Consider the following 56,431-nt stretch of genomic DNA (forward strand, 5'->3'; position numbering starts at 1 on the left):
CAGCTATCGACTGGATGCGCACGTCTGATCCTTACACGGTCATTACCCCCGGTAAAATCTACCATGCTCTTGGAAAATCAGCAGATTGTGGCGGGTGCATGCCACTTTTCCTAGACTCGATGCGCTCCAGCGATAAGTTGGAGGTCCCGATGCAGCTTCGCGCACTTCGCAGCGAGGTAACACAGGAGAATGCAGATGAAGGGCGACCCCAAGGTCATAGAATATCTCAACAAATCTCTGCGGCATGAACTGACGGCAGTCAGTCAGTACTGGCTGCATTACCGCCTGCAAGAAGATTGGGGCCTCGGCCACATGGCCAAGAAAAGCCGCGAAGAATCCATCGAAGAAATGGGGCACGCGGACAAGCTGATCGAGAGAGTCATTTTCCTGGGTGGTCACCCGAATCTGCAACAGCTTGATCCTTTGCGCATTGGCCAGACACCAAAAGAGACGCTGGAATGCGATCTGGCGGCAGAGATCGACGCCCGGGCCTTGTACAAGGAAGCGCGCGAATACTGTCAGAGCGCTGGCGACTACGTCACTATGTCTCTGTTTGAAGGATTGCTGGCGGATGAGGAAGGGCATATCGATTTCCTCGAAACACAGCTGGACCTGTACGAAAGGATTGGCGAAGCCAATTATGCGCAACTCAACGCATCGAAAATGGACGAAGGCGCATAAGCTGTCGCTGGTGACGGTGGCCGCCCTTGCGGCCACCCAATCCCTGTCAGCCGAGCTGCGGGATTTTCACCTGAACTACCTTCCCAGAACCGAAGACGAACAAGCGAGGATTGCGCGGGTAACCGCCCCACCTGAAGATTTCAGCACACCGCAGCGCTTTGAAGAGTTGCCCGCTGGGGCTGCAACAGTCCGCGCGCGCACCGACGCAGATGCGTTTTCGCAGCCCTCGGGCAACCTGAGTTTTGAGCAGGAGCTGTACTTCAAAGTGGGCAACGGGCTGTTCAAGAAAATCTGGGTGTCATCTCCGTCATCCACACTGGCCTCGGATGGGTTGGGGCCGCTCTACAACGCACGATCCTGCCAGCGCTGTCACACCAAAGACGGGCGCGGGCATACGCCCAACGGGCCAGATGACAACGCGATTTCGATGTTCTTGCGCGTGTCCATCCCTGGCACACCCGAAGACGGGTACGCCGAGATCGAAGACTACATCGCCACCCTGCCCGAGCCGAATTACGGCGGGCAGATGCAGGATCTGGCCCTTCCCGGCCACCCAGCGGAATACAGGCTGGATATCACTTACGAGGACGTTCCCGTCACGTTGGCTGATGGGGAAACCATTACCTTGCGCCGCCCGACCTACGAGGCTGCGGATTTGGGCTATGGCCCGCTGCACCCCGACGCCATGATCAGCCCGCGCGTGGCCCCGCAGATGATTGGGCTGGGACTGCTCGAGGCGATCCCAGTTGAAGACCTGCTGGCGAATGCGGACCCCGAAGATGAGGATGGCGACGGGATTTCCGGCCGCCCCAACATCGTATGGGCGATTGAATACGGCGCGCCGATGGTGGGCCGGTTTGGCCACAAAGCAGGTATGCCCACGATCATGGAGCAATCCGCAGCGGCCTTTGCCGGGGATATCGGCATCTCCAGCCCGCTCTACCCGGCTCCGCATGGTGACTGCACAACTTCGCAGGTCGATTGCGTGAACGCACCGCATGGTGACGGCGACGACCGGACCTTCGAAATTGATCAGGTCGGCATGGATCTGGTCGCCTTCTACAGCCAAAATCTGGGTGTTCCGGCCCGGCGGGATATGGACGACCCTGAAGTGTTGCGCGGCAAGCAGGTGTTCCGCGACACTGGCTGTGCATCGTGTCACACACCCTCTTTCGTGACGCATCGCATGGAAGATCGCCCCGAGCATAGTTTTCAGCTGATTTGGCCTTACACGGACCTGCTGCTGCATGACATGGGCGAAGGGCTGGCCGACAACCGGCCCGAGGCGCGTGCAACGGGGCGGGAATGGCGTACGCCACCGCTTTGGGGGATTGGCATGACCCAGCAGGTGTCAGGACATACGCAGTTCCTGCATGACGGGCGCGCGCAGTCGCTTCTGGAAGCGATCCTGTGGCACGGCGGTGAGGCGCAGGTAGCGCGTGACTCTGTCGTCGAGATGCCAAAACCCGAACGCGATGCCCTTATCCGTTTTCTAGAAAGCCTTTGACCCATGCGTGCCATCGTACTTGCCCTTTCCCTGACATTGCCGCTGGGCGCCTATGCGCAAGAGCGCGACCCGATCCTGTCCGACGCCATCGAGGCGCACATCCTGCCCAGCTATGCCAGACTGACAGAGGCCACGGACGCATTGGCGGATGCGGCCCAGGCGGATTGCAACCCGACCTCAGCCAAGCTGCGCACTGCATACCACGCGGCGTTTGACGACTGGATTTCAGTCAGTCATCTGCGCTTTGGCCCATCTGAGGCAGAAGACCGCGCGTTTGCATTGACGTTTTGGCCTGACACCAAGGGCTTCACACCCAAAGCCCTGTCCGGCCTGATCGCTGCCGAAGACACAGCCATCCGGTCCCTCGACACGTTCGCGGAAACGTCCGTGGCCGGACGCGGGTTTTTTGCGCTGGAACTGATGCTCTACGATCCACGGTTTACCGACCAAGGCAGCGCCGAGTATCGCTGCGCGCTGATGCAGGCCATCACTGCCGATATCAACCGCAACGCGATGGCAATTGACGCGGATTGGGCAGGCTACGCGCTGGCATTGGCAAATCCGGGCAAAAACAGCCCATACCGGTCGGAAGACGAATCCATGCAAGAGCTTTACAAGGCCCTAATTACCGGTCTGGAGTTCACGGCCGAAACCCGCCTTGGCCGCCCGATGGGCACGTTCGACCGCCCCCGCCCAAAACGCGCCGAGGCGCGGCGTTCGGAGCGTTCACTGCGCCATGTGCAGCTGTCTCTGACCGCCTTGCGTGACCTTGCTGCGCGCCTGTCGGCAGATCATCCGGACATCGCGGCAGATCTGGACGGCGCATTCGCTGCAGCCATCGACCGTGCGCAGTCATTGGACGATCCGGCATTTGTCGCTGTGGCAACCCCGCAGGGACGGTTCCGCCTTGAGGCGTTACAGCAATCCATCAACGATATCCGCGCCATTGCCTCGACCGAGCTTGGCCCGACGTTGGGCATCAATGCCGGTTTCAACTCGCTGGACGGGGACTGAACCATGACCAACCGTCGACGCTTCCTAGCCGGTCTGGCCGCCTCCAGCCTTGCCCCCATGCGTGGATGGTCTGCTGTCGGTGCGCCGGATTACCTGGCCGCGGCGCTGTTCCCGGATGGGACTTATCGGCTGGCCGGGATGGACGCGGGTGGCGACATCCTGTTTGCCCTTCCGTTGCCCGCACGCGGGCACGCAGCGGCAGCCCATCCTCACCATGCGCAGGCGGTGGCCTTTGCACGCCGCCCGGGAACATTTGCAATCATCATCGACTGCGCGACGGGCACCCAGACCGCTTTGTTGGAGGCCCCCAAAGACCGCCATTTCTATGGCCACGGCGTGTTCTCAACCGATGGTACACGGCTGTTCACCACCGAAAACAACTATGAGACCGGTCAAGGTGTAATCGGCGTCTGGGACACCGACAGCTACGCCCGGCTAGGCGAGTTCGCCTCGGGCGGTGTCGGACCACATGACATGCGCCTCATGCCGGATGGCCGGACATTGGTTGTCGCAAATGGCGGGATCGAGACCCACCCTGAAACCGGAAGAACCAAGCTGAACCTGCCGGTGATGCAACCACGCCTGTCCTACCTGGACCAAAACGGGAGAGTTCTGGAGCAGGTAGAGCTGCCACAAGCCTTGCACAAGAACTCGATCCGCCACCTGGCCATGCGATCCGACAGTCTGGTCGGGTTCGCAATGCAATGGCAGGGCGATACATCGCAACACCCACCCCTGCTGGGCCTGCATCGCCGTGGTGAAAACCCTCGACTGCTTAGTGCCCCCGACGCCGACCAAAACACGCTACGTGGGTATGCGGGCAGTATCGCCTTTTCCGGTGACGGAGAAGCGGTCGCCATCACCTGCCCGCGCGGCAATGCCCTGCATCGTTTTCGCGTCGCAAACGGGCAGCTTGATGGCATTTTCCCATACGAGGACGTCTGCGGCCTGAGCACCGCACCAAACGGATTTGTGTTCACAACCGGAACCGGTGTCATCGGGAATTTGTCTACAGACAAGACCCAAATATCCGCCCGATTGGATTGCCAATGGGATAACCACCTGATCCCAATTCGCGCTACTGCATAAATTCGGCAAATCCCGTTCTATAGATTACACTTGGAAGAATCATATAGCTGCCGTATTGGCGGGCGCGAAACTGGCACCCTGACTTACAAGGATGGATTTGATTGAAACAGACGCCCGACGCACCACATTCCATCTACGGAGTTGAGAAATGGGGCAAAGGCCTCATCGAGGTGACAGAGCAGGGTGAAATCGGTCTGCGCAACCCGATGGCACCCGAGGCCAAGGCGATCAGCCTTCCCGGCATTCTAAGCGATCTGGACGAACGCGGCATCAAGGCCCCGATGATCCTGCGCGTCAGTTCTTATCTGGAACACGAGATTGTCCACATTAACGAGAGCTTTCGCGATGCGATTGCACGCACCGGCTACAAGGGCAGCTATCGCGGTGTCTTCCCGATCAAGGTGAACCAACAAGCGCAGGTAGTCGACCGGATTGTCGAGTTCGGCAAGAATTACAACTATGGGCTTGAGGCCGGGTCAAAGCCTGAACTGGTAGTGGCCTTGGCGCACCGTCTGGCCAGCGAGGCGCTGATTGTCTGCAACGGCGTCAAAGATGCCGAGTTCATTCAGTTGGCCATCCTCAGCCGCAAGATCGGGTTCAACACGGTCATTGTTCTGGAAAGCCCAAAAGAGGCTGACACAGTCATCCAGGTCTATAACGAACTGGGCATCGAACCCCTGATCGGCGTGCGGGTCAAACTGACCAACCAAATCAGCGGCAAGTGGGAAGAAAGCTCGGGTGATCGGTCGGCCTTTGGCATGAATACCGATCAGCTGGTCGCCACGGTGGACAAACTGAAAGCGGCGGGCCTGCTGCATTGTCTGAAGCTGCAGCATTCGCATCTGGGCAGCCAGGTGCAGGACGTCAACGATGTACGCCGCGCGGTGGGCGAGGCTTGCCGGTATTACACTGAACTGACACGCGAAGGCGTGCCGCTTACCCATCTGGACCTCGGCGGCGGTATGGGCGTGGACTATACGGGTGAGAAGAAGGCTGCCGAGAACTCAATCAACTACACGGTCGAGGAATATTGCGCCAATGTCGTGGAAACCGTCGCCTATGCGATGGATGAGGCAGAAGTGAACCACCCTACGCTGGTCACTGAAAGCGGCCGCGCCGTGGTGGCGACATCGTCGATGCTGGTGTTCAACGTGCTGGAAAGCACGCTTTACGATGCGCCCAACGGCCCTGAGGTAGAGGCTGATGATCACCATCTGGTCTCAGATCTGGCGGCAATCAACGGCTATCTCAGCAGCGACCGTCTGCAGGAATGCTGGAACGACGCGAATTTCTACCGCAACGAACTGCGCGCGCTGTTCCGCCGCGGCTATGTGGACCTGCGCCAGATGGCCCGAGCCGAACGGATCTATCTGTCGCTGATGGCCCGTCTCAAGGCGCTGGCCGCCAGCGATGATCTGGATACGGATGTGGATGATCAGCTTGAGAAAGTGGCCGATATCTATCACTGCAACTTCTCACTGTTCCAGTCGCTGCCTGATGTCTGGGCAATCGACCAGCTACACCCGATCGTGCCCCTGCAGGGCCTGAACCAAACGCCTGATCGTCGCGCGGTACTGTCCGACATCACCTGCGACAGCGATGGCAAGATTGATCGGTTCATCCTGGCCGACGGTGTCTCGCCCAGCTTGCCTGTGCATTCCCTGCCTGAAGACCAGGAATACCTCATGGGTGTTTTCTTTGTCGGGGCCTATCAGGAAACACTGGGCGATTTGCACAACCTGTTCGGCGACACCAATGTCGTCACCATCGACCTGCGCGCGGACGGCGGCTTTGACCTGCTGCACGAGCAAGAGGGCGACACGATCAGCCAGGTTCTGTCTTATGTCGAGTTCGACCCCAACGATTGTGTCGCCGCGTTCCGCAAAATGGTGGACGAGGCGATCTCGACCGGTACTCTACAAGCCAAGGACCGCAAAACCCTGATGAGCGCCTATCGAGACTCCATCAACGGCTACACCTATTACGAATAACCCCAGAGAGGAGATGACCCCCATGGGAACTTTGAGTGGCAAAACACTGGTTGTCGGCGCAGGCGGCGTATCGCACGCGGCCGTGCACAAGATGGCAATGAATTCGGATATCTTCACCGAAATCACTTTGGCCAGCCGCACGAAATCAAAATGCGACGCCATCGCGAAGGCAGTGAAAGATCGCGTGGGCGTTGACATCGCCACGGCGGAGCTGGACGCCTATAAGGTCGAAGATACCGTCAAGCTGATCAAGGAAACCGGGGCCGAACTGCTGGTGAACCTCGCCCTGCCCTATCAGGATCTGGTGCTGATGGATGCGTGTCTTGAGGCGGGCATTCATTATCTCGACACTGCGAACTATGAACCCGAAGACGTGGCCAAGTTCGAATACCACTGGCAATGGGCCTATCAGGACCGGTTCAAAGAGGCTGGCCTGACCGCCATCCTCGGCTCGGGCTTCGATCCGGGTGTAACCAGCGTGTTCGCCAAATGGCTGAAGAAACACAAGCTGGACACCATTCGCCAGATCGACGTTCTGGATGCCAATGGCGGTTCGAACGATCAGGAATTCGCCACCAACTTCAACCCTGAAATCAACCTGCGCGAAGTGCTGGCCGAAGTGCGCCACTGGGAAAACGGCGCATGGCATACCAGCCCGGCGATGACCACAAAAGTCGAATACGATTTCCCCGCCATCGGCCAGAAAAACATGTACCAGATGTATCACGAGGAATTGGAGTCGCTTACAACCCACTTCCCCGAGATTGAGCGCGCCCGCTTCTGGATGACCTTCGGCGACGCCTACATCACCCACGCCAAGGTGTTGGAGAATGTCGGCATGACCCGCATCGACCCGGTGATGCATAACGGCAAGGAAATCATTCCAATCCAGTTCCTGAAAACTCTGCTGCCCGATCCCGGCGATCTGGGTGCCGAAACCAAAGGCAAAGCCTGCATCGGCGACATTGCTACGGGTCAGGCCAAGGACGGCTCGGGCGAGAAGACCTATTACATCTACAACATCTGCGATCACGAAGAATGCTATGCAGAAGTCGGCAGCCAAGCTGTCAGCTACACTACCGGCGTCCCCGCCATGATCGGTGCGGCGCAGGTGCTGAAAGGCAACTGGTCCGAGCCCGGCGTGTGGAACATGGAACAGCTGGATCCGGACAACTTCATGGACATGCTGAACGAACACGGCTTGCCATGGCAGGTCCACGAACTCGACGGTCCGGTCGAGTTCTAATTTCATCTTTTCCAAAATACTCCGGGGGTCCGGGGGTAGAGCCCCCGGCCTCTCCACAATTCGGAGGCGCCGGACATGTCCGACATGATGACCACACAGGCCGGAGACGCCGGAGCCTTTCGCAGCTTTGACCTGAGCCGCGTGCCAAGCCCCTGCTTCGTGGTTGATGAAAAGGCCGTCGAGCGGAACCTGACCATTCTCGCCGATATTGGAACCCGATCCGGCGCACATGTGCTGAGCGCTCTCAAGGCATTCTCGATGTTCTCGCTCGCCCCGCTTGTCCGCCAACATCTTGGCGGCACATGCGCGTCCGGCATTTTCGAAGCACGGTTAGGTCGCGAAGAATATGGTGGCGAGGTCGCGACCTTCTGCGCCGGGTACAAGGACGCGGACATCGTTGAAATTCTGTCGCTGTCAGATCACGTCATATTCAACTCACCAGCGCAAAAAGACCGGTTTCTTGCCAAAGCTCGGAACGCTGGCGTTCAGGTCGGTCTGCGCATCAACCCGGAGCATTCCGAAGGCGAGATCCCAAAATATGACCCCTGTGCGCCCTGCTCTCGCCTTGGCACCCCAATCAGTCAGTTGACGACCGACGAACTGACCGGGGTTGATGGCCTGCACATGCACACGCTCTGCGAACAAGGGTTCGCGCCATTGCAACGCACTTGGGAAGCCGTCCTACCAAGACTCAAGCCCTTCCTCGGCCAACTCAAATGGCTGAACTTTGGAGGCGGCCATCATATCACGCGCGACGACTATAACCGCGATGGGCTGGTGGCGTTCATCAGGGACATCCGCGAGACATACGGCATCGAAGTCTATCTCGAACCCGGTGAGGCGGTCGCGCTGGACGCAGGTATCTTGGTCGGCGAAATCCTCGACCTGCCAACCAATGGCATGAACCTTGCAATCACCGATATCTCGGCAACCTGCCACATGCCTGACGTGATCGAAGCCCCCTATCGTCCCGCCCTGATGGATGAGGCCGAAGCAGGCCACACCTACCGTCTGGGCGGCCCCTCCTGTCTGGCCGGTGACGTGATCGGCGATTACACATGGGATCAGCCACTGGAAATCGGCCAACGCTTTGCCTTCCTGGATCAGGCCCACTATTCGATGGTCAAGACCAACACATTCAATGGCGTACCGCTGCCTACCATCGCGCTGTGGAACAGTGAAACGGACGAGCTGAAGATCATCAAGCAGTTCGGCTATGACGACTTTAAGGACAGACTCTCATGAGCATTTTCCTCGACAGTGAACTGACCGCATTTGAGCGCACTGAAGATGCCCGTTTTCGCGTGATCCCGGTGCCGCTGGAGCGCACGGTCTCTTACGGCTCGGGCACGGCCAAAGGGCCTGATGCCATCATCGAGGCCAGCAACGAGCTGGAACGCATCACCGGCCATGCTGAGCCTTGCGTCGAGGGGATTTTTACCGAAGAGCCGGTGGATTGCGACGCAGCCCTGTCCGAGATCATGGAGCGCCTTGCCCAGCGCACCGAAGCCGCTGTTCGCGCTGGCAGGGTTCCAGTGACTTTGGGTGGTGAGCATTCCCTCAGCTATGGCGCAGTGATGGGCGTGACCCGCGCGTTGGGTCAACCCATTGGCATCGTTCAGATCGACGCCCATGCTGACCTGCGCAACGCCTATCAGGGGGAAAAACACTCCCACGCTTCGGTCATGCATTTGCTGGCCGAGGAAGGTGTCCGGCTGGCCCAGTTCGGCGTGCGCGCCTTTTCGACCGAAGAAGCGCAAAGCCGCCTGAAAAACCACATCTTCCACGTGGATGCTGAAGAACTGGTCACCGGGAATATCCACGCTGTCGACCTTCCCGAGGATTTCCCCGAGCTGGTCTACGTCAGTTTTGACGTTGACGGTCTTGACCCCTCACAAATGCCGGCAACCGGCACCCCGGTTCCCGGCGGATTGGGGTATTATCAAGCGCTTCGACTGGTCGAGCACGCGCTGAAAGGCCGCAAATGCGTGGGCTTCGACGTGGTAGAGCTGGCCCCGAACGGCAATGCCGCCTGGGACTTCACCGCCGCGCAGATCGTTTATCGTCTGATGGCCGCCTGTTAACTCTCGGACGTTTCGTTCAGCTCCATATGGCCTTCGCCCTTGTTCAGGACGCGGCGCAGCATCGGTTCAAAGAACTCAAGCGGTTTGGTCGGATACTCGGGATCAAACGCCTTCTGATCGTATTCATGGCAGAAGTAACGGCAGTCCTCCCAATAGGGGTTGTCGCGGTACTTGTCGCGGGCGTTACGATCACCACCCAGGTGATGATTGTAGTAATAGCCTTGGAACACGCAGTGGTGTTTTAATATCCAGTGGGTTTTCTCGCTGACATAAGGTTTCATCATCGCAGCCGACAGCTCACCATGGTTATACGGTGACAAAATATCTCCGGTGTCATGGATCAGTGCAGCGACTACCAGTTCTTCATCTGCACCATCCTCATAGGCACGCGTCGCGGCCTGAAGGCTGTGCTGGTAACGATTGACCGGGTATGGTGTCCACGCCTCGTCCAGGGAACGGATCGCGTCCAAGATTCGGTCTGGAAGGGCGGCGTTGAACGCCTCTTCATACTCCATGACAGCGTCCCAATCGGCTTTGGTCGCCTCTTCAAAACTGGTCCAGGTGGGTTTGTGGCTTTTGTCCAGCATGATGTTTCCTCTGGCTGATCTCCTACGGCCAGCATATCCGAAGGCAAAAGCTGAAAAAAATGAATTGATTTTATCACTTCGATCAAAAAATACTTTCAATATGCAAATCAAAGCTCTTGAGACATTTTTGTGCGTTGCGGACACCGGTGGCTTCCATGCCGCTGCACGACACCTCAACATTACTCAGACAGCGGTCAGCGCCCGTATCAAATTGATCGAAGAGGAAACCGGAAAGCCCCTGTTCACTCGGGGCGCAGGCGGCACCAACCTGACAGAATTCGGACGGCAGTTTCGGCCCTATGCCGAGCAGATGTTGTCCTTGTGGTCCTTCGCCTCGCGCGATCTGCCGGGGCAGACACCGCACCGGATCGCCCTTCGCCTTGGCGCACAGCTCAGCGTTTGGGATCCATTGCTGGTCGATCTGGCCGTTCGCTATGAACAACGCCATGGCCAGCTATTACTGACCCTGAACTACGATCATGACCTCAACATGGTCGAGGCCGTGGCGACGCATGTATTGGATGCGGCACTGACCCACGAAAAACCATCTGATCGGCGTGTGCTGTATCACGAACTGGCGCCGGAACGTTTGTTGTTGGTCGAAACCCCTGGCGCCGGCAAAGACCCGGTTTTCGTCAATCTCGAGTTGGGCGAAATCTATCAGGATCACGTGCGGTCAGCAGCGCGCAAAGCGGCAGGTCAGACACTTTTTTTGGGCAATTGCATGATGGGCCTGCGCTATGTTTTGCAGCGCGGCGGCACGGGGTATTTCCCCGAATATGTTATTCGGGATCAATTGAACGAAGGCACCTTGGTGCCGGTTGCCGAAGCGATGGACCTGATGTTGCCGCTTTATCTGGTGACCCGACGGGACAGCGAGGCCTTCGACGACGTGATGGCCTGTCTGACCGAGCTGCGTGCGGCAAATTAAGCTTGAGACAAGGTTCCATTCGCCTCCCGTGATCGGGTGCGCAGCAATGGCCGCCCGGCGATCAACAGGAACACGCATGAAATCAAGACGCCGACAATCGCCGGAAGATAAAGCAAAATCCACAGGTTTGGATCATCAATCACGACCGGCGACACAAAACCCCTGACCCCCTCCAACAGGACCAAAATCGTGAAAGCTCCGAATATCTGCGGCCACAGGCCAAAGCGCGAAAAACTGCCCAGCATCAACGTTGAAAAACCAGCCATCGCCACCGCGATACAAATGGCGATCCATGAAAAACGCTGATGCAGTTCTTCGATCAGTTCCCCTTCCGAGAACTGCTCGGTCGCCAGAATACTATCCCGGCCCTGCAAAAGCTCGAGCGTTGGGATCGCCTCAAGACTGCGCATAGCGTTGGTGTCTGAATTTGTCAGTTCCGAGATGTCATACGAGGCATCCGCAAAAAGCGTCGAAGACAGCGTCCTGCCTTCTGGATTCAGGCGCAATGCGATCCCGTCCACCATCACCAGATGAATGCCGGAACCATTGTTGACCAGATAAGCCGTCTTGCTGGAATAGCTTACCGGGTCCTCTTCATTCCGACGGTCCGAAACAAAAACCTCGGACAAAGTGCCATCCAGATCAATTTTCCCAATATAAACCGTAACGCCTTGCGCGGGATGCAAAAATTCACCTTCATTCAAAAGCTGGGCGGTGACATCCCCTGCGACCTCGGCTTGGCGCTGTTCCAATTGCTCAACGGACGCGGGGCGCAGGAAGACGCTGATCGCGGCCATCATTAAGCCGGTTACGATGCCAAATACGAACACTGCGCGCGCCAATCTCCAGGGACTGGTCCCGGTGGCCAGCATCACTGTCATCTCGCTTTCACGGCTCAGGCGGTTGGTGGCATAGACGGCTGCAGCAAACACCGCCATTGGCATCACAGTGCGGATCAGGGTCGGCAGGGTCAGTGCGGTGAATTCCAGAAACACCATCGCGGGTTGGCCGCCGCTGATCACCCGATCAAACAGGCTGACGGAACGGGTAATCCAGAATACACCCACCAGAACCAAGGTGAAAAAGCCGAACAGAATCAGCAGTTGCCGCAGGAAGTAACCATCAAAGCGCGACATGAACCCTCTTCCGCCTGTCTGTTGTGGGCAGGACCATATGCCATTCTACTGGCGTAGGAAACCGGGATTGACCCTTTGACAGCAGGGCGCGGGAAGAACGATGTCTGGACAAAGTAAGACTGCGAACTTCACTCCCCAAAAACAAGGCAGGTAAAGGTTAAAATTCTTTATTTCTGAATTACTTAGAAGATCACGTAGTGATGGACACCCGTCACGACAACGACAGACGCGGCAATGACTACGACAGACGCATAGTCGGTTAGTTTGAACTTGCGCTTCTTAGGATGCATCGTCCATTCGGCCCACTTCTTTTGGTCTTCCGTCAGTTCCGAACCTTCACCATACGCCATCACTACTACCTCAAACTTGACATCGCTAAGTCGACAAACTTTCGCCAGTATTTTGACACAAACCGAATAAATCAAGTAAAAACACTGGGTTCTTACCGGGTTAACCTCACGGCGGGCTCGGCCCCTGGGCTCTGAAAAGCATTCATAAACATCCAACCTCTCGAAAATCCTCGCTCGTCTGACCATAGCGATCCGATAATTTTCCATGAAGCGGCCTGCAGTCGTTCGCCCCGACGAACGAGAGCAATTCACAAGGCTTCCACCGATTCTAGGTTTTCATTGGAGGAATGGCAGGGGCAGCAGGGTTCGAACCCGCGACCTACGGTTTTGGAGACCGTCGCTCTACCAACTGAGCTATACCCCTAAGGTGCGCATCAAATATGCCAGCCGCGCAGCGGACTCAAGAGGCTTTTTCAAATTCCGCGCGACTAATGCACCCGACAAACAAGTTGCGTGCAGCGTTTAGTTCTATAAGACACGGTTTGGTCAGTACGAGGGACCCAATCCGTGAGTATCCGCAAAAAGATCGCCGACAGCGAAGCCGTTTTGAACTGGGCCGCGCGCCGCATCGCGAGTTATATCCGGATAGTAAATCGCAACACCAAGTGGCAGCGCATCGGATACGAAGAACTGGACCAATTGGCCGAACAAGGTGAGCCGGTGATCGTGGTGCTGTGGCATCAGCGGCTGGCGCAGTCGCCGTATTTCTTCCCGCTGGACAAAGGGCGCATATGCTCGATCACTTCGTCTGCACGAGCAGGCAGCATGGTAGGTCGGGTGCAGAAACTATTCGGCATGGATACCATCGCCATGGCCAGCAAACACAAGAGCAACGTCGCCGTGTCGCGAGAGGTGTTCGGCAAGATTAAGAAAGGGGTTTCCATCGGCATCGCCGCCGACGGACCGCGCGGCCCCGAGCGTGTGCTGTCCACGGTGCCACTGGTCTGGGCGCGCACTTCGGGAAAACGGATCTTCGGAATCACCTATTCCGCACAATATGGCAGCGAAGCGGGTACATGGGATCGCCTGTTGATGCCCCGCCCCTGGCGGAACAAGGGCGTATTTCTGTGCCGCGAGTGGACTGAAACCGTGCCACGCAAAGCATCAGAAGAGCAAATCGAAGAGCTGCGGCAAAGCCTTGAACAGCACATGAACGACATCACCGCCGAGGCCGACCGTATGGTCGGACGTGAACCGTGGTCGCCAGAGGCCTAACCGCCCCGCAAACGTTGCATCAGGTAAATCTCGCTGCCCTCAGGGACCGGCTCAGTTAATCCGCTGGCGATGACGCGCCCGTCGATGGCGATGGATACGCCCGCATCAATCGGCGCCTGAAGCTGCGGGTGTAGCTTCACCAGTTCCCGCAATAGGTCGCCGGTGGTCTTGGCCTCAACCTCGACCACCTGCCGGCCCCCGGTTAAAGACCGGAGGCCGGACCAGAGGTGGACCTCAACCATTGTCCTTGAGCGCGGCCAGAATACGCGGCGGTGACATTGGCAGTTGCCGCATACGTACGCCCGCCGCGTGCGACACGGCATTGGCAATGGCAGCCAAGGGCGGCACGATGCCGGTCTCGCCGACGCCACGCACACCGAATGGGTGGCCGGGGTTTGGCACTTCGACGATCACCGTGTCGATCATCGGCAGGTCGCTGGCGACGGGAATACGGTAATCAAGGAAAATCGAGTTCTGCAGGCGACCATCCTCGCCATAGATGTACTCCTCGTTCAACGCCCAGCCGATGCCTTGCGCGGCACCGCCCTGATACTGGCCTTCCACATATGTCGGGTGAATCGCCTTCCCGGCATCCTGAATGACCGTGTAGCGGGTGATCGCAGTCTTGCCGGTTTCCGGATCAACCTCGGCATCAACGATGTGAGTGCCAAACGACACGCCTGCGCCTTCCGGGGTCGCTTCAAAATGGCCCGAGATCGGACCGCCGGTCGAACCCATATGGGCCGTGATATCGGCCAGCGGGCGTGGATCGAAGTCACCGGCGTTGGGGCCAGAGGGCACCGCACAGCCGTCTTCCCATTTGACTGCGTCCGTCGGAATTCCCCAGCTGGTCGCCGCACGTTCGCACAGTTTTTCGACCGCGTGTTTGGCTGCTTTGATGGTGGCCAGGCCAGAGGCGTAGGTCACGCGAGAGCCGTGGCTGACGTCGTTGTACCCAAGCGTCGCTGTATCGGCGATGGTCACCCGGATGTTCTCGTAGGGAATACCCAGAACCTCAGCCGCCATCAGCGCCATAGACGCCCGCGAGCCGCCGATATCGGGCGTACCAACCATCAACTGGGCCGAGCCGTCCTCGGACAGGGACAACGAAACCGAGGTCTCGCCGCCATGGTTGAACCAGAACCCACAGGAAATCCCGCGTCCCTGCCCCGGTTTCAGCGGCGCTGAATAGTGCGGATGCGCCTTTGCGGCTTCCAGCGTCTCAACCAGACCGATGCGCTCATACCGGGGACCATAGCTGGCCTTGGTGCCCTCATGCGCCGCATTTTTCAGGCGTACATCGACGGGATCAAGGTCCAGCTTTTTGCACAGTTCATCAATCACCGACTCAACGGCAAATGCCCCCATTGGGGCACCGGGCGCACGGTAGGCTGCCTGTTTCGGTCGGTTGGCCATAACGTCATAGCCAACCTGTTTGACGTTGGTCAGATTGTAAGGCGCAAAGGCACACATGGCGGTCATATCGCCCGGCGCACCCGGAAACGCGCCGCCTTGCAGGCGGAACACGCCCTGCGCGGCTGAGATGGTACCGTCCTTCTTCATGCCGATCTTGATGTCCATCGACGCCGACGAAGTGGGACCAGTTGCCCGGAACACTTCGGACCGGGTCATCACGAGTTTGACCGGGCGGTTGGCCTTACGGCTTAGCGCCAGCGCGACGGGTTCAATGAACACAGTCGTCTTGCCACCAAAGCCGCCGCCAATTTCGGACGCTGTTACGCGCAGCTGTGCGGTCTCAATCCCCAACAGCGCCGCGCAGGTTTTCTGCGCGATCCAGTGACCCTGGGTCGTGCACCACAGCTCGCCCTTGCCATCATTGCCCAGCATACCCAGGCAGGCATGCGGTTCGATGTAACCCTGATGGGTCGCTTCAGTGACAAAGCTGTCTTCGATGATCAGATCAGCTTCGGCAAAGCCGGCCTCGACATCGCCATGACCGCTTTCGTGGTACCGCACGACATTGGGGTGCATGCCCTCGGGCACCGAATAATCCGCGGCACCTTCACGAATGACCGGAGCATCCGAGGCCATCGCCTTGTCCACATCGGTGACGTGGGGCAACACCTCGTATTCGACCTCGATCAGCTTGAGCGCATCGCGCGCTGCCAAAGCGGATGTGGCCGCAATGGCCGCTACAGCGTGGCCGTCATACAGAGCCTTTTCGCCTGCCATGACGTTTTCCAGAACATTCCAGAATTCGCCTTCCAGGCCCGGTTTGAACGGGACGTCGGCAAAGTCCGCACGGGTCACGACGGCTTTGACGTCCTTGTGCGCCTCGGCCTTCGAGGTGTCGATTTTCACGATCCGCGCATGGGCATGGGGCGAGCGCAGGATCGCGCCATGCAGCATGCCCGGTGCCGAAATATCCGCCCCGAACTTTGCGCGGCCCGTAACTTTGTCCAACCCGTCAGGGCGGTTCGGGCGCGTGCCAACAAAAGTAAATTCAGATTTGCGATCGTCGAGTGCCATTACGAAGCCTCCCGCAGTTCTTCTGCCGTTTCCATGACGGCACGAATGATCTTGTCATAACCGGTGCAGCGGCACAGGTTACCTGCCAGCCAATACCGGGCTTCCTCTTCGGTCGGGTTGGGGTTCTTTTCCAGCAGCGACTTGGCCGCGACCAGAATACCCGGTGTGCAGATGCCGCACTGAAGCGCGGCGTGTTCGATGAACTTCTGCTGCAGCGGGTGCAGAACGTCGCCGTCTGCGATGCCCTCAACCGTTTCGATCTGCTTACCTTCGGCCTCAACGCCCAGCATCAGGCAGGAACAGACCAGACGCCCGTCGACCGAGACGGAACACGCGCCGCAGTCACCTGTACCACAGCCTTCTTTCGCTCCGGTCAGGTTCAGCTTGTCGCGCAAACAGTCCAATAGGGTTTCGCGCGGGTCGCAGAGGTATTCAACCGCGTCGCCGTTTACAGTGGTGGATACGTGGAACTTGCTCATGCTTGTTCTCCCTTCGCACGGGCATAGGCGATTTTCGCGGCGCGCTTGACCAGAACGCCAGCGACCTCGGTGCGGAACGCGATGGTGCCGCGCTTGTCGTCAATCGGGTTGCACGCAGCAGATGCGGCGGCAGCCAGCGCATCAAGCGCGGCCTCGTCCAGTGTACTGCCGATGATGGCCTTGGCACAGTCTTCGACCAACAGAACGGTCGGGGCCACTGCGCCCAGCGACACGCGGGCTTCGGTGACAGTGTCGCCGTCCAAACGTAGGTTTACACCTACGCCAACGACGGCAATGTCCATTTCGGTCCGTGGTATGAACCGCAAATATGCGTCGCCGCCATCTTCACCCCGTGCGGGAATGTGCACGGCCGAGACCAGCTCACCCTTGGACAGCGACGTTTTGCCGGGGCCGGTCGGAATTTCTTCGACAGCAACTTCGCGATCACCACTTGGGCCTGTCACGGTAACGGTCACTCCGGCGGCGACCATAGCAGGCACAGAATCGGCCGCAGGAGAGCCATTGCACAAGTTCCCGGTCAGCGTTGCGCGCCCCTGCACTTGGGTTGATCCGATCAGGTCCATCGCCTCAACTACGCCGGGCCAATCGCGGCCCAATTCGGAATGTTCGCTCATCTCGGCACCGGTGGCCGCGACGCCAATCGTCCAGCTGCCATCGGCATTGCTGATGATGTCGCTGACGCCGTCGATCTTTTTGATGTCGATCAGCGTGTCGGGGGTCACAAGTTCCGAGCGCAGCTGCACCAGAACATCGGTGCCTCCTGCCAGAAACCGGGTAATGCCCGTCGCATTCGCGGCCAGAGCCGACGCCTCGGCAAAGTTGGCGGGGCTGTGATAATCCATGAAAATACCTCGCACCTGTTGATCAGGATTCACTGGGGTTCGCGGGGGACGTTAGTGCAGCAACCCCACGGCGTCCATGGCTGGAACGACCAATTTTTGTGTTTATCGAAGTCGTTTTCAGACCTCAGATCAGAGGTCGAGTTCAATCACACCGTCAGGTTCAGCCGCGCGGCTTTGACACAAAATGATCGCGCCCTCGCGCTGTTTGTTGGACAGAACGAAATCACGATGCTCAATATCGCCGGAAACCACACCGCATTTGCAGACGCCACATATACCGTCGGCGCATTTCACATCCACATGAATACCCGCCTCGTTCAATACCTGAGCGGCATCTTTGTCTTCGGGGACGGTCAGTTCCCTGCCCGACTTCGCCAGCTTCAACGTGAAGGAGTGATTTTCATATTCCGGCTGTTCGGGCACCGAGAAATACTCCAGATGCCGCGCCTCTTCGGGGAAACCCTGTCGCTCAGCCGCCTGAATCACCCCGTCCATGTAGCGATCCGGTCCGCAGGTATAGACGTGCCGCCCTTGTTGATAACCCGACAGGACTGCATCCAGATCGGCGCGCGTTCCTTCATCCGAGAAATGAAAATGCACGTGGTCGGCCCAGGGCATCGCCGCCAGATCGTCCAAGTACCCGGCCCCAGCGCGGGTGCTGGCGGAATAGTGCAGCGCGAACGGCTTGCCGAGCGCATGCAACCGATGAGCAAATGCAATCATCGGGGTGATGCCGATCCCACCACCCATCAGGAAGGTCTTTGTTGCGGTTTCATCCAGTTCGAAATGGTTGATCGGTTTAGAGATGAAGACCTTGCGCCCCTCGCTGAAGATTCGATGCAACAGGGCCGAACCGCCGCGTCCTTCATCCTCGCGCAGAACGCCGATCTGATAGACTGACCCGTCCGATGGGTCCCCCGACATAGAATACTGACGCAGAAACTCAGGAGCGACCAGCACATCCAGATGCGCCCCGGCGGTCCAATCCGGTAAAGGCGCACCATTCAGGGCCGAGAATTCATACTTGGTCACATCCGCCGTCATCTTGTCGACTTTGGTCAACGCAACCCGCATCACCGGCGCATCGCCCGCGATCGAGTAACGATGCACGATCGACGTATCCCCTGCTGCCTTGCGATTTTTGTATTCTTCGGCTGACACCATCGCCTGATAGGCTGCAATCCCGGCCTCGCGGTCCATCGCAAAGGGATATGGCCACGGATGGGGGGCCAGATAGGCAGGATAGACGGCTAAGGTCTGATCTTCGAACTGCAGGTCCAGATCCGCTTGAAGGTCACGCCGGTTCAGCGGATGTTTCGTCGGGCGGTAAGCTCCATCCGCCTGCAATTCGATATCCCACCACCATTTCTTGGTGTCGTTCAAACCGCCATTACCCACGGCATCGTCCAGTTTCGCCAATGCCGGCGCGGCTTTCGGGATGTTCATCGCGGCCCAACGGAACGGGCGGTCCTTGAAGATACCCTCAAGGTTCCACGGGCACGTCTTCATGCAACGCCCACACATCGCACCGCCGGGTGTGGTCACACGATAGGTCGCGCATTTCTGGCTGTCGGATTTCCAGATCTCATAACCGTTGAACATGAGTTTCGGCCCCGCGGTGATTGCCCCCGAAGGGCATTCGCGCGCGCATTTGTTGCAGCTTTCGCAGAAAGTCTGCAGGCCAAAATCAATCGGTTTGTCGTGCTCCATCGGCATATCGGTTGTCACCGCGCCGGACTTGAGCCTTGGACCAAGGTAGGGGTTCAGGATGACCTCGCCAATCCGGCTGACCTCGCCCAATCCGGACAGCAGCAAAAGCGGCGGCTGAAGCACCTCGCCATCCATGACCGTATGCGCCTTGGCTTTGTAACCGAGGTTGCGGATCTGCTGCGCGATTACACCGCCCAGTAGCGAAAACCGCAGATAAGCGCGCATCGACTGGGCAACTGCGATCCAGTCATCGCCGCTGGACCCCTCCATCGTTTCATAGCCCTGGTCGATGATCATGCTGATGGCCTGATCGTGGGTCGGGTTGATCTCTTCTCCGGTCGCGTCGTGAGAGTACCACGCCCATTCCGGACAACGGCTGAGGCCCACGGCATCGCCTCCAATGAAATAGGTCGCGGCCTTGATATTCGCGGCATTTCGGGAGGGATCGGTCGGGCGCAAGCCATCCGCGCTGTCGCCATCCTGCAAAAGCACAAATGCGCCCAGTGAACGGCGTTGCGCGAAACTGGGGGCGGCCTTGCGCACATAGTGCCCCCCCCTGGCTGCATCTTGCAGCGGTTTGCCCATATCCCCGAATTGTGCGCGGGCAAACATGTCGGCGCGTTTGGGAACGCGGGCCACGTTTTCTTCGTCGATGTAGGTCGTCGGGTCCTCGACGCGCTTAAGTTTCTCGAACGGATGCGCCCCGTCCACGTAGCGTCGTTTGGCGTATGCATCCCGGTTCAGCGCGTTCTTGGCGAACCCTGTTCCCAACCACCACGCCGGACCCTGAGTGCGAAACCACGGTTGCTGCGCCATGGATTGCAGGGGTTGATCATGCGCAATCTCCATCTCGGTCGTAACAGCTGCCAGACCAAACCGTTTGCCTAGCCACGGCACAACGACATCACCATCCTCGACTGAGGCCAAACCAGCCGCCACCGCCAGCTTGCCCAGATCAACCTCAGAGGACATCGCGGTATGCGCCCGCGCATCGAACCCCAACAACCGGATATAATTGGCAATCACCACCGCGTTTTCGGTCGCCAGCAAACAAGAACGGTGATCCTGCGCGTCCATAATCCAATCAGAGCCGGGCTCATCCGGGTTCGGATCACGGTTGTGTTCATAGACAAAGACGATGGCGTGGCGGTGGGTGTCCATCGGCTTGGGCGCGGCCTCCATGCTTTCTTTCAGGTCAGCCATGATGACATCAATACCCGACGCCAGCGTCTTGGTCTGCCGGGTCTTCAGCGCATGGGCCAGACGATCTATGTCGGGGTTATGACGCGGCTGGGGCAGCATCGCCTCGGCAGGCAAAGGCCCACACCCCATCATCGACGCGTCATTGAAATAGCCAAAGGCCTTTAGGTGATGCGTACGCGCGCTCGGATCAGCCGGGATTTCAGAGGGCACTGCATTCACGAATCCATCACGAATAGCGTCCATCATCGCCTGAAACTCACCCATGGCGTTGACGATGCTTTCAGGCTGATCCGGCCGGTGAAAACTGAGCACGGGCATCGGCTGCGCGGCAGACAGGTCCGGTACAACGCTCTGACGTGCCAACCGCTCTAACGGATAAGGCCCCATGTGGACCGGCCGGTTCTTGTCCGAGAAAAAGCGGATCCCCATCGTGCGCCTCCTGATTTCTAAGTCTCACCTAATGTGGCGTGGACAGTAAATCCATTCATGAATAATCATAAGCGGTATGAGCAAAATTGATTTCATGGATCTGGACGGCAAAGTCCTGAGGGTCTTTCTGACCATTCTCGAAGAAAATTCAGTGTCCAAGGCCGCAGATCGGCTTGGCGTGACACAATCGGCCATCAGCCACACCCTGTCCAAACTTCGGTTGGTTCTGGGCGATCCGTTATTCATCAGATCAGGGCAGGGTCTGACCCCTACTGAGCGCGCCTTGTCCCTGAAAGACCCTGTGCAGCAAGTTCTGGACAATATGCACGCGCTGACCGAGGACCGCCCATTCGACCCCCAATCCGAAGAGATGATCTTTCACATCGCCACAAATGACATGCCGAGGGAGTTGATTTTCCCGCAATTGCTGCAAAAGGTTCGGGTCGAAGGCGTGCGGCTGGGGTTGGGGTTTATCCCCTCAGGTGTTCCAGTCCCCGAGCTGCTGCGCAGCGATCGGTGTCAATTGATGCTGACGCCTTTGCCGCCGGATGGACCGGACATCTTTCAAAAGCGCATCCTCAGCAGCCCGTTGATGATCTACTATGATGGCACGCGACGATCTCCTCCGGACAGTTGGGAAACCTATTGTGAAACCGAACATGTCGAAGTGCGCTTTGCGGATGGCCGCAGCTCGCGTGCTGTTATGCGGGGTGTCGATCAAAACCAGATCAGGCCACCTACGGTTACCCTGCCGCATTTCAATGCCATTACCTCATTTGTGAAAGGCGGCGACCTGATTTCCACCGATACCGCGTTGATGAAACACGGGCCACTACATGCGTTGGATTGTGCGCCTCTGCCCTTCGCGTGCGACCCTGTCTCGATCTACATGGTCTGGCACCAAAGATCTTCCAACGACCCGGCACATCGCTGGTTGCGAGATAGGATCGAAGCCATCGCAGCGACGCTTCAGGATTGAGACAGCAACCAGTCTTTCATCACTGCGACCAGCGCGGGTTGACGTGGCTGTTTGGGTGTCACGATGTAAAAGCCCAAGTCCTCGACCAGCTCGTCCGGGATCGGGCGCACCAACTGACCGGCGGCCAACTGGGCAGAAACAAGCGGTTCGTTAGCGAGCGCAACACCCTGCCCCGACACGGCTGCGTCGATGGCAAGGCTGGTCTGGCTGAAACTCATCATCTTCGGCTTGCCGGTGATCCCTGCCCGCTGCAGAAACAAAGGCCACAGCCCATGGGTGTCATTTAACAGAGTGTGCTTTGTCAGGTCAGCAGGATGCGCAATCCTGGCCGCCATCTCAGGACCGCAAACCGGAACGAATGTTGTAGAAAACAGAGGCACTGCGACCACCCCCGGCCCAAAAGGCGCGCGCCCTTGCCGAACAGCAATGTCGACACCGTCCCCCTGGAAATCCGCCAGCCGTTCCCGCGCGTCGACCTGCACGGCAATATCAGGGTGGTGCCGCGTAAAGTCCTGAAGACGGGGAACCAGCCATTTCGAGGCAAAGCTGGGCGTGACTGAGATAGTAATTTGTCTGTCCCCAGAAAGATCCTCGACGGCCTCTTCGATCAGTCGGAAGGCCCGGCGCAAGGGCGCATGGAACCTGCGCCCGGCCTCGGTCAGCGCAAGGCCACGTGGCAAGCGGTCAAAGAGCGTCACAGCCAATCGTGCCTCAAGCCCGCGCACCTGTTGCGCGACAGCACCTTGGGTGACGCCCAGGTCCTCGGCAGCCAAGCGAAAGTTCAGATGCCGCGCCGAAGCTTCGAAGGCCCGCAAAGCGTTCAGAGGGGGAAGAGCCGCCATCGTAGCATCCTGTAGTTTTTCTACACCATAAGGCCAGCAGAACTGATTGGTCAATCAGATCGCCAAAGCGCATCTTCATGCCATCAATGAATGGAGAAATCACATGACCAAAGTGGCGCTGATAACAGCAGGCGGCAGCGGAATGGGTGCGGATTCAGCCCGACGTCTGGCCGCAGATGGATTTAAGGTCGGCATCCTGTCGTCTTCTGGCAAGGGTGAGGCACTGGCGCACGAACTGGGTGGCGTTGGTGTGACCGGGTCAAACCAGTCGACGGATGATCTGCAAAAACTGGTCGATACCGCGATGACTCATTGGGGGCGCATCGACGTGCTGGTCAACTCGGCCGGTCACGGACCGCGCGCGCCAGTGCTGGAGCTGACGGACGAGGATTGGCACACCGGAATGGACGTCTATTTCCTGAACGCCGTCAGACCGACCCGGCTGGTGACACCAATTATGCAGAAGCAAGGTGGTGGATCGATCATAAACATTTCAACCTTCGCCGCATTCGAGCCCGACCCTGTCTTCCCAACCTCGGGCGTGTTCCGCGCAGGTTTGGCCGCTTTCACCAAGCTGTTCTCGGATCATTACGCGGCCGACAACATCCGGATGAACAACGTCCTGCCAGGGTTCATCGACAGCCTGCCAGAGAAAGAGGAATTCCGCACGCGCATCCCGATGGGCCGCTATGGACGCAGCTATGACGAGATCGCCTCGGTCGTGGCGATGCTTGCGTCAGAAGGCGGCGGCTATATCACCGGTCAGAACATCCGGGTGGATGGCGGCATCACCCGCGCGGTCTGAGGTCAGAACCGCGCTTTGACAAAATGGGTCAGCGCCGCACCGGTTTCAAAATAGGCGCGGCGCAGCCCTATCCACTTTTCCTGATGCTCGGTGACTGCGGGCACCGGCAAAAGGCTTGGGTCGTCCTGCAACAGACTTTGGGCAACAAGGCGGCCAAAGACGGTGCCTGGTCCGATCCCACGCCCCGAAAACCCATGAACGGACAGAGCATTGGGACCGATCTGCGTAATCTTCGGGATGTGGTCTGACGTCATGGCGATGCGGCCATGCCACCCTTCGACCAATCGCTGATCGGCCAGTTGCGGATACAGCTGTGCCAGTTTGCGCTTGATCCACGTTTTATGAATCCCGCCGCCTGCCTGATCCAGATCACCCATGGCACCGATGATAAACCGCCCCTCTTGATCCATTCGGAACGAGGTCATGATCAGGTCTGTGTCCCAGCACCCCTCATCCCCCGGCAAAACACTAGCGCGCAGATTATCGGACAATGGAGCCGTGGCATATTGGAAATAATAGACTGGCACATAAGCGGGGGCCGATGCGGTCAGATCACGGTGATAGGCATTGGTCGCCTGAATGACCCATTTGGCGCGCACTGTGCGCCGAGCAGTCTTCAACACCCAGATTCCATCCATCTGCTGCATGGACAGAACCGGATCTTGCGTGGAAACCAACGCGCCAGCCTCAACCCCGGCACGCGCCAATCCGCGCACATATGCCAATGGCTGGATGGTTCCGGCGCGCGGATCGAACAGGGCGCCACCAAAGGCCGCACTGCCAGTGCGCTGCGCTGTCAGTTCTGCAGACAGCAACTCAACCGGTGCGCCAGCAGCGCTGAGTTGCGCGTGGCGGACCTGCAGATCCCGGAGACCCGCAGCCGAATGCGCACAGTGCAGAGTTCCGTTGCGCACAGGTTCACAGTCTATCCCATGCTGGTCGATCAGGCTGAACACCTCTGATGGAGCAGCAGCCAGAAGGTCAACCAGCCGATCCCCAACTATGTCACCCAGATGCGCGCGAATCTCAGCGGGCGGCAACCACAGCCCCGCATTCGCCAGCCCGACATTGCGGCCCGATCCGCCGTGGCCGATGTCATGCGCCTCAAGCAGACAGACCGAGGCACCAGCCTTGGCTGCAGTCAGGGCCGCAGAACAGCCGGTGTACCCACCACCGATCACCGCCAGATCAACAGTGATATCACCGGTTGAAACACTGGGTTCGACAAGTTCACGGCATGTGTTCAGCCAAAGGGACTGGTTGTGGTCGCTCACGTCGCGCTCCTTGAAATTGCGCGGATCATTAGGGCAGTGTCAGCCGGTTGCAAGCGCTCTTTGATCCTCGCGCCCCATCGCGATCAGGAAGGGTTGCGCATCCTGTTTCGCTTGAAAATCAGCCTTGTTACCCATGCCACGCCAGTTCGCCAGAACAAGGGATTGCGCCACTGCGCCACCTAAGGTCGCGCCGGGGCCGGTAACAATGAACAGGTCTGGCGCGAACTCATGCGCGGCGGTCTGGATCGCACGGGTAAAGTCATAGGGTTCGGTCACTTGGTGGCCCAGGGTATAATCCCAAAGCGCATGCGTATCCGTCGCACCCGGCCACCAAACCTTTCCGCGACCGTCGATCAGGGGCCGTTCAGGCTGTCGGAACAAATCCGCGCCCAAGAGCGTACGCCCTTCGGTAGCGACCGGTGCCTGCAAGGAAGTGTGAAACGCGGCATGGTTTGGCAAGCGCATCGGGAAACGGTCCTGCACGTTGGGTTGTGACGCCTCGAAAGCCTTCAGCCCCATCTCATTGCCTGCCAGAACCAGCATTCCGCCCAGATCAATGGACAAAGCAAGGTCATAACCGTCCATCGCATTGATGCGTTTCAAATCCGCCAGCAGCTCTGCCTTGCGAACAGCGTCGTTCGCCCAACCGTCGTCGGCAAAGGGGTAAACCAATTGACCGCCGATCAGGTGATCCTGCATCAGTGTTCCCATCGTGTTCACTACGCGGAACCCGTCGTCAGGCGACAACGCCCCGGAAGCGGCCAGCGCAATATACCACCCCATCGAGTTCCCGGTGACCGCGACCACCTCGATATCATCGGCCAGCGATTGCGCGTCTGCCAGCGAAGCTGCGTAGATGAGCGGTGAAGCAATATCGCCTTTTGAATACTTGGAAACTGTGAACCGCGCTGCGCCATCCAATGCGGTAACGGCCTCTTGCCCTGCTTCGGCACGTATCGCGTCGAAGCCCCGAAACATCGCAGTCTGCTGCGCGTGGTGGCGATGCAGATAGCCAAGCTCGGGCTTGTTGTATGTACCCCGACCAGGGCAGATGACGACGGCTGTGCGAGTCATGAGCGGCCACCCGTCAGTTTAAGCGCGGCGGTGATAATCCCGTCCCTCGATGGCAGCGGAGCGGCATAGGCGGGACCAGTTGCGATAAAACAATCTTCGGCCACGACGCGCGCGCTAGGGGTAGAGGGACTGTTTTCAGTGAAAAAGGTCATCAGCCCCTCAGACTGGCTGCCCGTCCGGCGGCACTCGTCGACGATCAAGACGTGTTTGCAACCCTTTGTGGCCTGACGCAGAGCCTCAATTGGGAGAGGTGCCAGCCAGCGCATGTCGATGATACGGGTTTTCACGCCTGCTGCCTCCAACTCGGGCAGAGCCTGTTTCGACAGGTAATGCCCGTTTCCATAAGTGACGATGGCCAGATCTTTACCCTCGCCATGCACGCCCACCTCACCCAGCGCGATACTCTGGTCAGGCGACGGATACGTCGTCATCCAGCCTGCGTCCTGTGCATCGTGCAGATCGCGCATCGGATAAAGCGCAATAGGTTCCAGAAAGACCACGACCCGCTGTTCTTCGCGCGCCAGCCGTACGCATTCGCGCAGCATCTTCGCCGCATCCGCGCCTGTCGATGGACAGGCAATGATCACGCCGGGAATATCGCGCAGGACAGCCAGCGAGTTGTCATTGTGGAAATGACCGCCGAACCCTTTCTGATAGCCAAGCCCCGCAATGCGTAGAACCATCGGGTTGGTGAACTGCCCGTTCGAGAAAAAGGGCAGCGTCGCGGCTTCGCCTCTGATCTGGTCCTCGGCATTGTGCAGATAAGCGAGGAACTGGATTTCGGGGATCGGGACAAACCCGTTATGCCCCATGCCAATGGCCAGTCCCAGAATGGACTGCTCATCCAACAGCGTGTCGATCACCCGGTCCGGGCCAAAGCGTTGTTGCAGTTTCTGGGTCACGCCATAGACGCCGCCCTTGCGGCCGACATCTTCGCCCATGCAAACGACCTCGCCGTGTTCCAGCATCAGATCGGTCAGCGCCCAGTTGATCAGACGGCTCATGGGTTGCGGATCATCCATTGCCCGCGTGTCGCCGCCAAAGGCCTTGTCGCGCGCTTCGGCGCTGGGACCGTTAGTGGGCTTACAAACCCGTTTTGGCGGGATCAGGCTGGCCATAACCTCAGAGGCGGTGGTCAGGTGCGGACGGGTTGCGGCCTCCGCCGCGATGCGATCAGTACGGGCGCAGGTGTCTTCGTAGATTTTCAACGCCTGTTCCGGCGCCAACGCCCCGGCCTGTTCCAGCAAGCGCACCGAGTGCAGCAGGGGATCGTTGGCCTCATCCGCCTCAACCTCGGACTTCGGCAGGTACGTGGTCGGCACATCTGCGCCCGCATGGCCGTAAAGACGCACAGTTTTTAGATGCAGGAAGGCCGGTTTTCGGCGGGTACGGACATACTCGGCGGCGTCTTGCGCCACCGCGAAGGTCTCATAGATATCCAGACCGTTGGCCTGAAAATACTTGATCCCAGGGCGATGCTCCATCGACGCCTGTATCCAGCCCTTGGGCGTTTTGACCGAGATTCCGATCCCATTATCTTCACACACAAACAACAGCGGCAGAGGTGTCGACTGCACGCTGGTCCAGCCTGCGGTGTTGATCGCGCCCTGCGCGGTGGAGTGGTTGGCCGAGGCGTCCCCGAAGGAACACATCGCAATCCCGTCCAAGGGCAGTTCACGGTGTTCAGGATCGTGTCGCCGCGCGGCGCCTAGCGAATAAGCAGCGCCCACCGCCTTGGGCAAGTGGCTGGCGATCGTCGAGGTTTGCGGCGGGATCGTCAACGCTTTGGACCCCAGTACCTTATGCCGCCCGCCCGAGGTCGGATCCTCTTTCGAACAGGCAAAACTCAGCAGCATGTCCCACGCGATCTGCTGGCCCGGCATCTGCTCGGCCCTGGCGATCTGAAATGCGGCATCCCGGTAGTGAAGAAAGGCGATATCGGTCGGGCGCAAGGCATGCGCCACGGCGGCCATCCCCTCGTGGCCGGATGAACCGATGGTATAAAACCCTTGCCCCGCCTTCTGCATGGCCCGGCTGGTCCGGTCCAACGCACGGCTAAGGACCTGTGACCGGTACAGCGACACCGCATCGGTCTTACTCAACCCCTGCCGCGGCTTTGCTCCGTCGGGAAAGTCGCGATTGGCGACCCGGGTCAGGAAATTCTCGTGAACGATCTGGGCGCGATCCATTGGGTGTCTTCCGGAGTTATTTGTTTACAATTTGGCGGTAGCGTCCGCGATACGGCGCATACCTTCTTGCAGGCTTTCAGTGGCATAGGCAAAAGAAAGCCGCAAATGCCCCGGCATCCCAAACGCACGCCCCGGCACCAGCGCCACACCCGCCTCATCCAGCAGAAAGCGACAGAATTCATGGTCTGTGGCCATTTTCGCATGAGTTTTAGGAAAGACGTAAAACGCGCCATCCGGAACGGCACATTCCAGACCAGCGGCGTTTAGCCCTTCGACAACGAGATCGCGGCGCGCTCGCATTGCCCGACGGCGGTCCGCCAGCAGGTCTTGCGGCCCGGTGATGGCCTCCAATGCTGCAGCCTGGGCAATCGAACACGCCCCTGACGTGATTTGCCCCTGCACAGCAACCATCGCCTTGATCAACTCAGCAGGGCCAATTCCCCACCCGATGCGCCAGCCGGTCATGGAATAGGCCTTGGACACGCCGTTTACGATCAAGGTTCGTTCCGCCAGTACGGGAACGGCCTGCACAAAGGGCGTGAAAGGCACAAAAGACAGGTGTTGATAAATCTCGTCAGAAATCACCCAGACCTGAGGATAGTTTTGCAATACCGCGCCCAGCGCCTGCAATTCCGCCTTGGAATAGACCGCGCCAGTTGGATTGGACGGGGAATTCAGCAGTAGCCAACGCGTGCGCGGGGTGATCGCTGCCTCCAACTGATCCGGCGTCAGTTTGAATTTCTGCGTCGCCGGACAGCTGACGACTACGGGGACACCGCCAGCCAAACTGACCATATCCGCATAGCTTGTCCAGAATGGAGCAGCCATAATCACTTCATCGCCGGGGTTCAGAGTTGCCATCATTGCGCAGGACAAAACCTGCTTGGCACCCGTCGAAACGATTACATTTTCGGGGCGCGCGCCAGCCTCAATCGCAATCGCTGATCGCAAGGCGGGCGTTCCTGCCGTTGCGGGGTATCGCGTCTGCCCGTCAATAGCTGCGCGGTGGGCCGCCTCAACAATATGCGACGGCGTCGGAAAATCAGACTCACCAGTGCTGAGCGCAATCACGTCGGCACCCTGCGCCCGAAGGCGCGCGGCCTGTTCGGAAATGCGAACGATCTCTGACAGCTCAATGCCATCCAACCGTTCGGCAGGCCGAAACTCTTGAATACTTGTCGTTAGGGTCATTGGTCCACATCCACGCTGGAGTCTACGCCTCTGTATCGGGCTGGCGCACGGCAATTGCCAGTGATATTCCGTGTGAAAGGTATGAGGATTTATCATATGATTGCGCCCCGTCGATTCCTACCCTCGATCCCCTCTCTTCTGGCGCTGGAGGCGGTTGATCGCCTCGGCAGCGCCTCGGCTGCAGCCGAAGAGTTGTCGCTGACCCAAAGCGCGATCAGCCGACAGCTGAAGTCCATGGAGGACCAACTGGGCGTCGCGCTCATTCAGCGCAACCAGATGCGATTGCACCTGACCCCCGCCGCAAAAGACTATGTTCAGGTGGCGCGCACAGCGCTGAACCAGATTGCGCAAGCGTCACTGAAACTGAAGGCCAACCCAACCGGCGGGTCGCTGAACCTGTCCATCCTGCCCGCCTTTGGAATGCACTGGCTGGCACCACGCCTGCAAGATTTTGCCCGTCGCCACCCCGAGGTGACCGTGAACCTGAGCACATGCCTCAAGCCGTTTGATTTCGAGACCGAACATTTTGATGCCGCCATCCACTTCGGCCAAAAGAACTGGCCGGGCGTCAACTACCTGCCGATCATGCGTGAAGACGTGGTTCCAGTTTGCGCGCCGGGCCTGTTGCCCGATCAGGAGCAGGACTTGAGCTGGCTTATGACAGCCCCTCTGCTGCATCTAGAGACCCGACCAGACGCTTGGGAGCGATGGTTTACGGCACAAGGGCGTGACACATCAGGGATGCGGGGAATGCTGTTCGATCAGTTCTCGACCATGGTGCAGGCCGCGATCCACGGGTTGGGAGCGGCGCTATTGCCCAGCTATCTGATCGAAGACGAGCTGAAAACCGAAAGGTTGGTTCCAGCATGGAACGGCCCTCACATCAGCCTTGGGCAGTTCTTTCTGGTCTGGCCACAGTCTCGACCGGAATCCGAACCGCTACGGTCATTTCGGATATGGCTGCAAGGTCAGGTTGGCCCATTCTGATCCAAAACTGCGCAGCCTCCGGCTTTGCGTCCTGCGGACGGCAGAGGGGTCGGGCAGGTGCGGGCTGCGCCCGCACCTGCCCGACCCAACGGGAGAAGACGTTTTCCAAAAACGTTGGCGACAGGCGGGAGCCTTTTGGGTGCGTTACTTGTCCAGCGAACGGGCGATCAGTTCCTTCATGATCTCGTTGGTACCGCCATAGATCATCTGCACCCGCGCATCCGCATAAAGCCGGGCGATCGGGTATTCCATCATGAACCCGTAACCACCGAACAACTGAAGGCATTCGTGCATGATCTCGTTCTGCACTTCCGAACCCCAGTATTTCACCATCGAGGCCGTCGCCGCATCCAACGTGCCCGCCTCAAGTTGTGCGATGCAGTCATTGACGAAACTGCGCAGAACTTCGGCCTTGGTTTTGCACTCGGCCAATTTGAAACGCGTGTTCTGAAAGTCCATAACGCGCTGGCCAAACGCCTTGCGTTCCTGCGTATAACGCACCGTCTCGGCAATTGCGAAATCGATCGCTCCCAGCGCCATGATGCCGATAGTCAAGCGTTCCCAGGGCAGTTGCTTCATCATCTGATAGAAGCCCTGGCCTTCTTCTGGTCCGATCAGGTTCGTCATCGGAACCTTGACGTCTTCAAAGAACAGCTCGGCCGTATCGTTGGCCTTCATCCCCAGTTTCTTGAGGTTACGGCCCCGGCGAAATCCTTCTGCGCCTTCGGTTTCTACGGCGATCAGAGAAACGCCCTTGGATCCTTGCGATTTATCCGTCTTTGCGGCCACCAGGACCAAATCGGCGGATTGGCCGTTGGTGATAAAGATCTTGGACCCGTTCAGGCGATAGGAATTTCCGTCCTTGTCTGCGGTGGTGCGAACGGACTGAACGTCCGAACCTGTTCCCGGCTCGGTCATAGCCAAAGCGCCAACCATTTCACCCGATGCCAAACGGGGCAGCCATTTGTGTTTTTGATCCTCGCTGCCATAGGCGTTCAGGTAGTGGACAACAATCGACTGAATTCCAAAGCCCCAACCCGAGTCACCGCGTGCCGCTTGCCCGTACATCGTGACCGCGTCGAACCCGATCCCGCCGCCAACACCACCATATTCCTCGGCAATAGCGCCGGCCATCAGCCCCATGTCCCCGGCCTTGTTCCAGAATTCGCGATCGACCATGCCGTTTTGGTTCCAGCGTTCGATATTGGGCACAAGTTCGTCGTCCATGAACCGGTTTGCCATTTCGGCAAACATCTGATGTTCGTCAGTGACCCAGTTGGCGGTTGGCTTGAATAGCGACATGTAGGCTTCTCCCAAATCGAATTTCGATAAGGGTAGCGTTGGGCACCGCGCAAACCAACCCATCCGCCGGATTGCTACGCAACGTCTTTTTCGTACAAGACCTTACGTTCACAGGTTTAAACCCGGTCAGGCTAGGGCATTATCCAGCAGAACCTGTGCCGCTGCCTTTGCATCTCGCGCAGGATCGCAGCTTTTTACCAGGACCGCCGTGACGATTGCGCCCTCTTGCAAGAGCAGCAATTGGCATCCCAATGCATCGGGATCACGTGCGCCTGCTTTTCGGGCCAAATCGGTGAGAAACTCGAGCATCAGATGCTTGTGTTCTGCTGCCTGCACATGGATCGGGTGATCTTGTTCCTGATACTCTGCGCCCGCTTTGATGAACATGCATCCGCGAAAGCTGTCCTCCTGAAACCATTCGCCCAGCACATCGAAACTGGCGATCAGCCGTTCGGCCGGTGTATCGGCTAGCTCATCTACCCGTTGCAGGAACCATTTGCGAAAGTTCTCATCCCGCAACTGTAAAGCCGCCAGGATCAGCTCTTCCTTGGTACGGAAATGTTTGTACATCGACGTTTTCGACACGCCCGTCTCGACCACCAACTTGTCCATGCCGGTGACGTGAAATCCGTCACGATAGAAGACCTGCAATGCCTTGCGGACCAGCTCGTCACGTTTGTTCGGGCGCATCTGTCAGCTCCTGTATGTACTGATCGGTACATAATGCACCGCAGCGATGGCTGCAACAGACACAGCCTAACCTGCTGTTTTCACTTACTCCCCTTAGGAGACTCAAATGCAGGGTCAAATAAATCCAACTCAACACTTGAAAAAGGTTACCGATCTGTACACACTCGAGACACAGTGTACCGATCAGTAAACTCAGGAGCGAACAAATGAGACCCCGCACCAGACCTCTCTCGCACCAGTACATCCCCCTTCTTTTGACCATCGCCTTGATGGCGGCTTCTCTGACTTGAAAGACCCGCGCATGAACCGTCCTCCGCTGCCCCCGTTCACCCTGGAAACCGCAACGCAAAAAGTGCGATTGGCGGAAAACGCCTGGAACAGCCGTAATGCGGATGTCGTGACCCCCGCCTATACCGAAGACAGCCAGTGGCGAAATCGGGCAGAATTCCTAAGCGGCCATTCAGACATCCATGCCTTTCTGACACGCAAGTGGCACAAGGAACTGGACTATCGGTTGATCAAAGAGCTGTGGGCCTTTTCCGGTGACCGCATTGCGGTTCGCTATGCTTATGAATGGCGTGACGACAGCGGCCAGTGGTTTCGGTCTTATGGCAACGAAAACTGGCAATTTGCCGAAGATGGTCGAATGGCCGAACGCCACGCATCGCTGAACGACCTGCCGATTGCGGAAACCGAACGTCTGTTTTTCTGGCCGCAAGGCCCCCGTCCCGACGATCACCCCGGCCTGTCCGATCTGGGACTTTGAAAGGACATCTCATGCCCCGCGCCTTTTCCGAACTGACCTTCACCCCTGCCGTCCGCGCCCATCAGGAACGGATGGGGTCTGCCAAGACCTATGCCAAATTCATCAAAAGTGGCCCGCAACAAGGCCACGAAATCGGCGAGCCTGAAAAGGCCTTTATCGAAGCGCGGGACGGGTTCTATCAGTCCACCGTGTCCGAAACGGGTTGGCCATATGTGCAATACCGTGGCGGACCGACCGGGTTTCTCAAAGTTCTGGAACCGCAGACAATCGGTTATGCCGACTTTTCGGGCAACAAACAGTATATCTCGCGCGGTAATCTGGATGGAAATGACCGGGTTGCAATGATCCTGATGGATTACGCCAATAGGCGACGCCTGAAAATCCTTGGCCGGGTCGCGTTCACCGAGGGCGAAGATGCAACAACCAGCCTATATCCTGACGGCGCCGATGCCCCGGCTGAACGTGCCGTCATCATCCGGGTCGAAGCGCTGGATTGGAACTGCCCGCGCCACATCACGCCCCGCTTTACCGAGGCCGAGCTTCGCCCACATCTGAACTCGCTAGGGCAGCAATTGGCGCAACTTCAGGCCGAAAACGACAGGTTGAAGCAAGAGCTGGCAAAACAGTCCTGACCCAACAACGCCTGATGAACCTCTCGAACCAGGACTTTGCCCATGTCGCGATCTTCATTGAATATGGCCGGTTTCATTCTTGTAGGCATTGCGCTGACCACAGCCGCCGTGTCGCTTGCGTTCTTTGCCTCCCCCGAGGCCGTCAGATCGCCGCCGCCGGAAACCTACAACTCTCTCTTGTTAGAAATGTTTGCGAACAGGTGACGCCGACGCGCGGGTTGCAGAAAGAAAATCCGCGAAACCTCTTGACCTTCCCGTGACTGGAACCCCCATTTGGAGGGCAAATAACACATCGGGACGAGTCGCATGGCTACGCCGCAAACAACACAACTCAAAATCTCGGGCATGTCCTGCGCGTCCTGCGTGGGGCGTGTAGAAGCCGCATTGCAATCGGTGCCAGAAGTGACCGACGCCTCGGTCAACTTTGCGACCGAAACGGCGCAGGTCACACATACCGGGCCGATCAACGCACTGACTGACGCCCTGAGCAACGCCGGGTACCCGGCGGCCAGCAAGCAGACGACCCTGAAAATTGGCGGGATGACCTGCGCCTCGTGCGTGGCAAAGATCGAGAACGCGTTGACCGCTGATCCTGCGGTCGTCGACGCACAAGTCAATCTTGCGACCGAAACCGCTGTGGTCACGTTTATCGACGGGGCCACAGACCCGCAAAAGCTGGCCAGTTTGTCTGAGGCAGCCGGATACCCTGCGCGCGTGGCAGACAGCATGACGGCTGACCAAACAGACCACGCGAAATCCGACGAAGCGCATGCGCTGACCCGCGCGACGATCTTAGCGGCGGTATTGGCACTGCCTGTATTCATTCTGGAAATGGGCGGGCATATGATCCCGGCCTTCCATCATTGGGTCCAGGCTACGATCGGCACGCAAACCAGCCACCTCATCCAGTTCGCACTGACCTCGGCCATTCTGATTGGCCCCGGGCGCGTGTTCTATGCCAAGGGGATCCCGTCGCTGATGCGCGGATCGCCCGATATGAACGCGCTGGTCGCTTTGGGAACGGGGGCCGCCTATTTGTTTTCCGTCACCGCAACCTTCGCCCCGCAGATTCTGCCGCAGGGTAGCGCCAATGTGTATTTCGAGGCCGCCTCTGTCATCGTAGTTCTCATACTGCTGGGTCGGGTCATGGAAGCGCGCGCCAAAGGCCGGACCGGGGCCGCGATCCGCAAGCTGGTTGGGTTGCAGCCCAAAACGGCACGGGTCGAACAGGACGGAAATTTCATTGATCGCCCCATCGCCGACATAACAGTAGGCGATACCCTGCAGATCCGCCCAGGCGAACGGGTTCCCGTGGATGCCGAGGTTCTGGACGGCACCTCTTATGTGGATGAAAGCATGATCACGGGCGAACCGGTGCCGGTGGGCAAGTCGCCATCGGATCAGGTCGTTGGCGGTACGGTGAATGGCACCGGAGCGCTGCGGGTACGCGCAACGCGCGTTGGTGCCGATACGGTGTTGGCGCAGGTCATCCACCTGGTCGAACAAGCACAAGGGGCGAAGCTGCCGATCCAAGGGCTGGTCGACCGGATTACTGCGCGATTTGTGCCCGTTGTGATAGCCGTTGCGCTGCTGACGATTGCCGTTTGGTTGTTCGTTGGCCCAGAACCGGCATTGCCATTGGCGCTGGTCGCCGGTGTCTCGGTTCTGATTATCGCCTGCCCCTGCGCCATGGGCCTTGCGACACCAACCTCGATCATGGTCGGCACCGGCCGCGCGGCAGAATTGGGTGTGCTGTTCCGCAAAGGCGATGCGTTGCAGCAGTTGCAGCAAGCCAAGGTGGTCGCACTGGACAAGACCGGAACACTCACGTTGGGTCGGCCGGAACTGGAGAGTCTTACGACTGCAAACGGCTTTGACCGCGACAGTGTTCTGCGTTTGGCGGCCGCCGTCGAGGCAAGGTCAGAGCATCCCGTTGCCACTGCCATCACTCGTGCCGGACCATCTGAATTGCCCAAGGTATCAGAATTTGAGTCTCTCACGGGGTTGGGAGTTCGGGCTGTGGTCGAGGGGCATAAGTTGCTGATCGGCTCGGCCAGATTGATGGAGCAGAACGACATAACCGTCACGGACCTGATGGCAGAGGCCAACCAGCGCGCCGAAGAAGGCGCAACCCCTTTGTTTGTCGCCATCGACGGTCAGGCCGCTGCAATGCTTGCGGTCGCGGACCCGATCAAGCCCGGCACTGTGCAGGCGCTTGGGCGGTTGCACGAGATGGGGCTGACCTTGGCGATGGTGACAGGCGACAACGCCCGGACGGCGCAGGCGCTGGCGGACAAGCTGGGCATTGATCATGTCACGGCCGAGGTACTGCCCGATGGCAAGCTGGCCGCGATCAATGCGCTGCGCGAAACGTTCGGCTCATTGGCCTTTGTCGGGGATGGCATCAACGATGCCCCGGCACTGGCTTCGGCGGATATCGGCATCGCCATCGGAACCGGCACAGACGTAGCGATTGAAACTGCCGATGTGGTGCTGATGTCGGGCGATCTGCGCGGCGTCGCAAACGCCGTCGAGATCAGCCGCAGGACCATGCGCAACATCAAGCAGAACCTGGGCTGGGCATTTGGCTATAACATCTTGCTTATTCCGGTTGCCGCAGGTGTTCTTTACCCGTTTGGCGGCCATCTGCTGTCCCCCGCCCTCGCGGCTGGGGCCATGGCATTGTCCAGCGTCTTTGTCGTCTCGAATGCGCTGCGCTTACGGCGCGTCCGAGCCAGCCTGCCTGACACCCCGCAAGGCCATTCAACGCAAACGGTGACCTCATGAATATCGGCGATGTATCAAACCAGACCGGCCTGCCCGCCAAGACAATCCGGTACTACGAAGATATCGGTCTGGTGAAACCGCTACGCGATGGCAACGGATACCGCAGGTTTCGCAGTAAGGACGTGCACAAGTTAAATTTCCTGGGTCGCGCCCGCGCCTTGGGGTTCACAATCGAGGATTGCCGGACGCTGATGGCATTGTACGAGGACGAAACCCGTGCCAGCGCCGATGTCAAAAAGGTGGCCCGCGCGCATATGGCTCAGATCGAAGCCAAGATCGCTGACCTGAACGCCATGCGGGATACTCTGAGCCATCTGATCGACGCTTGCGCAGGGGACGACAGGCCCGATTGCCCGATCCTGCAGGATTTGGGCGGCAAAGCGTGACGCGGGGTTGCCCTTTGGACGCAGCTTTGCTTTGTCTCTGCTAAACAATCCGGCCCGCTGAAAAAGGCAGGTACCGGACAGCAGAGAGGATCTCCAAATGGCAAAAGTCGCGTTTCTGGGTCTGGGCGTCATGGGCTATCCCATGGCCGGTCACTTGCAGGCCGCAGGTCATGAGGTGACCGTTTACAACCGCACCGCCACTAAGGCCGAAGCTTGGGTCGCCCAACATGGTGGCGCCATGGCGACGACGCCCCGAGAGGCCGCGCAGGGTGCAGATTTCGTCATGGCCTGTGTCGGTAACGACGACGACCTACGGATGGTTTGTACAGGTGAAGACGGCGCATTCAGCGGCATGTCCAATGGGGCGACCTTTGTTGATCACACCACTGTTTCCGCCATGGTGACGCGCGAGTTGTACGAAGCTGGACAAACACAAGGCATCGCTTTTGTGGACGCTCCGATCTCGGGCGGTCAGGCAGGGGCAGAAAACGCGGTTCTGTCAATTATGTGCGGTGGGGATCAGGCGGCGTATGACGCGGCTGAACCGATCATGCAGGTCTATTCCAAGATTTGCCGTCGCATCGGCGACAGCGGCGCAGGTCAGATGACCAAGATGTGCAACCAGATCGCTATTGCCGGTCTGGTGCAGGGCCTCAGCGAAGCGCTGCACTTTGCCGAGAAGGCGGGCCTTGATGGCCGCGCAGTCGTTGAAGTTATCAGTCAGGGCGCCGCAGGCAGTTGGCAGATGGCAAACCGATATGAAACGATGCTGGATGACCATTTCGAACATGGGTTTGCGGTGGACTGGATGCGTAAGGATCTTGGCATCTGTCTGGATACGGCCAATGAAACGGGGGCTTCACTGCCTGTGACCGCTCTGGTCGATCAGTTTTACAAGGACGTTCAGAAATTGGGCGGCGGACGCTGGGACACGTCCTCGCTGATCAAACGCCTGCGCGCGCTGGATTAAAGGACCGTCGCACTGATGACCGAGTTGACCGAATTCTGGGCCCGCGCCCTGCGCACCCATTGGGGGCTTGAGGCCGAACTGAACCGGCTGGACGGCGAATATGACCTCAACTTTCTGGTCAAGGCCACCAATGGCCAGGACTACGTGCTGAAAGTCATGCGCGCGGGTTGCGAGGCAGAGTTCATTGACCTGCAGATCAAGGCGTTGAAACACATCGCCGCCGAGGCACCGGGACTGCCCTTTCCCAGTGTTTTTCCGGATATCAACGGCACGCTATTGCCGGAAATCTCTGATAAAGAAGGGCAACCCCGACTGGTTTGGTTGCTCGAATGCCTGCCCGGCCAATGCTATGCCAAGACTGCGCCGAAATCCGAGGAACTGATCCTGAAACTGGGCCGCGTTCTGGGGGCAACCGACCGGGCACTGGAACGGTTTACTCATGACGGGCTGCACCGCGCGGACTTCAAATGGGATCTGACACAAGCGGGCTGGATTTCGGACAAGCTGGATGCCATTGCCTATCCTGCACGGCGGGCGATGTTGTCAGAGATTTGCGTTGAATTCGATGCCATCTCGGGCCCTCTGGCTGGATTGTCAAAACAAGCCATCCACAATGATGCCAACGACTACAACATATTGGTCGACGGTGAACTGGGTCAGCGGCAAACCGTCTCTGGCTTGATCGATCTTGGTGATATGTGCGCCGCACCGCGTATCTGCGATCTGGCAATTGCCGGGGCGTATATCGTTCTGGACCACCCAAAACCCGAGCGGGCATTGACGGCGTTGGTGCGTGGTTATCACGCCGCCAATCGCCTGCGTGCTGACGAGGTCGATCTGATCTGGCCGCTGCTGCGGATGCGGCTGGCCGTGTCCGTGGTGAACTCGACCTTGATGGCCGCGGACAATCCGGACGATCCTTATGTAACTATCAGTCAGGCCCCTGCGTGGCGCTTCCTAGAGAACGATACGATGAATGGCGGCTTGATGTCCGCCCGGCTGCGCGCGGCCTGCGGGTTGCCGGTGACCGACGGAGCTGAACGCATCCACGCTTATCTGGCCGAGCATCGCGGTCAATTCGCGCAGATGTTCGAGCAGGACCTGAGCGATGTTCCGATGGGATCGCTGTCGGTTGAAAACTCGACCTGGCCCCAGAACCCGTTCCACATGCCGCTAGACGAAGCCGCGCGCGTGGGCGAAGAGTTCGGAGAAGGCCTCTGGCTGGGCTATTACAACGAACCGCGCCTGATCTATGCCGAGCCTGCGTTCCGCAAAGGACCGTGGAAGGCCTCTGACAGGCGAACGGTGCATTTGGCCGTAGACGTATTCGCCCCTGACGGAACTGTTTTGCATGCACCGATGAGTGGCCGGGTCGAGGCAGTCGAAAACCGCGATACGCATCTGGATTATGGCGGCGTAGTGATCCTGCACCATGAAACACCCGAGGGCGATCCGTTCTATACGCTCTACGGTCATCTCGACCCTGAGGTCTGTGACCGGCTGAAACCAGGCGATCCGGTCGCGCAGGGTGCGGCCTTTGCACGGCTGGGGGACGCCACGCAGAATGGCGGCTGGGCCCCGCATGTGCATTTCCAACTGGCCCTGACAACTGACGGGATGCAGAACGACTGGCCCGGTGTCGGCGATCCTGATGAAATGGAGTTGTGGCACGCCGTTTGCCCGAACCCGGCGGCGCTGTTGAACCTGCCGGACGACAAAGTGTTCTATCGCCCGACCGACAAGCAGGCGATCCTGCAAGGGCGGCATGACCATTTCGGTGGCAACCTTAGCCTGACCTATGATGATCCGGTCATGCTGGTCCGCGGTTGGAAGCATCATCTGTTCGACGAATGGGGGCGCCCCTATCTGGACGCCTATAACAACGTCCCCCATGTGGGCCACGCGCATCCGCGCATTCAAGTAGTCGCAGCAGATCAGCTTAAGCGGATGAATTCGAACACTCGCTACCTGCACCCGGCGCAGACAGCCTTCGCTGACAAAATCCTGTCCAAGCTACCAGATCATTTTGAGGTCTGCTTTTTCGTCAACTCGGGCACCGAGGCAAACGAGCTAGCCTTGCGTCTGGCGCGCGCGCATACCGGGGCCAAAGGCATCGTAACGCCTGACCACGGGTACCACGGCAATACGAATGCGGCGGTGGCGATCTCTGCCTACAAGTTCAACAAACCGGGCGGGATTGGTCAGGCCGATTGGGTCGAACTGGTCGAGGTTGCAGACGACTTCCGGGGCTCATTCAAGCGCGATGATCCTGACCGGGTACAGAAATTCGCCGATCTTGTGGATCCGGCTATTGCCGCGCTACAAGATAAAGGCCAAGGGTTGGCCGGCTTCATCGCCGAGACCTTCCCTTCGGTTGGCGGCCAGATCATCCCACCCAAAGGGTATCTGCCAGCCGTCTACGAAAAAATCCGCGCGGCCGGCGGGGTTTGTATCGCTGATGAGGTACAGACGGGTCTCGGTCGCCTTGGTGGCTACTATTTCGGCTTTGAACACCAGGGTGCGTTGCCGGATATCGTTGTCATGGGCAAACCCATCGGAAACGGGCATCCGTTGGGCGTACTGGTCACGACCAAAGCCATCGCCGACAGTTTCAACAACGGGATCGAGTTCTTTTCGACTTTTGGCGGTTCAACCTTGTCCTGCCGGATCGGCAAAGAGGTGCTGGACATCGTCGATGACGAAGGCCTTCAGGACAACGCACGTGTCATGGGTGGGCAGCTGATGGATGGGCTCCGACAAATCGAGGCTGATTTCACCTGTGTCGGTGACGTGCGCGGCATGGGCTTGTTTCTTGGTGTGGAGCTGATCAATCCAGACGGATCCGAGGGCACCGAAATCTGCAGTTACGTCAAGAACCGGATGCGCGATCACCGTATCCTGATCGGCAGCGAAGGACCCAAGGACAACATCCTGAAAGTCCGCCCTCCTTTAACCATCGAGGCGGAAGACGTCGACATGATCCTTTGGACCCTGCGCGAGGTTTTGTCCGAAGTCGGTGACTTTGCCCCTGCCCCGACTTGCGATCATGATCATCATCACGCGGGCTGCGGGTGCTGCTGAAACAACAAAACCCCGGCTCGCCAGAGTCGGGGTTTTGAAGCCGCCTGCCGCTTAATGCAGCACGGCCGAGGGGGTTTTGTGCCCGGTTGTCGGCAAGGGTACTGACGCAGTCATCCGACGCAGCACCATACCCATCTCTTCGGACAGTGACGCCAGTGCCGGGGCAAAGTCTGGTCGAACGATCAGCGTTGCCATCATCATCGCGTCTTCACGCGCCCCTTCCGAGGCGGCAGCAATCATCTGGGCGAAACAGTTTTCATCTGCACCAAGGCAGGAACAGCCAAGACCATGCCGCACCAACGGGCGACGGCCGTGATGGGCACACAGCCCGCACAAACGATCCAGCGTCATCATTGCCGCCCGCCCCTGATCCAGACCAAGCGCAATTTCGAAATCGCTTGCAGCATCCGCACGGGCCTCGGGACTTTCGGTCCACAATCGCAGATACATCACAGCACCGGCTTCGATTGGGCTGAGGTCGGACAGACGCCCAACCGCAGCGCCACCGCGCGAGGAATGCGTGCTCATTTTGTCAGGATCAGCTTGCCGGCGCGTGTGATACGCAAGGTATATAGTTGATCGCCCAGTTCGATATGGGCCAGGTTGCCACCCTTGGTCAGATCTTCGGCCTTGTGTGCCGGAAGCATGGACACCGCATAGGACTGGCTGGGATTCGGGGTCTGCACATTCATCAGGACAACTCCAGTAGGTTCTCGGGCGAAGGGCCTTAATTTGTTCGCGCTTTCAACAATATGGCTGACCCGAACTGGGTTGGCTGAGGGGGTCTTTCCGTTAATCTGATTAATTTAGTCAGGTATGTCAACCCTATTCGATGGAAACCGCGGATGTGGGGTGATTGCGCAAGGATTTTATGCAGGTTAGGTCTGGCTCACGCGCATTAACCGACGGGGAAACCGATGACGGCAACAATCATGTTCGACCTGGACGGAACGCTGGTGGACAGTCTTCCGGACATTGCAGCGGCCGCCAACCGGACATTGCTGGATATCGGCATCGCCCCGTTGCCGGAAAGCACGATCAAACAATTTGTGGGCAACGGCCTGCCAAAACTGGTCGAACGCATGATCCGCCATCACGACCTGCCGATCGAACAGCATAGCGAATTGACCAAACTCACACTCGCCCATTACTCTGCCGCCTCCAGCGACAAAACAATCCCTTACCCAGGCGTCCCGCAAGCTCTGACGCAACTGCGCGAATTGGGCTGCGTTCTGGGCGTATGCACAAACAAACCTGAGGCACCCGCACGTCATATTCTGGACGCACTGGATCTGGCGCATCACTTCGAAACAGTGTTTGGCGGCGACACGCTACCCGTTCGCAAACCAGACCCCGCGCACCTTGAGGCAAGCTTCAACGCGGTCGCCAACGCCGGACCCCGGCTCTATGTCGGAGACAGCGAAGTGGATGCCGAAACTGCGCGTCGTGCAAACGTGCCCTTTCTTTTGTTTTCGGAAGGCTACCGAAAAACCCCGGTGGAAGAGATCCCACACAGGTTCAGCTATGATGACACCCTTAAACTACCCGCGCTCGTCCTGGAGGCATTGCAGGGATAGGGGAGAAATTTGCTGGCAGGGGGATTGGGGAAGGCGGTTGAGGGGCCGGCCGAGGGGGTAAGTAGCCAGCCCCTCATCGGGGAAAAGTGGTATTGTCCGCAGTAACTCTTTGGATGATTTAACGTTAACGAATCGACCTGCCTTCAGGAATTGGGGGTTTCCCGTAGGCGGATTTAACTAATTGAAATTAATTGCATTTTTGTGACAAAAAAATATGAAAAATCGAAAATGCACGTTTCGGCACACGGCTGACCCCAAGAATCCTCCGCCTATGGGGCGAAGAACCCTACTCTGATCGAGATCTGCCACTGAAAATTGGACAGGCCTTCCTCAGAAAACGATCCGCGCCCGTAGGCCTATCAGCATGACGCTAGATTGCGCCGGGTTCAGCAATGGGTTTTCGGTGAATTGAAAAGACGGTGTGATCTGCAGCCCCGGTGAGATCGAGAACCGGTAGAACGTTTCAAGCGTGAACTGATCCCCATCAACGCCGCGCGCTTCGGCCCAGTTCAGCCCCAGCCCGGCAAGGTCCGTATTACGACCGTAATAACCCACCCCCGCAGAAACAGAGCGTTCATACAACGCAGCAGTTCCTTTGGCCGCTCCGGCGCGAAGAAAGGGCATCCATTTGTTGTCGACAAACCACGCAGCGGAAAAGGCAGCGCCATAATCCTCGGCGCGGCTGCCATCATCGGCCGCGTCAGCGTGCCAAAGCGTCAAGTGAACGTTGTCAAAATAGATGCGGTCAAAGCTGGACGTGTATCCAAGCTCTAACGATTTGAAGAGATTGCCGTTATTGAACACGTCAAAATTCGGGTCCGAGGGATCTGCATTGGCGTCAGCGACACTGGCCACGGCGTACAGATTGCTGCTCAGCTTCAAACCACCGGCGATTCCCAACCCCGGATTTGGGGCATTGATCGTCGGGTTCGTGTTGAAGGCAAGGTTCTGAAACCCGCTATAGGGGCTAACCAGGCCGTAAATATCGACGAAATCGGTGACATCAATCTGACCAACCTGCAATGTCCATGCACCATCATCCGCCCTTTGCGTCCAGAACAAGTTGGTCAGCAACAAACCACTGTCGTTGAATGCAGTACCTGTGATGGACAATGCGCCGCCATCCAGCCCCAAAAACTGTGGGGCAACATCCGTATAGCTATGGCGATGCTCGACTTTGAACGTCAAAGAACCACGATCGGTCGCTTGCCAGTTTCCGTAGAACCGCGCGATGCCGCTTGCCGCATCGCCAGTTCCTAAATCGGCATTCGTGGATTGACCCAATGCCAGATAATCGAAATTAAAACGAAACCCACCCTTGGCCAGCCGGTCCTTCCACCCGAACCATCGCGGGACGACGTTGCGCGGAAAATCCGAGCGGTACTGCGGATCCGCCAGGCCATCACCGGGTTCCAGTTCGGCCTCAACGGATGAAGGTCCGGACAGCCCCTGAGCGTCAGCGCCGCCCGCGCATACAAAAAACAAAAGGGCGGCATTCGACAGTCGTGTCATTCGGGCGTCTCAACGCCCCCGGTTTTGCGATTGCCTGCCGCGCGAAGGCGATCGGCAACGCTTTGGGTCCACTCTAGGCGGTCACCGCGGGTTTCCAATGTCTCGGCATTATCGGCATCCAATTGAAAGGTCGCGCGCATGGGCATCAACCCATCTACAACCATCATGCTTTGATCCGACGGATCAATGGTAAGTGTCCCGGTCAACCGCACAGGCTCGTGAAAATAACTGGGGGTCCAGTCCCCGTTCAACCGTACCCGGATCATCTGGTTTGGAGGCGGCGGAGGCATGTGGCTGCACATTCCCCGTTCCGGCACCAGATAGACCACAGGCCGACCATCCGCATCTGCCGGTGCCGGAATTGCGAACCCGGCCAAAGTGACCGTCTGACCATCGAATTTCTGATTACCCGCGGTCGCAGCCATTTTGCGTCGCTCGGTCACGACCTGCCGCTGATCCAGCAACCAGTCGACATTAACTCCACTCTCTACGAGGGCGTCTTCAGTCTCGGTCAGAAGCTCCTGCCATTCGTGCCGTTCCTCTGCGGTTCCAACATCCTGCTGCAGCCTGCCGCGCATTCGGACCACGAAAAGGACGTCGTCAAACTGTTCTGGATTGAGGTCACGGTACGGGTCCTCAAAGGTTTGAACCGATGGGTCCGGCAGATCAGACCAGTCAAGTGCGACGCCCGGCGCCGCCGTTGCGATAGGACTGGTCAGGGCCAGTGCAATCAAGGTAGCAATCCCATACAAAGCTCTCATTTACGGTCCCCGTCACATCGCCCAGTTCTGCGCATCCACCGTAAATCAGTCCAACGTGTTTTTGTAGATGACACCGTCTTTCATGATCAAGCGGATGGTTTCCGGACTTTCCGGCCGTGGTTCAGCTCCAAACCATTGATCCCCAGTTCCCACGACCGAGAAGTCCTCGAGCGGGTTACCATCGATCAGCAGAATATCGGCATAGGCGCCTTCTTCGATCACGCCCAGTTTTCCAGCGGTATATGGGTTCATGAAATCACCAGACAGCGCAACAGCTTCACCACCGATTGAGGTCAGTGTCACCATGGATGTATGGGCACCGAAAAATTCATTGTTCAGGTGTTTTTCATAAGCGATCTGAATGTTGCAGGCCTCGACCGAGCCGACACAGTCGGTCTGGAACCCGCGCTTCACCGGACATTCTTTCATGTTGTCGATATAGCCCGCAAAAGTAGCGGATGCAGACTTGGCCTTGGCAAGGCTGGCGGGCACGTTCGCCACCGCAGGAATGTCAAGCAAGCCCGGATCAAAAGCGGTCAGGTTTGTTGTAATGTAAGCGCCCTTCTCGTTCATGACCTCGGCGATTTCGCAGTCAAAAGAGAACCCGTGTTCGATGGACATCACTCCGGCGTCCAGGGCACTCAGGATCGCCTCCTTGCGATAAGAATGCGCCATGACATAGCTGCCATATTCGTTTGCGACCTGTACAGCGGCCTCAATTTCTTCGCGGGACCCGGCAAGCAATTGCCACGGGTCAAACGCCGAAACGACACCGCCGGATTGCATGAATTTCAACTGCGTGGCGCCCATGCGGAAATTGTTGCGCGCGTATTTGTAGACATCATCAACGCCGCTCACTTCCTGTGCCATGTTCAACCGGCCCATGTTTGTTTCCGAACCGGGAGGCGCTGTGAAATTGGCAAAGTCGGCGTGCCCCCCGCGCGTTCCTATGAAAGCACCAGAGGGAAAGTAGCGGGGACCATCGATTTGGCCCGCGTCAATTGCTCGGCGAAGCCCACCATTGGCACCGCCAGCGTCCCTGACAGTGGTAAATCCTTGCATGAGATACATTTCAGCCATCCGCGCGCCGTGAATGGCAAAGTCTTCCCAGGTTGTGTTGGCCTCCATAGCCGGCAGGGTCGGCCCCATCAGCATAAGATGCGCATGAAGTTCGATGAAACCAGGGGACAAAGTACGCCCACCGCCGTCAACAACGGTCGCATTCGGCGCGTCTATTGGGTCGGTTGAGACGGATTTGATCAGGTTGCCCTCAACCAGCACACTGGCGTTTTCGATACGCTGTTCATTCACGCCATCAAACACGTGAACATTGGTGAATAGTGTTTGTGGCGCCTCAGCATCCTGAGCTGTCGCAGACAGGCCAAGAAAGCTGAATGCCGTAATAAACGCGGTCGAAAGAAGGGGATTACGTGATCTGTCCATAAGTAACCTCAAAATATTCGAATATAAATTACTATAGATTGGATTCACTACGGCCGGTTGCCACTTTTTCTTGTGATTGTTCGAATATGGCGCAAAAATTGGCCACCAGCTCGGCTCCGAAAGGTGAATACATGCCCATCAACACCATTGCCCAGGGGCAAAGCGAAGGTTTTATTCGGCTCGCCTTGGCAGCGCCGTTTCTGCACTATCTCACCGAACGCCGAATTAGCCCACAACCAGCTTTGGATCAGGTGGGCATTCAGGCCGAGCTCCTTTCTGATCCATCCGTTTATGTGCATTCAGAATTGGTTTACGGGCTGCTCAACGCCTTTTCGGACCTAGCCGGCGACCGTTATCTTGGGCTGCATGTGGGCGAGTCTTTTGACTTGCATGGGTGGCCGCCCTTTTCGCAGGCCCGACATTCATCCAAAACACTCTTTGAGTTCTTTGCCCGCTTTGTGCGGCTTGTTCCGCAAGAATCCAGCTCAGTACGCCACAGGCTGATTGTCGATGCGGACAAAGCAACCTATCGGATAGAACGGCAGCAGGAACCGGCAGTGCCTCCGGTACAAGTCACAGGATTTGGTGCCGCGATCTACGTGCGTCTGCTGCAAGCCGTAGTTGCGAATTCCTGGGACCCATCGGTAGTCCGGTGGGAAAGCCGCTATATCAACGGGGTGCCGCTTGGCTACAAGGGCATCGAGATCGGACTTGGAACCGATTCCGGGATGCAATTCAGTTTTCCGGTAGACTGGCTTTTCAAATCTCAATCATCCGACACCGCGGCCGAACCGGAAATGGATGCCTGCCAACAAGAAGAAATCACAGTGGTCGCAGCCATACGGTCAGTATTGCGCGACAAATTGGACGAAGTTGACCTGAGCCCACCAATTGTGGCCCGCCTGCTGGGCCTGAAGCCAGATCGGCTACTGAGGGCGCTTCAACAACAGGGCACGACCCTGCCCCGCGAGGTCAAACGCCTCAAGGTCGACGTCGCCAAGGAACTTCTGAGCTGCGAAAGCAAGACGATCAGCGAAATCAGCCTAATGCTGGGATATTCGGACAAGTCTCACTTCACCCGGTTTTTTCGCGGTCAGACCGGCGTAACGCCGACCCGGTTCCGGACGGGTAAGTCTCCCGCTCAATTCTGATCGTTAAAGATCTGGTCTTTTGGATCGTTTTTGATCTGCCTGGATTTTTTGTTAACGGTTTTATGATTTGAACCTACGACCTTCAGGTTATGAGCCTGACGAGGTGAGGACGTTAAGCAATTGATTCGTGGGATCATTTGCAGTCTGGCTGTGGTGTTTTTTATTATCTGACGCTGGTTGCGGGAGCAGGATATGGACTTTGGCGAACCCTGGCCACTTTAGGAGGGTCTTTGCCCGTGACAACGTTGATATGGCCGTCGCTTGAAGCGCTCTGATTGCAAAAACACCACAAATAAAAACTCATAGTAATCGCGAGCGATTGCTATCTATCCATCTAATTTTCCATCATTATTTTGCCGCTCAACGAAGCTCTTAAAAGGATGAAGAATTTATATGACTCGTGTTGCCGCACTCGCTTTCTCAACTCTCATATACACACTTCCCGCTCACGCGATTGAAACAAAACGGCTGAATGACATAGACGACGTAGTTAACGCGTTTGGAGACGCAACAGTCTGTGGCTCCGAAGTTGAGTTCCGCGCTGTTGAAGGTGAGAACATTATTGAATTGGCGTCTGATAGCTGGGAAACAACCTATGTTGCGTTTCCAGTGTTAGGTTCATGTGAACACGCAGCTTTTGAGCCAATAATAGTTCGGGCAGAGCACGAGCGGGACTTCCTTGTATATGTAGACTTACACGCCACGGCGGAGTTGGATTTTCAGGACTTCCCCCATAGTGCCATCTCAAGTGTAGAAGCTATTGCTCCCAATAGAATTCGAATTGTCGGAATGAAACACGTTGACGGTGATCCAAGTTGCTGCCCAACAGGAAGCTTCGAAGAGATATATCGTTGGAAATCAGATGGAATTTGGCAGACTGAGTAGATCCATTCAGCGCTTTCAAGCAGGAGCCGTCCTCTACGATGCGCAGAGCTCGCCATTTAGGCGGGCTCCTCTTTGGCTACATTGAACGGCATCCAAACCCACTCCGTCAAAGTCCATTGGCAAGGAACCTTAGGCTTGTAGGCCCCTGTATCGCTTGTAGGACTATTTTAGATAATAGCCGATCTCCTCTTGCAGATCGGCTATACGTCTAAGGGTGAGACGAGCGCTACACCGCGAAATTGTCGCAGCACGACCTGACATCACGGCACCAAATGAAACGGCTAACTCACAAGTTGTGTCTCTGGTTGAAATCCATGCACGTTGAGATTGTCTTAGCAGTTCTTCTTGCCCGGAATAGGCCGTTCCTTCATAGTCACGTTCTAAAGCCTTAGTCTTGATCAGCGCTATTTGGTAGTAATCATTCAAAAGTTGATCAGCCTGGCGAAAAAACTCATGCTCACAACTACGATAATCCAATGCATTGTCATCCGCAGTATTTAGGCATCGAAGCTCCTCTTCTTCTGCACATTCCTCAAACCTTTCAGAAGACAGATCGCAGTTAGCCAAGTGAAGATACTCACTTGGTTCAAATGCGGATGTGATGTTCGGCATCATTAGACAAAAAGCGAAAGCAGTCAGACAAAATTTCATAAGCTCACCATAGTATTAACTTCCTTAGCCCTCTCCCAAGAAAATGGGGCGACATAATGGCTCCAGATAAACAGAGGAAAGAAAACCGAGTTTGTATCGCGAACAGAAGTTGGCATCCCTTTTTGGCACACCGATCCTGACAGACTTGCGGCTAAAATCCGTTCCAATTTTGGAAGGTGCTTAGTTTCCTCGGGAAGGCTTGATGGTCCGCGACGAGTTCGGCCAATTCCTCAACCAGATTCAGCATCTGAGGCATATGGAAGAAATCAAAGATGTCTTGTTGCAGGCTTACTCTGGTGGAGCAATCACGCGCATGACCAAGGAGCCACAGATTGTCATCCAAGATCACGCCTTCTCGAACTTGGGCATCAATGTTGGCGACACGTTCAGCGATCAGATTGGTGCTGAATCTCTGGTAGATGGTTTCGCACAACGCTTTAATTTCATTCACGCCGACCGGGACCCCAAGCGGCTCACTCAGGACTTTCCTATCTATTTCGAGAACTGGGACTGTCCAGCCATCCAAAGCCGCTAACTTCACAATAGGATCTGCTTCTCTATTCGCCCCGAACCATGGCTAACTGACGGCGGAACTCAGCGTCTGGGGTAGCTTGCTTCCAAAAATTGATGAACCGCGCCACAACTTGTAAGTTCCCAGCCTCGTAATGACCGTCACTGTCTATGCGATCCAGAGATGGCCGAAGCTGATCGTCCGGGCCGGCAGCCTGCAATATCAATCCTGTAATGGCGCAACGGTGGCCCGTTTCTTCAAGCAGTTCATTCAGATGGCTAATAAGCGTCTCCTTGGAAAGCCTGAGGTCCTTGTTCTTGACAGTTCGATCAATTATCTGGCCATTCGATTGCCTTACAGTCTTTTCCGCCTGATCCGCCATTCGCCAAACTGCCTTGAACCAATCATCTTTGTAATGACCGGTGTTTTGCCGTTCGAGCTTACCCACCCACCAGAGCGCGTCCAGAGTCCACAAGTCAACACCATGATCTTGTGCAAGGTCGATCAGCTTAGCATTGATCAGCTCGTATTTTTCGCCCTTGCTGGCTCCACTTGGAAAGGCTGGCCAAAGGCCACGCTCGCGCATTTCTGGCTCACTGGTTCCGTTCCAAACCCCATAACGATCAGGATAGGCCACAAGCAATATGGATGTTAGAGTTGCATTACCTACCCCATCGATCTGTGCTTCGGCGGCATCAAACCGCTGAGACAGAGGTAGGGTTTCATCGACCAGAATACTCACAGCTTCCCGCAGGTTCTCCATGTCTTCTGCAGCCGGGCGACCGAGGCGCTCCAGCCCTGACCAATGGTGATTGTGCTTGATGCTTAGGAAGTCGAGGTAGTCTTGCTTGGTCAGGTTGGCCGGATCGCGGAAGAGTTGCCCAAAACGACTGAGCACGCCATCACGCTTGACAATAGAGTTGCGGATTTCAGGTAGGCTAAGGGCTTTCTTTGTATCAAATATCATTGGCTCAAATATCCAGGGTTAGATCGATCTTTTCGGGTCTGAAGCGCGAATAGAAGTGGCACCTGTTAGGCCATCAACAGTTAGTCGCACAAATCAAGGATCGGTTCTATTTTGGGCTGTCCGGAATTAATATCTTTGCTTATCGCAACTGCGTTAATCTTGGACAAAGAGTCACGAATACTCGGATCCAACAGACCATAATTCAGGAAAAAAAGCGGGCACTTTTGCCAAGCTCGACTACTTTTTCCAACCAACCACTCTGGGGATGGATCTGTAACAATTGTCGCGCAAGAATTTGCCAGGAGTAACTCGATGGTGATGGAAAAGTTTTTCCGGCTCCATTTTTCAGAAGGTGGCACAACAGACAGCATCGCCATTTTCTCATTGGCACGGCCACTTCCCAGTTTTTCAAGGGATCTTCTCGTCAACGCGCCGAAGGGGAGAACTAAGAGTGCGTTCAGCCCTTCGGTCGCCAAGAGATCCGCCAAACTTTCACTCGTCGCATTGTTTAGAGTCAATGCAATGTCCACGTCGCGCTGCGTGTTCGAAAACGCCTTTGCGATTGAAGTTATTGCAGCTATTTCTCGCTCTCCTGGTGCGCGAGAAGGGATCAGCGCAATCCACTTTCTTGAGAGCGGCGCTGTGTTGCCTTTATAGAACGCTGGCGACGCCGCTCCGATGTCCGCCTGTATTTGCTCTGGCAGAATTGAGAACCCAATCTGATTTGCACGCGCGATTTCTTCCTCAGTCGGGTCTGTATTCGCAGAATGACCAGCTATTCGAGACGCGGAAGGCCCGAAAACTTTGATATGCGCTTGTAAGTCACTTAAAGCGCCCTTGATCATTTTGGAAACTTTCTTCCAGTCCAGGCCACCGTTGCCGCATCCAAGAGCAGGTAGAGCAACAGTCACAGCCCCTTGTTCTTGAAGATATTCCCGCAGCGCAACTAAGCCACTCTCGATGTCTTCATAGCGGGAATGATCTCGCCAATCACGCTTAGTTGGAAAATTGACGACCCAATCTCCCGTAAGCGATTTCCAAACATACATCTCTCCAGGCCGAATGTTGCCCAATTTACATTCCGCTTGATATGCTTTGAACATCTCCGGGCTGCGACGTTTGAAGGCAAGCGCCACTCCAGCTCCCATTGCGCCGACACAATTCACTGTGTTGACGCGAATATCAGCCTCGGTGGCGAACATGTCGCCTTCAACAAATTCAATCATTTCGCTTCAATCGCCGCCAAAGTTCGGGCATACATATCATCTGCTTTCGCTTGATCCCAGAAAAAGCCTAAAGTTGTTGCGTCAGCTTTCCCGAGCATGAACAGGAGCTTCAGTTCTTCTTCGCTGCCAGCCACCTTTACAATTTGTGCTTCAAGCCTGCCTCGCCCCAACACATCCCCGACAAGATCGTGGTAACATACAAGCTTTGCAATCAGCTTGGCATTCTTCAATTTGATTGTCTCGACTTCTTCAGTGAAAATTCGGGCTATCATCGGCATAGCCCCCACTGGATGATCCGGGTCATTCTTTTGAAGGCAGTCACCTGTCTCTTTGTGCAACCATCGCGCCCGTGGACCCTTGCCAATGTCATGGAGATATGCGGCCAGTTCGGCCAATCCTTTTTGACGGTTATCGAGGTCTTGAAACTCAGGCAAATCCAATAAGGTCTCGACAACTTGCTGTGTGTGCACATCAACAGTCTCACTATGAACCTTATTGACCGTTTCCAGACCGACAAGTTCCGAAGTCTCTTGAACACATCCGAAATTCTCTCGGATGGCTTCCAGAAGGGCCTCAGGTCCCTTAAATGTCGCTGTTTCGGCATTGGCACCGATGTGCTCTTCAAAATACTCGCAGGCAGCGGAATACACTGAAGCGATTCCCTTTGGGCCTGTCACAAGGCTTTGCCCCTTTTTGTCTGCCTCCGTGAAGTTCGTGAAATAGTGCCACCGAGGTGAACCGTGAAATCCAATTTCAGGAAAATCATCGACCCCCTTTGTTAGCTCTATTACTTTCTCTTTCGCCTCCTCGTTCCAAACGACACAGGTTGAGGCCGCAGAAAGTGGGACGTGTTGAAAAACCAAAGCTTCAGCCATTCTCTGTTGGCGTAGGGTTGGCGTAGCACTCGACCACTTGTTAGAGTCGATTTCGGCCCAATTGAGCTGATCTAAATCTGCAGGGTCCGCGTAAAAGTTGGGCGGTGCGGCAGTATTAGCCGAGGCATCGGTAAACACCGAATTTGGTTGGTCTAAAATCGAGATTGGGAATTCAAAGTATAGGATGTCGCTCTGATCAATATTTTTTTTGTGAATTACCCCAAGCAGCATTGGGCTTCTTGAACCAAAATAAAATGGAACATAGTCATGAACTACTCCCCCTGGGCCGCAGGGAACACACATGAGTGATCTACGAGCCTGTATCCCCACCTCAGCAATCGACTGGACACCCGTCGGAAAATCTGGGTGACCGTTGGCCAGGAGCCCCGTTGCTAACAATCCAGGTAAATTGTCGATGTGGGTAAAATGGTAAAAACGCCTATTCGAAAACTGCGGTGGGATGGGCATGGCTACAACCTGTTGTGGATAATTCCACTCTCATCTCCCTTTTGAAGGGTGGTTTCAAGCGCCTTCTTGCTCCATAAATCATGGCCTTGCTTGAGAGGCGCTACCCTCCATTCCTTGGCTGGCTACAGGAGCAGGAATTGAGGTTTTGCGAACCAGTGACCTGAGCCCCAAGTTTCTTCCACCTCACGGAGAGTCCTTGGGTTTGGTTTGATGGTCTTTCGCGACCGGTTTTCCATGTTTGTTTTCTCAGTAAATTCTCTCGGCGTCAGGTTTGGCACCTCAACATTTCCAGTATGAGAAATGCACGACACCCCCAACCTTTTGAGGAGGGAAATTTACCCTCCCCTCCCAACAATAACAACTTCTGACTGGGCAGCGATCAGTGCCGTGCTCATGTTTTTTTCCTATACCCTCAAAGCCCTATCAGGTGTCATTTCTTCATTTCGGGATTTCTATATTTCAAGCTTCCGCAGATACTTTTGGCTTTATTTCAGACACATAAGAGTAATTCTCTGCGTCATTTGCAGCCTTTGTACAAACCTTTGCAGCCAGATATTTTTCCTTGCAGCTTTTCCTGCAGAGATCGCAGGCAAGGCTCGCAATTATGCAGAAAATTACTGCCATTCGTTTCTTCCGTCGTGCGAAGACCACCACTTCCTTTCTGTCACGAAAGGAGCAGTAAATTGACATCACCACAGCACAAATTCCGGATCTCAGCTTACGTCGCAGAGGTCATCAAAATGTATCGGTTTTCGCCACCAACTGCGAAGCTGCTTTATGCACTCATATTTCTACAAGATCAGACCGAAGAGTCGTGGCCGACCATATTGTTTGATGGTGACAAGCCGATGGAGCACTTCGTTTTCATCACTCAACTCAGGGAACTTTGCTTTCCCGCCAAGACCGGGTCAAGTCGGTTCTTACCCAAGCCCGTCTCTGAATTGGCAGCAATATCTGAAATTTTCGATGCCCTTGAGATCTCCAGGAATGGTCGTTTCCTGACGTGGAAATTTACCGAGGGTTTTTTTCACACAATGTCCGACATGGATATTTACGCTCTCATCGATGCAAGCGAGATCGGTCACTGCCAGCGCAAATTTGATGGTGCGCTTCTGGCGCAGATTGCGTTGCATCGAAAGAAGCGCGTGCCGGAATTCAGCCTGATCCGCCCAAACAAAGGCTTCGAAAGCGGTCCTAAGGCGGTGATGCCCTCCCTCATTCCCGGAGAGATCAAACGTCAGTTGCGCCCCTCACTTCAAAATTGGTCCGACATAACAGGCATCTCGTTTGCCGTGTTGCTTGTCCAAGCAGGAATTCGTCCCGGCTATACTGATATCGTTATCAGAATGCGTCACAAAGACACCAAGTGGCCCAATGGGCGATTCATGAAACACCCACCAGGATCTCTTCTATGGGCTGTTGAACCGACGGCCCAGGAAGCACATTGACAGCAGATCGGGTTCCTTTTTTGGCGTCGGACAAAAGCGCGTTTTGAGCCCCATCGGTCCGGCCTTTACCTCCCCGGAGGGGCCCGCCTTTTTTCTCCCGCAGAAAAAAAGGGTTAGCGGGTTAACCAATTTTTTCAAAACCGCACAACAGACCTACCTGCACTCTATGACGGATAAAAAAGGAAAGGTCGGAGCGGTCCGACAGGCAGCTTTGAAATGGCCGGACTTTGCAGCGATGGAGCGACATGGCAAGAGAGATGATCGGAGTGGTAAGCAACGCAGCATCCGCGATGAAACTGCGCTCGTCTGGAACACGCTGGATCTGAAAGCTGCGCGCGAAATCCACATGTCGGGAGTGGCACAACAGGGGAAGACCGCTGCTCTTCATGTGATTTGCCAGTTTCCAACCGAATTGGTGAAAGCTAATGAGCATGGGCAATATGAGATGCTCATCCATTCCGTTCAGTTTGTGAACAAGTTTCATGGCGGTCGTGCCGTCTTTGCAGCCCGAATCGACAGAGATGAGACCGGCAGACATGTTGTCGATGTTTTTGCGATGCCAACCTATGAGCGCGCTTACAAAGATGGCCGAACCGCAATGCGCGCAAGTGTCTCGAAGTTCACAAAAGCAGAAGCCAAGCGGCGTTACGGCAAAGATGACAGACGTTCTCAGGGAAGTGCGCTTCAAGACGCCTGGTTCGAGTATTTGCGGGATGAGCTGGGCCTGAAGGTGCAACGTCCAGAACGCAAGAAGACAACGGCGAAGGATCGGGTAGAGCCTGAGATCTATGGGCTTCTCCAGGATCGAAAGAAAGTGGCGGCAGATACGCAGAAAGCGGCGCGTTTGGTCAAAGGAGCGGAGCGCCTGGCGGCCAGAACAGGGCGTGCTTTTTCTCGTTCTGCCGGGCGACTACATCGAGAAATTCAGGATTTTATTAGCGAGGAACAAAGGTAAAAATGGCACTTGTTTTTGGACGATTTGATAAAGCACCTGCTGAGGTGAGAGAAGCATTGCTTGATTTTGTAGCCGGAAAAACAAAAGAGGATCGACAGGCAACAGCAATGACTGTTTTTGAGGCCGCGGCTGACAAGGCACCAGACATTACATCGAAGGACCTGACCCGCGTTGTTCGAGCGCTGCTCCAGGAGGGAATTATCCTTGGCTTCATCGGAAAAGACGTTGATGCCATGCATCTGTCTTTGCACTTCCTTCACCTAATTACGCCGCGCCCTGGTTGGAATGGACTGCCTAATAGCTCCGATAGAAACCTGACTTTGGCTGAAATGAGCGCTCTACATGTTGCTGATGATCAGCGCCAGAACAGCCACCATCGGCGAAACTTCAACCGCTGAACTTCGGCCTCAGCCGACCCGGCCCGGTGTTCCGCCGCCTCGGCTCTCTGACGCAATTTCTTGACCACCGTCGCGATGTTCTCTTGTCCTCCGGCCTCCTCCGCGAGGCGCAGAAGGCTTTCATGAAGCCAGTCCTTCTTGAACCCTGCCTCCTTCTTTCGCTGCACGAACTCGCGCTGTCGCTCCTTCGCGGTCTTGGCCTCTTTGACCGCTTCGCCTGTCTTGATTTTCGGGGGGAGAAGATCACTGGCCCTCAAGGAAAGCACGCCATCTGACAGTTTCATTCTTGCATCGGTGAGTTCGATCTGTGTCAGCCTTCCCTCATGGATTGCAGCTTCAATTTCTGGCTCCATGTGAATGATTTGCGCGGTCATTATTTTATCTCCGTTAGAATAACGCGTTTGGCTAACGGGAGATGGGGCGAATTTATTCACTTCCAAAGCAGATTGGTTTTTTCTTTCGCATTGAGACTTACGGGTGCACGATATGGATTGAACAGCTTCGAAAGCAGGTCACCTTCGTTAGGGCGGAAGGTGGCCTCCTAATGAATCGATGCAGGGGTTCCGATCAGAAGTTGCCATCAGCGGCGGGTATTCAGGCGCTTAGACACAACCGCTGCGCCAGCACCCCATTCGCTTTACAA

Annotated in this window: 52 protein-coding genes, 1 tRNA gene and 1 pseudogene (1 of these 54 cut by a window edge); 28 read left to right on the forward strand and 26 right to left on the reverse strand. The window is 56.8% G+C overall.

Features of this window, described 5'->3' with window-relative positions; translation table 11 throughout:
* The 9 genes from AC2FIS_RS06660 to speB all read left to right on the forward strand — a co-directional run.
* Positions 1–248, forward strand: the 3' portion of a protein-coding gene (locus tag AC2FIS_RS06660) for a (2Fe-2S)-binding protein (protein WP_282153814.1). Its footprint begins 46 nt before the window's first position; the window shows 248 of its 294 coding nt (coding positions 47–294); the start codon falls outside the window, past its left edge; the stop codon is at positions 246–248.
* The gene (bfr, locus tag AC2FIS_RS06665) at positions 196–681 is read left to right on the forward strand and encodes a bacterioferritin (protein ID WP_496772471.1); all 486 of its coding nucleotides are present in this window, start codon (positions 196–198) and stop codon (positions 679–681) included. Before AC2FIS_RS06660 ends, bfr begins: the two co-directional genes overlap by 53 nt.
* Positions 641–2,188 (forward strand): di-heme oxidoreductase family protein, encoded by a 1,548-nt coding sequence (locus tag AC2FIS_RS06670; RefSeq protein WP_496772534.1) that lies wholly within the window; start codon positions 641–643, stop codon positions 2,186–2,188. Before bfr ends, AC2FIS_RS06670 begins: the two co-directional genes overlap by 41 nt.
* 3 nt (positions 2,189–2,191) lie before the next feature.
* Positions 2,192–3,202 carry an imelysin family protein gene (locus tag AC2FIS_RS06675; RefSeq protein ID WP_496772472.1) on the forward strand — a complete coding sequence of 337 codons (1,011 nt, stop codon included), beginning with the start codon at positions 2,192–2,194 and terminating at the stop codon, positions 3,200–3,202.
* A gap of 3 nt (positions 3,203–3,205) precedes the next feature.
* Complete coding sequence (locus AC2FIS_RS06680) at positions 3,206–4,291, forward strand: DUF1513 domain-containing protein (RefSeq protein WP_496772473.1); 1,086 nt, start codon at positions 3,206–3,208, stop codon at positions 4,289–4,291.
* 101 nt (positions 4,292–4,392) lie between these two features.
* Positions 4,393–6,282, forward strand: a complete 1,890-nt coding sequence (speA, locus tag AC2FIS_RS06685; RefSeq protein ID WP_496772474.1) for a biosynthetic arginine decarboxylase — start codon at positions 4,393–4,395, stop codon at positions 6,280–6,282.
* 22 nt (positions 6,283–6,304) lie between these two features.
* Positions 6,305–7,528, forward strand: coding sequence for a saccharopine dehydrogenase family protein (locus AC2FIS_RS06690; RefSeq protein ID WP_496772475.1), 1,224 nt, complete (start codon positions 6,305–6,307; stop codon positions 7,526–7,528).
* A gap of 75 nt (positions 7,529–7,603) precedes the next feature.
* Complete coding sequence (nspC, locus tag AC2FIS_RS06695; RefSeq protein ID WP_496772476.1) at positions 7,604–8,773, forward strand: carboxynorspermidine decarboxylase; 1,170 nt, start codon at positions 7,604–7,606, stop codon at positions 8,771–8,773.
* Entirely contained in the window at positions 8,770–9,612 is an 843-nt protein-coding gene (speB, locus tag AC2FIS_RS06700) for an agmatinase (RefSeq protein ID WP_496772477.1), read from the forward strand. Before nspC ends, speB begins: the two co-directional genes overlap by 4 nt.
* On the opposite strand, the gene AC2FIS_RS06705 is transcribed toward speB, so the two are convergent.
* Positions 9,609–10,199, reverse strand: a complete 591-nt coding sequence (locus tag AC2FIS_RS06705) for an HD domain-containing protein (protein ID WP_496772478.1) — start codon at positions 10,197–10,199, stop codon at positions 9,609–9,611. The genes speB and AC2FIS_RS06705 overlap by 4 nt on opposite strands.
* 100 nt (positions 10,200–10,299) lie before the next feature.
* Between AC2FIS_RS06705 and AC2FIS_RS06710 the strand changes: the two genes are divergently transcribed.
* Positions 10,300–11,130: a LysR family transcriptional regulator gene (locus tag AC2FIS_RS06710; protein WP_496772479.1), complete on the forward strand. Its 831-nt coding sequence runs from the start codon at positions 10,300–10,302 to the stop codon at positions 11,128–11,130.
* Here the strand turns inward: AC2FIS_RS06710 and lptF are convergent.
* The 3 genes from lptF to AC2FIS_RS06725 form a co-directional block, all read right to left on the reverse strand.
* Entirely contained in the window at positions 11,127–12,266 is a 1,140-nt protein-coding gene (gene lptF, locus AC2FIS_RS06715) for an LPS export ABC transporter permease LptF (protein WP_496772480.1), read from the reverse strand. The two genes, AC2FIS_RS06710 and lptF, sit on opposite strands and share 4 nt — an antisense overlap.
* A gap of 182 nt (positions 12,267–12,448) precedes the next feature.
* Entirely contained in the window at positions 12,449–12,616 is a 168-nt protein-coding gene (locus AC2FIS_RS06720; protein ID WP_496772481.1) for a hypothetical protein, read from the reverse strand.
* Between the two features lie 288 nt (positions 12,617–12,904).
* Positions 12,905–12,980 (reverse strand) — tRNA-Trp (locus AC2FIS_RS06725).
* 143 nt (positions 12,981–13,123) lie between these two features.
* On the opposite strand from AC2FIS_RS06725, the gene AC2FIS_RS06730 reads away from it, so the two are divergent.
* Positions 13,124–13,831: a lysophospholipid acyltransferase family protein gene (locus tag AC2FIS_RS06730; RefSeq protein WP_496772482.1), complete on the forward strand. Its 708-nt coding sequence runs from the start codon at positions 13,124–13,126 to the stop codon at positions 13,829–13,831.
* Here AC2FIS_RS06730 and AC2FIS_RS06735 read toward each other — a convergent pair.
* The 5 genes from AC2FIS_RS06735 to AC2FIS_RS06755 form a co-directional block, all read right to left on the reverse strand.
* Entirely contained in the window at positions 13,828–14,073 is a 246-nt protein-coding gene (locus AC2FIS_RS06735) for a MoaD/ThiS family protein (RefSeq protein ID WP_496772483.1), read from the reverse strand. The two genes, AC2FIS_RS06730 and AC2FIS_RS06735, sit on opposite strands and share 4 nt — an antisense overlap.
* Entirely contained in the window at positions 14,066–16,321 is a 2,256-nt protein-coding gene (locus tag AC2FIS_RS06740; protein ID WP_496772484.1) for a xanthine dehydrogenase family protein molybdopterin-binding subunit, read from the reverse strand. The genes AC2FIS_RS06735 and AC2FIS_RS06740 overlap by 8 nt, the downstream gene beginning before the upstream one ends.
* Entirely contained in the window at positions 16,321–16,800 is a 480-nt protein-coding gene (locus tag AC2FIS_RS06745) for a (2Fe-2S)-binding protein (protein WP_282153800.1), read from the reverse strand. Before AC2FIS_RS06745 ends, AC2FIS_RS06740 begins: the two co-directional genes overlap by 1 nt.
* Positions 16,797–17,663, reverse strand: coding sequence for an FAD binding domain-containing protein (locus AC2FIS_RS06750; protein ID WP_496772485.1), 867 nt, complete (start codon positions 17,661–17,663; stop codon positions 16,797–16,799). The genes AC2FIS_RS06745 and AC2FIS_RS06750 overlap by 4 nt, the downstream gene beginning before the upstream one ends.
* A gap of 129 nt (positions 17,664–17,792) precedes the next feature.
* On the reverse strand, positions 17,793–21,005 hold the full coding sequence (locus AC2FIS_RS06755) for a reductive dehalogenase (protein ID WP_496772486.1): 3,213 nt from the start codon (positions 21,003–21,005) through the stop codon (positions 17,793–17,795).
* A gap of 76 nt (positions 21,006–21,081) precedes the next feature.
* Here AC2FIS_RS06755 and AC2FIS_RS06760 point away from each other — a divergent pair, with 76 nt between their 5' ends.
* Positions 21,082–21,984 (forward strand): LysR family transcriptional regulator, encoded by a 903-nt coding sequence (locus AC2FIS_RS06760; protein ID WP_496723878.1) that lies wholly within the window; start codon positions 21,082–21,084, stop codon positions 21,982–21,984.
* Here the strand turns inward: AC2FIS_RS06760 and AC2FIS_RS06765 are convergent.
* Positions 21,975–22,826, reverse strand: a complete 852-nt coding sequence (locus AC2FIS_RS06765) for a LysR substrate-binding domain-containing protein (RefSeq protein ID WP_496723880.1) — start codon at positions 22,824–22,826, stop codon at positions 21,975–21,977. The two genes, AC2FIS_RS06760 and AC2FIS_RS06765, sit on opposite strands and share 10 nt — an antisense overlap.
* A gap of 103 nt (positions 22,827–22,929) precedes the next feature.
* On the opposite strand from AC2FIS_RS06765, the gene AC2FIS_RS06770 reads away from it, so the two are divergent.
* Positions 22,930–23,631 (forward strand): SDR family oxidoreductase, encoded by a 702-nt coding sequence (locus tag AC2FIS_RS06770; protein ID WP_496772487.1) that lies wholly within the window; start codon positions 22,930–22,932, stop codon positions 23,629–23,631.
* 2 nt (positions 23,632–23,633) lie between these two features.
* Here AC2FIS_RS06770 and AC2FIS_RS06775 read toward each other — a convergent pair whose 3' ends face one another.
* The 4 genes from AC2FIS_RS06775 to AC2FIS_RS06790 are packed head-to-tail and all read right to left on the reverse strand — an operon-like array spanning position 23,634 to position 29,359.
* Positions 23,634–24,905, reverse strand: coding sequence for an NAD(P)/FAD-dependent oxidoreductase (locus tag AC2FIS_RS06775; RefSeq protein WP_496772488.1), 1,272 nt, complete (start codon positions 24,903–24,905; stop codon positions 23,634–23,636).
* Between the two features lie 39 nt (positions 24,906–24,944).
* The gene (locus AC2FIS_RS06780) at positions 24,945–25,979 is read right to left on the reverse strand and encodes an ACP S-malonyltransferase (RefSeq protein ID WP_496772489.1); all 1,035 of its coding nucleotides are present in this window, start codon (positions 25,977–25,979) and stop codon (positions 24,945–24,947) included.
* Complete coding sequence (locus AC2FIS_RS06785) at positions 25,976–28,168, reverse strand: dehydrogenase E1 component subunit alpha/beta (protein ID WP_496772490.1); 2,193 nt, start codon at positions 28,166–28,168, stop codon at positions 25,976–25,978. The genes AC2FIS_RS06780 and AC2FIS_RS06785 overlap by 4 nt, the downstream gene beginning before the upstream one ends.
* A 24-nt stretch (positions 28,169–28,192) precedes the next feature.
* On the reverse strand, positions 28,193–29,359 hold the full coding sequence (locus AC2FIS_RS06790) for a pyridoxal phosphate-dependent aminotransferase (RefSeq protein ID WP_496772491.1): 1,167 nt from the start codon (positions 29,357–29,359) through the stop codon (positions 28,193–28,195).
* Between the two features lie 96 nt (positions 29,360–29,455).
* On the opposite strand from AC2FIS_RS06790, the gene AC2FIS_RS06795 reads away from it, so the two are divergent.
* A complete protein-coding gene (locus tag AC2FIS_RS06795) occupies positions 29,456–30,346 on the forward strand; it encodes a LysR substrate-binding domain-containing protein (RefSeq protein WP_496772492.1) in 891 nt (296 codons plus the stop codon).
* 144 nt (positions 30,347–30,490) lie between these two features.
* On the opposite strand, the gene AC2FIS_RS06800 is transcribed toward AC2FIS_RS06795, so the two are convergent.
* Entirely contained in the window at positions 30,491–31,648 is a 1,158-nt protein-coding gene (locus AC2FIS_RS06800; RefSeq protein WP_496772493.1) for an acyl-CoA dehydrogenase family protein, read from the reverse strand.
* A 126-nt stretch (positions 31,649–31,774) separates the two neighbouring features.
* Positions 31,775–32,338 (reverse strand): TetR/AcrR family transcriptional regulator, encoded by a 564-nt coding sequence (locus AC2FIS_RS06805; protein ID WP_496772494.1) that lies wholly within the window; start codon positions 32,336–32,338, stop codon positions 31,775–31,777.
* A 301-nt stretch (positions 32,339–32,639) separates the two neighbouring features.
* Between AC2FIS_RS06805 and AC2FIS_RS06810 the strand changes: the two genes are divergently transcribed.
* The 7 genes and pseudogenes from AC2FIS_RS06810 (at position 32,640) to AC2FIS_RS06840 (ending at position 40,960) form a co-directional block, all read left to right on the forward strand.
* Positions 32,640–33,104, forward strand: coding sequence for a nuclear transport factor 2 family protein (locus tag AC2FIS_RS06810; protein WP_496772496.1), 465 nt, complete (start codon positions 32,640–32,642; stop codon positions 33,102–33,104).
* Between the two features lie 11 nt (positions 33,105–33,115).
* Positions 33,116–33,736: a pyridoxamine 5'-phosphate oxidase family protein gene (locus tag AC2FIS_RS06815; RefSeq protein WP_496772497.1), complete on the forward strand. Its 621-nt coding sequence runs from the start codon at positions 33,116–33,118 to the stop codon at positions 33,734–33,736.
* Positions 33,737–33,778: 42 nt separating this feature from the next.
* The gene (locus AC2FIS_RS06820) at positions 33,779–33,940 is read left to right on the forward strand and encodes a hypothetical protein (protein ID WP_496772498.1); all 162 of its coding nucleotides are present in this window, start codon (positions 33,779–33,781) and stop codon (positions 33,938–33,940) included.
* Positions 33,941–34,042: 102 nt separating this feature from the next.
* On the forward strand, positions 34,043–36,523 hold the full coding sequence (locus AC2FIS_RS06825; protein ID WP_496772500.1) for a heavy metal translocating P-type ATPase: 2,481 nt from the start codon (positions 34,043–34,045) through the stop codon (positions 36,521–36,523).
* Complete coding sequence (cueR, locus tag AC2FIS_RS06830) at positions 36,520–36,909, forward strand: Cu(I)-responsive transcriptional regulator (protein ID WP_496772501.1); 390 nt, start codon at positions 36,520–36,522, stop codon at positions 36,907–36,909. Before AC2FIS_RS06825 ends, cueR begins: the two co-directional genes overlap by 4 nt.
* A 94-nt stretch (positions 36,910–37,003) precedes the next feature.
* Positions 37,004–37,879 (forward strand): annotated as a pseudogene (locus AC2FIS_RS06835) (NAD(P)-dependent oxidoreductase); the annotation flags it as partial.
* Positions 37,880–37,894: 15 nt separating this feature from the next.
* Complete coding sequence (locus AC2FIS_RS06840; RefSeq protein WP_496772502.1) at positions 37,895–40,960, forward strand: aminotransferase class III-fold pyridoxal phosphate-dependent enzyme; 3,066 nt, start codon at positions 37,895–37,897, stop codon at positions 40,958–40,960.
* 51 nt (positions 40,961–41,011) lie between these two features.
* On the opposite strand, the gene AC2FIS_RS06845 is transcribed toward AC2FIS_RS06840, so the two are convergent.
* Positions 41,012–41,488, reverse strand: a complete 477-nt coding sequence (locus AC2FIS_RS06845) for a hypothetical protein (protein ID WP_496696502.1) — start codon at positions 41,486–41,488, stop codon at positions 41,012–41,014.
* Positions 41,485–41,652 carry a hemin uptake protein HemP gene (gene hemP / locus AC2FIS_RS06850; RefSeq protein WP_081894606.1) on the reverse strand — a complete coding sequence of 56 codons (168 nt, stop codon included), beginning with the start codon at positions 41,650–41,652 and terminating at the stop codon, positions 41,485–41,487. Before hemP ends, AC2FIS_RS06845 begins: the two co-directional genes overlap by 4 nt.
* A 225-nt stretch (positions 41,653–41,877) precedes the next feature.
* On the opposite strand from hemP, the gene gph reads away from it, so the two are divergent.
* Complete coding sequence (gene gph / locus AC2FIS_RS06855; RefSeq protein WP_496772503.1) at positions 41,878–42,537, forward strand: phosphoglycolate phosphatase; 660 nt, start codon at positions 41,878–41,880, stop codon at positions 42,535–42,537.
* 330 nt (positions 42,538–42,867) lie between these two features.
* Here gph and AC2FIS_RS06860 read toward each other — a convergent pair whose 3' ends face one another.
* The 3 genes from AC2FIS_RS06860 to AC2FIS_RS06870 are packed head-to-tail and all read right to left on the reverse strand — an operon-like array spanning position 42,868 to position 46,253.
* Positions 42,868–44,049: a carbohydrate porin gene (locus tag AC2FIS_RS06860; protein ID WP_496772504.1), complete on the reverse strand. Its 1,182-nt coding sequence runs from the start codon at positions 44,047–44,049 to the stop codon at positions 42,868–42,870.
* Positions 44,046–44,810 (reverse strand): DUF3299 domain-containing protein, encoded by a 765-nt coding sequence (locus AC2FIS_RS06865; protein WP_496772505.1) that lies wholly within the window; start codon positions 44,808–44,810, stop codon positions 44,046–44,048. The genes AC2FIS_RS06860 and AC2FIS_RS06865 overlap by 4 nt, the downstream gene beginning before the upstream one ends.
* Positions 44,811–44,855: 45 nt before the next feature.
* Complete coding sequence (locus AC2FIS_RS06870; RefSeq protein WP_496772506.1) at positions 44,856–46,253, reverse strand: amidohydrolase family protein; 1,398 nt, start codon at positions 46,251–46,253, stop codon at positions 44,856–44,858.
* Positions 46,254–46,339: 86 nt separating this feature from the next.
* Here AC2FIS_RS06870 and AC2FIS_RS06875 point away from each other — a divergent pair, with 86 nt between their 5' ends.
* The gene (locus AC2FIS_RS06875) at positions 46,340–47,404 is read left to right on the forward strand and encodes an AraC family transcriptional regulator (protein ID WP_496772507.1); all 1,065 of its coding nucleotides are present in this window, start codon (positions 46,340–46,342) and stop codon (positions 47,402–47,404) included.
* Between the two features lie 393 nt (positions 47,405–47,797).
* Positions 47,798–48,289, forward strand: a complete 492-nt coding sequence (locus AC2FIS_RS06880; RefSeq protein WP_496772508.1) for a hypothetical protein — start codon at positions 47,798–47,800, stop codon at positions 48,287–48,289.
* Positions 48,290–48,451: 162 nt separating this feature from the next.
* On the opposite strand, the gene AC2FIS_RS06885 is transcribed toward AC2FIS_RS06880, so the two are convergent.
* On the reverse strand, positions 48,452–48,901 hold the full coding sequence (locus tag AC2FIS_RS06885) for a lysozyme inhibitor LprI family protein (RefSeq protein WP_496772509.1): 450 nt from the start codon (positions 48,899–48,901) through the stop codon (positions 48,452–48,454).
* Positions 48,902–49,142: 241 nt separating this feature from the next.
* Here AC2FIS_RS06885 and AC2FIS_RS06890 point away from each other — a divergent pair, with 241 nt between their 5' ends.
* Complete coding sequence (locus AC2FIS_RS06890) at positions 49,143–49,475, forward strand: hypothetical protein (protein WP_496772510.1); 333 nt, start codon at positions 49,143–49,145, stop codon at positions 49,473–49,475.
* Between the two features lie 22 nt (positions 49,476–49,497).
* Here AC2FIS_RS06890 and AC2FIS_RS06895 read toward each other — a convergent pair whose 3' ends face one another.
* The 3 genes from AC2FIS_RS06895 to AC2FIS_RS06905 form a co-directional block, all read right to left on the reverse strand.
* A complete protein-coding gene (locus AC2FIS_RS06895; RefSeq protein WP_496772511.1) occupies positions 49,498–50,418 on the reverse strand; it encodes a hypothetical protein in 921 nt (306 codons plus the stop codon).
* Between the two features lie 80 nt (positions 50,419–50,498).
* Entirely contained in the window at positions 50,499–51,644 is a 1,146-nt protein-coding gene (locus AC2FIS_RS06900; RefSeq protein ID WP_496772512.1) for a macro domain-containing protein, read from the reverse strand.
* Positions 51,641–52,987, reverse strand: coding sequence for a DarT ssDNA thymidine ADP-ribosyltransferase family protein (locus tag AC2FIS_RS06905; protein ID WP_496772513.1), 1,347 nt, complete (start codon positions 52,985–52,987; stop codon positions 51,641–51,643). Before AC2FIS_RS06905 ends, AC2FIS_RS06900 begins: the two co-directional genes overlap by 4 nt.
* A 683-nt stretch (positions 52,988–53,670) precedes the next feature.
* On the opposite strand from AC2FIS_RS06905, the gene AC2FIS_RS06910 reads away from it, so the two are divergent.
* The 3 genes from AC2FIS_RS06910 to AC2FIS_RS06920 all read left to right on the forward strand — a co-directional run bounded on the left by AC2FIS_RS06910 (position 53,671) and on the right by AC2FIS_RS06920 (position 55,788).
* The gene (locus tag AC2FIS_RS06910; RefSeq protein ID WP_496772514.1) at positions 53,671–54,435 is read left to right on the forward strand and encodes a hypothetical protein; all 765 of its coding nucleotides are present in this window, start codon (positions 53,671–53,673) and stop codon (positions 54,433–54,435) included.
* Between the two features lie 166 nt (positions 54,436–54,601).
* A complete protein-coding gene (locus tag AC2FIS_RS06915) occupies positions 54,602–55,390 on the forward strand; it encodes a hypothetical protein (RefSeq protein WP_496772515.1) in 789 nt (262 codons plus the stop codon).
* Between the two features lie 2 nt (positions 55,391–55,392).
* On the forward strand, positions 55,393–55,788 hold the full coding sequence (locus tag AC2FIS_RS06920; RefSeq protein ID WP_496772516.1) for a hypothetical protein: 396 nt from the start codon (positions 55,393–55,395) through the stop codon (positions 55,786–55,788).
* Here the strand turns inward: AC2FIS_RS06920 and AC2FIS_RS06925 are convergent.
* Entirely contained in the window at positions 55,746–56,162 is a 417-nt protein-coding gene (locus AC2FIS_RS06925) for a hypothetical protein (protein ID WP_496772517.1), read from the reverse strand. The genes AC2FIS_RS06920 and AC2FIS_RS06925 overlap by 43 nt on opposite strands.
* Positions 56,163–56,431 lie beyond the last annotated feature (269 nt).

The organism is Ruegeria sp. CDSB113 (genome assembly GCF_059611045.1).

What these genes read in the sequence shown, in the direction of transcription:
- AC2FIS_RS06755 (WP_496772486.1), bottom strand. Translation starts at nt 21,005, where the DNA reads ATGGGGATCCGCTTTTTCTCGGACAAGAACCGGCCGGTCCACATGGGG.
- AC2FIS_RS06670 (WP_496772534.1), top strand. Translation starts at nt 641, where the DNA reads ATGCGCAACTCAACGCATCGAAAATGGACGAAGGCGCATAAGCTGTCG.
- AC2FIS_RS06810 (WP_496772496.1), top strand. Translation starts at nt 32,640, where the DNA reads ATGAACCGTCCTCCGCTGCCCCCGTTCACCCTGGAAACCGCAACGCAA.
- AC2FIS_RS06920 (WP_496772516.1), top strand. Translation starts at nt 55,393, where the DNA reads ATGGCACTTGTTTTTGGACGATTTGATAAAGCACCTGCTGAGGTGAGA.
- AC2FIS_RS06780 (WP_496772489.1), bottom strand. Translation starts at nt 25,979, where the DNA reads ATGACTCGCACAGCCGTCGTCATCTGCCCTGGTCGGGGTACATACAAC.
- AC2FIS_RS06880 (WP_496772508.1), top strand. Translation starts at nt 47,798, where the DNA reads ATGACTCGTGTTGCCGCACTCGCTTTCTCAACTCTCATATACACACTT.
- AC2FIS_RS06710 (WP_496772479.1), top strand. Translation starts at nt 10,300, where the DNA reads ATGCAAATCAAAGCTCTTGAGACATTTTTGTGCGTTGCGGACACCGGT.
- AC2FIS_RS06735 (WP_496772483.1), bottom strand. Translation starts at nt 14,073, where the DNA reads ATGGTTGAGGTCCACCTCTGGTCCGGCCTCCGGTCTTTAACCGGGGGC.
- AC2FIS_RS06750 (WP_496772485.1), bottom strand. Translation starts at nt 17,663, where the DNA reads ATGGATTATCACAGCCCCGCCAACTTTGCCGAGGCGTCGGCTCTGGCC.
- AC2FIS_RS06785 (WP_496772490.1), bottom strand. Translation starts at nt 28,168, where the DNA reads ATGGATCGCGCCCAGATCGTTCACGAGAATTTCCTGACCCGGGTCGCC.
- hemP (WP_081894606.1), bottom strand. Translation starts at nt 41,652, where the DNA reads ATGAATGTGCAGACCCCGAATCCCAGCCAGTCCTATGCGGTGTCCATG.
- nspC (WP_496772476.1), top strand. Translation starts at nt 7,604, where the DNA reads ATGTCCGACATGATGACCACACAGGCCGGAGACGCCGGAGCCTTTCGC.
- AC2FIS_RS06845 (WP_496696502.1), bottom strand. Translation starts at nt 41,488, where the DNA reads ATGAGCACGCATTCCTCGCGCGGTGGCGCTGCGGTTGGGCGTCTGTCC.
- AC2FIS_RS06890 (WP_496772510.1), top strand. Translation starts at nt 49,143, where the DNA reads ATGGTCCGCGACGAGTTCGGCCAATTCCTCAACCAGATTCAGCATCTG.
- cueR (WP_496772501.1), top strand. Translation starts at nt 36,520, where the DNA reads ATGAATATCGGCGATGTATCAAACCAGACCGGCCTGCCCGCCAAGACA.
- AC2FIS_RS06745 (WP_282153800.1), bottom strand. Translation starts at nt 16,800, where the DNA reads ATGAGCAAGTTCCACGTATCCACCACTGTAAACGGCGACGCGGTTGAA.
- AC2FIS_RS06680 (WP_496772473.1), top strand. Translation starts at nt 3,206, where the DNA reads ATGACCAACCGTCGACGCTTCCTAGCCGGTCTGGCCGCCTCCAGCCTT.
- AC2FIS_RS06770 (WP_496772487.1), top strand. Translation starts at nt 22,930, where the DNA reads ATGACCAAAGTGGCGCTGATAACAGCAGGCGGCAGCGGAATGGGTGCG.
- AC2FIS_RS06865 (WP_496772505.1), bottom strand. Translation starts at nt 44,810, where the DNA reads ATGAGAGCTTTGTATGGGATTGCTACCTTGATTGCACTGGCCCTGACC.
- AC2FIS_RS06765 (WP_496723880.1), bottom strand. Translation starts at nt 22,826, where the DNA reads ATGGCGGCTCTTCCCCCTCTGAACGCTTTGCGGGCCTTCGAAGCTTCG.
- AC2FIS_RS06705 (WP_496772478.1), bottom strand. Translation starts at nt 10,199, where the DNA reads ATGCTGGACAAAAGCCACAAACCCACCTGGACCAGTTTTGAAGAGGCG.
- AC2FIS_RS06825 (WP_496772500.1), top strand. Translation starts at nt 34,043, where the DNA reads ATGGCTACGCCGCAAACAACACAACTCAAAATCTCGGGCATGTCCTGC.
- bfr (WP_496772471.1), top strand. Translation starts at nt 196, where the DNA reads ATGAAGGGCGACCCCAAGGTCATAGAATATCTCAACAAATCTCTGCGG.
- AC2FIS_RS06790 (WP_496772491.1), bottom strand. Translation starts at nt 29,359, where the DNA reads ATGACCCTAACGACAAGTATTCAAGAGTTTCGGCCTGCCGAACGGTTG.
- AC2FIS_RS06690 (WP_496772475.1), top strand. Translation starts at nt 6,305, where the DNA reads ATGGGAACTTTGAGTGGCAAAACACTGGTTGTCGGCGCAGGCGGCGTA.
- AC2FIS_RS06875 (WP_496772507.1), top strand. Translation starts at nt 46,340, where the DNA reads ATGGCGCAAAAATTGGCCACCAGCTCGGCTCCGAAAGGTGAATACATG.
- AC2FIS_RS06795 (WP_496772492.1), top strand. Translation starts at nt 29,456, where the DNA reads ATGATTGCGCCCCGTCGATTCCTACCCTCGATCCCCTCTCTTCTGGCG.
- AC2FIS_RS06740 (WP_496772484.1), bottom strand. Translation starts at nt 16,321, where the DNA reads ATGGCACTCGACGATCGCAAATCTGAATTTACTTTTGTTGGCACGCGC.
- AC2FIS_RS06820 (WP_496772498.1), top strand. Translation starts at nt 33,779, where the DNA reads ATGTCGCGATCTTCATTGAATATGGCCGGTTTCATTCTTGTAGGCATT.
- AC2FIS_RS06800 (WP_496772493.1), bottom strand. Translation starts at nt 31,648, where the DNA reads ATGTCGCTATTCAAGCCAACCGCCAACTGGGTCACTGACGAACATCAG.
- AC2FIS_RS06805 (WP_496772494.1), bottom strand. Translation starts at nt 32,338, where the DNA reads ATGCGCCCGAACAAACGTGACGAGCTGGTCCGCAAGGCATTGCAGGTC.
- AC2FIS_RS06925 (WP_496772517.1), bottom strand. Translation starts at nt 56,162, where the DNA reads ATGACCGCGCAAATCATTCACATGGAGCCAGAAATTGAAGCTGCAATC.
- gph (WP_496772503.1), top strand. Translation starts at nt 41,878, where the DNA reads ATGACGGCAACAATCATGTTCGACCTGGACGGAACGCTGGTGGACAGT.
- AC2FIS_RS06760 (WP_496723878.1), top strand. Translation starts at nt 21,082, where the DNA reads ATGAGCAAAATTGATTTCATGGATCTGGACGGCAAAGTCCTGAGGGTC.
- AC2FIS_RS06905 (WP_496772513.1), bottom strand. Translation starts at nt 52,987, where the DNA reads ATGCCCATCCCACCGCAGTTTTCGAATAGGCGTTTTTACCATTTTACC.
- AC2FIS_RS06895 (WP_496772511.1), bottom strand. Translation starts at nt 50,418, where the DNA reads ATGATATTTGATACAAAGAAAGCCCTTAGCCTACCTGAAATCCGCAAC.
- lptF (WP_496772480.1), bottom strand. Translation starts at nt 12,266, where the DNA reads ATGTCGCGCTTTGATGGTTACTTCCTGCGGCAACTGCTGATTCTGTTC.
- AC2FIS_RS06885 (WP_496772509.1), bottom strand. Translation starts at nt 48,901, where the DNA reads ATGCCGAACATCACATCCGCATTTGAACCAAGTGAGTATCTTCACTTG.
- AC2FIS_RS06915 (WP_496772515.1), top strand. Translation starts at nt 54,602, where the DNA reads ATGACGGATAAAAAAGGAAAGGTCGGAGCGGTCCGACAGGCAGCTTTG.
- AC2FIS_RS06870 (WP_496772506.1), bottom strand. Translation starts at nt 46,253, where the DNA reads ATGGACAGATCACGTAATCCCCTTCTTTCGACCGCGTTTATTACGGCA.
- AC2FIS_RS06900 (WP_496772512.1), bottom strand. Translation starts at nt 51,644, where the DNA reads ATGATTGAATTTGTTGAAGGCGACATGTTCGCCACCGAGGCTGATATT.
- AC2FIS_RS06860 (WP_496772504.1), bottom strand. Translation starts at nt 44,049, where the DNA reads ATGACACGACTGTCGAATGCCGCCCTTTTGTTTTTTGTATGCGCGGGC.
- AC2FIS_RS06675 (WP_496772472.1), top strand. Translation starts at nt 2,192, where the DNA reads ATGCGTGCCATCGTACTTGCCCTTTCCCTGACATTGCCGCTGGGCGCC.
- AC2FIS_RS06815 (WP_496772497.1), top strand. Translation starts at nt 33,116, where the DNA reads ATGCCCCGCGCCTTTTCCGAACTGACCTTCACCCCTGCCGTCCGCGCC.
- AC2FIS_RS06720 (WP_496772481.1), bottom strand. Translation starts at nt 12,616, where the DNA reads ATGGCGTATGGTGAAGGTTCGGAACTGACGGAAGACCAAAAGAAGTGG.
- speB (WP_496772477.1), top strand. Translation starts at nt 8,770, where the DNA reads ATGAGCATTTTCCTCGACAGTGAACTGACCGCATTTGAGCGCACTGAA.
- AC2FIS_RS06840 (WP_496772502.1), top strand. Translation starts at nt 37,895, where the DNA reads ATGACCGAGTTGACCGAATTCTGGGCCCGCGCCCTGCGCACCCATTGG.